Annotated in this window: 65 protein-coding genes (1 of these 65 running past the window's edge); 48 read left to right on the top strand and 17 right to left on the bottom strand. The window is 41.0% G+C overall.

Annotation, left to right across the window (positions count from 1 at the left end):
* Positions 1-54: 54 nt before the first annotated feature.
* The 3 genes from AWT60_RS02875 to AWT60_RS02885 all read right to left on the bottom strand — a co-directional run bounded on the left by AWT60_RS02875 (position 55) and on the right by AWT60_RS02885 (position 2917).
* Positions 55-1332, bottom strand: a complete 1278-nt coding sequence (locus AWT60_RS02875; protein WP_024426859.1) for an MFS transporter — start codon at positions 1330-1332, stop codon at positions 55-57.
* A 73-nt stretch (positions 1333-1405) separates the two neighbouring features.
* Positions 1406-1903 carry a L,D-transpeptidase family protein gene (locus AWT60_RS02880; protein ID WP_034623332.1) on the bottom strand — a complete coding sequence of 166 codons (498 nt, stop codon included), beginning with the start codon at positions 1901-1903 and terminating at the stop codon, positions 1406-1408.
* A 156-nt stretch (positions 1904-2059) separates the two neighbouring features.
* Complete coding sequence (locus AWT60_RS02885; protein ID WP_163115195.1) at positions 2060-2917, bottom strand: metallophosphoesterase; 858 nt, start codon at positions 2915-2917, stop codon at positions 2060-2062.
* A 138-nt stretch (positions 2918-3055) separates the two neighbouring features.
* Between AWT60_RS02885 and fadH the strand changes: the two genes are divergently transcribed.
* The 14 genes from fadH (at position 3056) to AWT60_RS02955 (ending at position 13683) form a co-directional block, all read left to right on the top strand.
* Complete coding sequence (gene fadH / locus AWT60_RS02890; RefSeq protein ID WP_218676890.1) at positions 3056-3820, top strand: 2,4-dienoyl-CoA reductase; 765 nt, start codon at positions 3056-3058, stop codon at positions 3818-3820.
* Between the two features lie 64 nt (positions 3821-3884).
* The gene (locus AWT60_RS02895; RefSeq protein WP_061109969.1) at positions 3885-5105 is read left to right on the top strand and encodes an EAL domain-containing protein; all 1221 of its coding nucleotides are present in this window, start codon (positions 3885-3887) and stop codon (positions 5103-5105) included.
* A gap of 399 nt (positions 5106-5504) precedes the next feature.
* Positions 5505-6401 carry a manganese catalase family protein gene (locus AWT60_RS02900; RefSeq protein WP_024424718.1) on the top strand — a complete coding sequence of 299 codons (897 nt, stop codon included), beginning with the start codon at positions 5505-5507 and terminating at the stop codon, positions 6399-6401.
* 184 nt (positions 6402-6585) lie between these two features.
* On the top strand, positions 6586-6828 hold the full coding sequence (locus AWT60_RS02905) for a YkuJ family protein (RefSeq protein WP_003212254.1): 243 nt from the start codon (positions 6586-6588) through the stop codon (positions 6826-6828).
* Between the two features lie 146 nt (positions 6829-6974).
* The gene (locus AWT60_RS02910) at positions 6975-7490 is read left to right on the top strand and encodes a ribonuclease H-like YkuK family protein (protein ID WP_048238789.1); all 516 of its coding nucleotides are present in this window, start codon (positions 6975-6977) and stop codon (positions 7488-7490) included.
* A 149-nt stretch (positions 7491-7639) separates the two neighbouring features.
* Positions 7640-7831, top strand: coding sequence for an antirepressor AbbA (abbA, locus tag AWT60_RS02915; RefSeq protein ID WP_003210802.1), 192 nt, complete (start codon positions 7640-7642; stop codon positions 7829-7831).
* A gap of 146 nt (positions 7832-7977) precedes the next feature.
* Positions 7978-8421, top strand: coding sequence for a cyclic-di-AMP-binding protein CbpB (gene cbpB, locus AWT60_RS02920; RefSeq protein ID WP_024424720.1), 444 nt, complete (start codon positions 7978-7980; stop codon positions 8419-8421).
* A 96-nt stretch (positions 8422-8517) separates the two neighbouring features.
* The gene (locus AWT60_RS02925) at positions 8518-9399 is read left to right on the top strand and encodes a transcriptional regulator CcpC (protein WP_024424721.1); all 882 of its coding nucleotides are present in this window, start codon (positions 8518-8520) and stop codon (positions 9397-9399) included.
* Between the two features lie 123 nt (positions 9400-9522).
* On the top strand, positions 9523-9999 hold the full coding sequence (locus AWT60_RS02930) for a flavodoxin (RefSeq protein ID WP_024426866.1): 477 nt from the start codon (positions 9523-9525) through the stop codon (positions 9997-9999).
* On the top strand, positions 9989-10882 hold the full coding sequence (locus AWT60_RS02935) for an exo-alpha-sialidase (RefSeq protein WP_218676891.1): 894 nt from the start codon (positions 9989-9991) through the stop codon (positions 10880-10882). The genes AWT60_RS02930 and AWT60_RS02935 overlap by 11 nt, the downstream gene beginning before the upstream one ends.
* Positions 10883-10898: 16 nt before the next feature.
* On the top strand, positions 10899-11357 hold the full coding sequence (locus AWT60_RS02940) for a flavodoxin (protein ID WP_024424724.1): 459 nt from the start codon (positions 10899-10901) through the stop codon (positions 11355-11357).
* A 109-nt stretch (positions 11358-11466) separates the two neighbouring features.
* Entirely contained in the window at positions 11467-12177 is a 711-nt protein-coding gene (gene dapD / locus AWT60_RS02945; protein WP_008347987.1) for a 2,3,4,5-tetrahydropyridine-2,6-dicarboxylate N-acetyltransferase, read from the top strand.
* An 82-nt stretch (positions 12178-12259) separates the two neighbouring features.
* Complete coding sequence (locus AWT60_RS02950; RefSeq protein ID WP_098676853.1) at positions 12260-13390, top strand: N-acetyldiaminopimelate deacetylase; 1131 nt, start codon at positions 12260-12262, stop codon at positions 13388-13390.
* A 50-nt stretch (positions 13391-13440) separates the two neighbouring features.
* Positions 13441-13683: a YkuS family protein gene (locus AWT60_RS02955; RefSeq protein WP_218676899.1), complete on the top strand. Its 243-nt coding sequence runs from the start codon at positions 13441-13443 to the stop codon at positions 13681-13683.
* A 22-nt stretch (positions 13684-13705) separates the two neighbouring features.
* Here the strand turns inward: AWT60_RS02955 and AWT60_RS02960 are convergent, their stop codons facing one another.
* A complete protein-coding gene (locus tag AWT60_RS02960; RefSeq protein WP_024424726.1) occupies positions 13706-14515 on the bottom strand; it encodes a mechanosensitive ion channel family protein in 810 nt (269 codons plus the stop codon).
* Positions 14516-14786: 271 nt separating this feature from the next.
* Between AWT60_RS02960 and ahpA the strand changes: the two genes are divergently transcribed.
* The 3 genes from ahpA (at position 14787) to rok (ending at position 16924) form a co-directional block, all read left to right on the top strand.
* A complete protein-coding gene (gene ahpA / locus AWT60_RS02965) occupies positions 14787-15329 on the top strand; it encodes a biofilm-specific peroxidase AhpA (RefSeq protein ID WP_003211758.1) in 543 nt (180 codons plus the stop codon).
* A gap of 82 nt (positions 15330-15411) precedes the next feature.
* The gene (locus tag AWT60_RS02970; protein ID WP_024424727.1) at positions 15412-15870 is read left to right on the top strand and encodes a TlpA family protein disulfide reductase; all 459 of its coding nucleotides are present in this window, start codon (positions 15412-15414) and stop codon (positions 15868-15870) included.
* Between the two features lie 481 nt (positions 15871-16351).
* A complete protein-coding gene (rok, locus tag AWT60_RS02975; RefSeq protein WP_024426871.1) occupies positions 16352-16924 on the top strand; it encodes a transcriptional regulator Rok in 573 nt (190 codons plus the stop codon).
* 47 nt (positions 16925-16971) lie between these two features.
* Here the strand turns inward: rok and AWT60_RS02980 are convergent, their stop codons facing one another.
* Positions 16972-17889 carry a coiled-coil domain-containing protein gene (locus tag AWT60_RS02980; protein ID WP_218676892.1) on the bottom strand — a complete coding sequence of 306 codons (918 nt, stop codon included), beginning with the start codon at positions 17887-17889 and terminating at the stop codon, positions 16972-16974.
* Between the two features lie 85 nt (positions 17890-17974).
* Here AWT60_RS02980 and AWT60_RS02985 point away from each other — a divergent pair, with 85 nt between their 5' ends.
* From AWT60_RS02985 to moaD, 6 genes are read left to right on the top strand one after another with little or no spacing between them, the layout of a single operon-like run.
* Complete coding sequence (locus AWT60_RS02985) at positions 17975-18556, top strand: molybdenum cofactor guanylyltransferase (RefSeq protein ID WP_218676893.1); 582 nt, start codon at positions 17975-17977, stop codon at positions 18554-18556.
* Between the two features lie 30 nt (positions 18557-18586).
* Entirely contained in the window at positions 18587-19603 is a 1017-nt protein-coding gene (locus AWT60_RS02990) for a MoeB/ThiF family adenylyltransferase (protein WP_218676894.1), read from the top strand.
* Positions 19604-19612: 9 nt separating this feature from the next.
* On the top strand, positions 19613-20890 hold the full coding sequence (locus AWT60_RS02995) for a molybdopterin molybdotransferase MoeA (RefSeq protein ID WP_076839473.1): 1278 nt from the start codon (positions 19613-19615) through the stop codon (positions 20888-20890).
* Positions 20872-21396, top strand: a complete 525-nt coding sequence (mobB, locus tag AWT60_RS03000) for a molybdopterin-guanine dinucleotide biosynthesis protein B (protein WP_041109736.1) — start codon at positions 20872-20874, stop codon at positions 21394-21396. Before AWT60_RS02995 ends, mobB begins: the two co-directional genes overlap by 19 nt.
* Entirely contained in the window at positions 21393-21884 is a 492-nt protein-coding gene (locus AWT60_RS03005) for a molybdenum cofactor biosynthesis protein MoaE (RefSeq protein ID WP_041108821.1), read from the top strand. Before mobB ends, AWT60_RS03005 begins: the two co-directional genes overlap by 4 nt.
* On the top strand, positions 21877-22110 hold the full coding sequence (gene moaD, locus AWT60_RS03010; protein ID WP_041108823.1) for a molybdopterin converting factor subunit 1: 234 nt from the start codon (positions 21877-21879) through the stop codon (positions 22108-22110). Before AWT60_RS03005 ends, moaD begins: the two co-directional genes overlap by 8 nt.
* A gap of 47 nt (positions 22111-22157) precedes the next feature.
* On the opposite strand, the gene AWT60_RS03015 is transcribed toward moaD, so the two are convergent.
* The gene (locus tag AWT60_RS03015) at positions 22158-22535 is read right to left on the bottom strand and encodes a Rok-like winged helix domain-containing protein (RefSeq protein WP_024424734.1); all 378 of its coding nucleotides are present in this window, start codon (positions 22533-22535) and stop codon (positions 22158-22160) included.
* 517 nt (positions 22536-23052) lie between these two features.
* On the opposite strand from AWT60_RS03015, the gene yknW reads away from it, so the two are divergent.
* The 8 genes from yknW (at position 23053) to lepB (ending at position 31345) form a co-directional block, all read left to right on the top strand.
* The gene (yknW, locus tag AWT60_RS03020) at positions 23053-23679 is read left to right on the top strand and encodes a YknW family membrane protein (protein ID WP_041108825.1); all 627 of its coding nucleotides are present in this window, start codon (positions 23053-23055) and stop codon (positions 23677-23679) included.
* A 9-nt stretch (positions 23680-23688) separates the two neighbouring features.
* Complete coding sequence (locus AWT60_RS03025) at positions 23689-24795, top strand: efflux RND transporter periplasmic adaptor subunit (protein ID WP_041108827.1); 1107 nt, start codon at positions 23689-23691, stop codon at positions 24793-24795.
* Positions 24792-25493 (top strand): ABC transporter ATP-binding protein, encoded by a 702-nt coding sequence (locus tag AWT60_RS03030; RefSeq protein WP_041108829.1) that lies wholly within the window; start codon positions 24792-24794, stop codon positions 25491-25493. The genes AWT60_RS03025 and AWT60_RS03030 overlap by 4 nt, the downstream gene beginning before the upstream one ends.
* Positions 25480-26673, top strand: a complete 1194-nt coding sequence (locus AWT60_RS03035) for an ABC transporter permease (RefSeq protein WP_041108831.1) — start codon at positions 25480-25482, stop codon at positions 26671-26673. The genes AWT60_RS03030 and AWT60_RS03035 overlap by 14 nt, the downstream gene beginning before the upstream one ends.
* Before the next feature lie 318 nt (positions 26674-26991).
* Positions 26992-27747, top strand: coding sequence for a DeoR/GlpR family DNA-binding transcription regulator (locus AWT60_RS03040; RefSeq protein ID WP_024424739.1), 756 nt, complete (start codon positions 26992-26994; stop codon positions 27745-27747).
* Positions 27744-28655: a 1-phosphofructokinase gene (gene pfkB / locus AWT60_RS03045; RefSeq protein ID WP_041108833.1), complete on the top strand. Its 912-nt coding sequence runs from the start codon at positions 27744-27746 to the stop codon at positions 28653-28655. Before AWT60_RS03040 ends, pfkB begins: the two co-directional genes overlap by 4 nt.
* A 13-nt stretch (positions 28656-28668) precedes the next feature.
* Complete coding sequence (locus tag AWT60_RS03050; RefSeq protein ID WP_041108835.1) at positions 28669-30561, top strand: PTS fructose transporter subunit IIABC; 1893 nt, start codon at positions 28669-28671, stop codon at positions 30559-30561.
* Positions 30562-30772: 211 nt separating this feature from the next.
* On the top strand, positions 30773-31345 hold the full coding sequence (gene lepB, locus AWT60_RS03055) for a signal peptidase I (RefSeq protein ID WP_029706712.1): 573 nt from the start codon (positions 30773-30775) through the stop codon (positions 31343-31345).
* 63 nt (positions 31346-31408) lie between these two features.
* On the opposite strand, the gene AWT60_RS03060 is transcribed toward lepB, so the two are convergent.
* A complete protein-coding gene (locus AWT60_RS03060) occupies positions 31409-31684 on the bottom strand; it encodes a hypothetical protein (RefSeq protein ID WP_041108837.1) in 276 nt (91 codons plus the stop codon).
* Between the two features lie 143 nt (positions 31685-31827).
* Here AWT60_RS03060 and AWT60_RS03065 point away from each other — a divergent pair, with 143 nt between their 5' ends.
* Positions 31828-33447: an ABC-F family ATP-binding cassette domain-containing protein gene (locus AWT60_RS03065; protein WP_024426884.1), complete on the top strand. Its 1620-nt coding sequence runs from the start codon at positions 31828-31830 to the stop codon at positions 33445-33447.
* Between the two features lie 227 nt (positions 33448-33674).
* Here AWT60_RS03065 and AWT60_RS03070 read toward each other — a convergent pair whose 3' ends face one another.
* The 3 genes from AWT60_RS03070 to mreBH form a co-directional block, all read right to left on the bottom strand.
* Positions 33675-34907, bottom strand: coding sequence for an aminopeptidase (locus tag AWT60_RS03070; protein WP_218676895.1), 1233 nt, complete (start codon positions 34905-34907; stop codon positions 33675-33677).
* A gap of 108 nt (positions 34908-35015) precedes the next feature.
* The gene (locus tag AWT60_RS03075) at positions 35016-35147 is read right to left on the bottom strand and encodes a protein YkpC (protein WP_003210922.1); all 132 of its coding nucleotides are present in this window, start codon (positions 35145-35147) and stop codon (positions 35016-35018) included.
* A gap of 74 nt (positions 35148-35221) precedes the next feature.
* Entirely contained in the window at positions 35222-36229 is a 1008-nt protein-coding gene (gene mreBH, locus AWT60_RS03080) for a rod-share determining protein MreBH (protein ID WP_024424745.1), read from the bottom strand.
* Positions 36230-36505: 276 nt separating this feature from the next.
* Here mreBH and AWT60_RS03085 point away from each other — a divergent pair, with 276 nt between their 5' ends.
* The 5 genes from AWT60_RS03085 (at position 36506) to ade (ending at position 41780) form a co-directional block, all read left to right on the top strand.
* Positions 36506-36784, top strand: coding sequence for a transcriptional regulator AbhA (locus AWT60_RS03085; protein WP_024424746.1), 279 nt, complete (start codon positions 36506-36508; stop codon positions 36782-36784).
* Positions 36785-36929: 145 nt separating this feature from the next.
* Positions 36930-38240 (top strand): ATP-binding protein, encoded by a 1311-nt coding sequence (locus AWT60_RS03090; RefSeq protein WP_041108841.1) that lies wholly within the window; start codon positions 36930-36932, stop codon positions 38238-38240.
* 4 nt (positions 38241-38244) lie between these two features.
* Complete coding sequence (locus tag AWT60_RS03095) at positions 38245-39081, top strand: gamma-glutamylcyclotransferase family protein (RefSeq protein WP_041108844.1); 837 nt, start codon at positions 38245-38247, stop codon at positions 39079-39081.
* 37 nt (positions 39082-39118) lie between these two features.
* On the top strand, positions 39119-39787 hold the full coding sequence (locus tag AWT60_RS03100) for a potassium channel family protein (RefSeq protein ID WP_041108846.1): 669 nt from the start codon (positions 39119-39121) through the stop codon (positions 39785-39787).
* A gap of 262 nt (positions 39788-40049) precedes the next feature.
* Complete coding sequence (gene ade / locus AWT60_RS03105) at positions 40050-41780, top strand: adenine deaminase (protein ID WP_041108848.1); 1731 nt, start codon at positions 40050-40052, stop codon at positions 41778-41780.
* 92 nt (positions 41781-41872) lie between these two features.
* Here the strand turns inward: ade and rnjA are convergent, their stop codons facing one another.
* Together rnjA and AWT60_RS03115 are read right to left on the bottom strand one after the other, a co-directional pair.
* A complete protein-coding gene (gene rnjA / locus AWT60_RS03110; RefSeq protein WP_012009818.1) occupies positions 41873-43540 on the bottom strand; it encodes a ribonuclease J1 in 1668 nt (555 codons plus the stop codon).
* A gap of 5 nt (positions 43541-43545) precedes the next feature.
* A complete protein-coding gene (locus AWT60_RS03115; protein WP_008345114.1) occupies positions 43546-43755 on the bottom strand; it encodes a DNA-dependent RNA polymerase subunit epsilon in 210 nt (69 codons plus the stop codon).
* Positions 43756-44152: 397 nt separating this feature from the next.
* Between AWT60_RS03115 and AWT60_RS03120 the strand changes: the two genes are divergently transcribed.
* Positions 44153-44932 carry a Cof-type HAD-IIB family hydrolase gene (locus AWT60_RS03120; protein WP_024426890.1) on the top strand — a complete coding sequence of 260 codons (780 nt, stop codon included), beginning with the start codon at positions 44153-44155 and terminating at the stop codon, positions 44930-44932.
* Positions 44933-44970: 38 nt separating this feature from the next.
* On the opposite strand, the gene def is transcribed toward AWT60_RS03120, so the two are convergent.
* Entirely contained in the window at positions 44971-45528 is a 558-nt protein-coding gene (def, locus tag AWT60_RS03125; RefSeq protein WP_024424751.1) for a peptide deformylase, read from the bottom strand.
* Between the two features lie 111 nt (positions 45529-45639).
* Positions 45640-45831, bottom strand: coding sequence for a YjcZ family sporulation protein (locus tag AWT60_RS03130; RefSeq protein ID WP_029706718.1), 192 nt, complete (start codon positions 45829-45831; stop codon positions 45640-45642).
* Between the two features lie 233 nt (positions 45832-46064).
* Between AWT60_RS03130 and AWT60_RS03135 the strand changes: the two genes are divergently transcribed.
* From AWT60_RS03135 to lpdA, 5 genes are all read left to right on the top strand, one after another.
* Positions 46065-46733 carry a YkyA family protein gene (locus AWT60_RS03135; RefSeq protein WP_041108850.1) on the top strand — a complete coding sequence of 223 codons (669 nt, stop codon included), beginning with the start codon at positions 46065-46067 and terminating at the stop codon, positions 46731-46733.
* A 607-nt stretch (positions 46734-47340) separates the two neighbouring features.
* Positions 47341-48456 carry a pyruvate dehydrogenase (acetyl-transferring) E1 component subunit alpha gene (gene pdhA, locus AWT60_RS03140; RefSeq protein ID WP_024424754.1) on the top strand — a complete coding sequence of 372 codons (1116 nt, stop codon included), beginning with the start codon at positions 47341-47343 and terminating at the stop codon, positions 48454-48456.
* A gap of 3 nt (positions 48457-48459) precedes the next feature.
* Complete coding sequence (pdhB, locus tag AWT60_RS03145) at positions 48460-49437, top strand: pyruvate dehydrogenase complex E1 component subunit beta (RefSeq protein ID WP_012009824.1); 978 nt, start codon at positions 48460-48462, stop codon at positions 49435-49437.
* A gap of 107 nt (positions 49438-49544) precedes the next feature.
* Complete coding sequence (locus AWT60_RS03150; protein ID WP_041108852.1) at positions 49545-50885, top strand: dihydrolipoamide acetyltransferase family protein; 1341 nt, start codon at positions 49545-49547, stop codon at positions 50883-50885.
* 4 nt (positions 50886-50889) lie between these two features.
* Positions 50890-52302 (top strand): dihydrolipoyl dehydrogenase, encoded by a 1413-nt coding sequence (gene lpdA, locus AWT60_RS03155; RefSeq protein WP_024426892.1) that lies wholly within the window; start codon positions 50890-50892, stop codon positions 52300-52302.
* A 127-nt stretch (positions 52303-52429) separates the two neighbouring features.
* Here the strand turns inward: lpdA and AWT60_RS03160 are convergent, their stop codons facing one another.
* The gene (locus AWT60_RS03160) at positions 52430-52810 is read right to left on the bottom strand and encodes a hypothetical protein (protein WP_226014930.1); all 381 of its coding nucleotides are present in this window, start codon (positions 52808-52810) and stop codon (positions 52430-52432) included.
* 316 nt (positions 52811-53126) lie between these two features.
* On the opposite strand from AWT60_RS03160, the gene AWT60_RS03165 reads away from it, so the two are divergent.
* Positions 53127-53246 (top strand): GapA-binding peptide SR1P, encoded by a 120-nt coding sequence (locus AWT60_RS03165; RefSeq protein WP_003212464.1) that lies wholly within the window; start codon positions 53127-53129, stop codon positions 53244-53246.
* 43 nt (positions 53247-53289) lie between these two features.
* Here AWT60_RS03165 and AWT60_RS03170 read toward each other — a convergent pair whose 3' ends face one another.
* Complete coding sequence (locus AWT60_RS03170) at positions 53290-54762, bottom strand: aminotransferase class I/II-fold pyridoxal phosphate-dependent enzyme (protein ID WP_087975682.1); 1473 nt, start codon at positions 54760-54762, stop codon at positions 53290-53292.
* Positions 54763-54952: 190 nt separating this feature from the next.
* On the opposite strand from AWT60_RS03170, the gene AWT60_RS03175 reads away from it, so the two are divergent.
* Positions 54953-55222: a UPF0223 family protein gene (locus AWT60_RS03175; RefSeq protein ID WP_041108858.1), complete on the top strand. Its 270-nt coding sequence runs from the start codon at positions 54953-54955 to the stop codon at positions 55220-55222.
* Positions 55223-55249: 27 nt separating this feature from the next.
* Here AWT60_RS03175 and AWT60_RS03180 read toward each other — a convergent pair whose 3' ends face one another.
* Complete coding sequence (locus AWT60_RS03180) at positions 55250-55885, bottom strand: DUF1054 domain-containing protein (RefSeq protein ID WP_218676896.1); 636 nt, start codon at positions 55883-55885, stop codon at positions 55250-55252.
* Positions 55886-56172: 287 nt separating this feature from the next.
* Between AWT60_RS03180 and AWT60_RS03185 the strand changes: the two genes are divergently transcribed.
* From AWT60_RS03185 to AWT60_RS03195, 3 genes are all read left to right on the top strand, one after another.
* The gene (locus AWT60_RS03185; protein ID WP_024424761.1) at positions 56173-56361 is read left to right on the top strand and encodes a hypothetical protein; all 189 of its coding nucleotides are present in this window, start codon (positions 56173-56175) and stop codon (positions 56359-56361) included.
* A 133-nt stretch (positions 56362-56494) separates the two neighbouring features.
* Positions 56495-57301 carry an inositol monophosphatase family protein gene (locus tag AWT60_RS03190; RefSeq protein WP_024426895.1) on the top strand — a complete coding sequence of 269 codons (807 nt, stop codon included), beginning with the start codon at positions 56495-56497 and terminating at the stop codon, positions 57299-57301.
* 111 nt (positions 57302-57412) lie between these two features.
* A protein-coding gene (locus AWT60_RS03195; protein ID WP_041108862.1) for a hypothetical protein crosses the window boundary here: on the top strand, positions 57413-57671 show its start. 1673 nt of this gene lie beyond the right edge of the window; the window shows 259 of its 1932 coding nt (coding positions 1-259); the start codon lies at positions 57413-57415; its stop codon lies beyond the right edge, outside the window.

The raw sequence follows: 57671 nt of genomic DNA on the forward strand, positions 1-57671 counted from the left end.
CTTTGTCTACAAGCTGAGACTTTCTTTATAAAGAAAGTCCTTTTGACTATTCATTTATTGAACTCCTTGACCCTTTAGTTCACGCTGCACGTCTAAGTCGGCAGCTTCTCTGCTGAACTTTGGCAGTGTAATGAAGTAAAAAAGGAAGACGAGTAAAATAATAAAGCCCATTCCGTAATAAATATAAGAAACATTTGTGATGAGTTTTGGAAATAATACAGCAATCAGACCTAATGTCATCGATTGAGCAAACATAGTAAGCGGATCAACCCATCCTGACACACGGCCCATCAGGCGAGGGTGGACGATTCTAGGCAGCCAGCCGCCAATGACAATGTTGACTGGGCCAATGCATGTACCAATGACAAATGATGTGACATAAAACAACCATAATGTATGGGTAGAACCAAGGACAAAAATCAAAATACCTGCGACCAGAATTGGAATCGACATGAGATATTGCATCTTTACCTTCTTAGCGAGGACAGAGCCCATTAAGCTTCCAACGAGCAATCCTGCACCGATCGCAATTGTAAAGAAGGATGTATGCAGTTCAAAATGGTCTGGTGAAAGTCCATATTTCATTGTAAACATCGGAAGAACGGCAAATGCGCCATTGACTAGACCGAAAACAAAAAAGCCAAAAATTAAAGAAGCCAATAATTTATTTTTTAAAATATACAGTATGCCTTCTTTAAAATCTTTTAGAGACGTTTTAATGGTCATGCCTCTCCAGCCAGCTTGTCCATTTGGCTGACGCGCTTCAATTGGAATGTTACATGAACGAATCAGGATGCCTGAAATAATAAAGCTGACTAAATCAATTGTAATGGCACCGTGAAGACCAATCGTTTTATACATAATGGCACCGAGTCCAACGCCAAATACCATAAATAAACTAAACAGCATTTGATTTAAGCCAGCGGCTTTTGCATATTGATCTTTATTTAAAATGGCCTGAACGAGAGAAGCTTCAGCTGGATAGAAGAATTTCGTAATGGCACTTCGAATAAACAAGATCAAGAAAATAAGTGGCAGTGAATTAAAATAAATAACGATGAATAATACAATCGTCAGCCCAGCTCGTATCCAATCACAATTCTCTGCGACTTTTTTACGATCAAACCGGTCTGCGACCACACCGACCATAAAAAAGACAAAGACAGTAGGAAGAGAATACATAAGCTCAGCCAATGTGGCGTATGCGGGCTGATGACTAAAATGGTCGAGCAAATAAAAGGCAAACGCCATATTGCCTACTGTTGTCCCCATTTGCGAAGCAAGTGCCGCAAAAAAGAGACGAACAAAATTTCTGTTTTTAAAAATATCCATAAATACGCTCCTTAACCTGAAGATCCCACTTTATATCATATAAAATTTTAACCATTCGTACAATTGATTTCATCTACTGGCTAATGGTCACAGGTGTTCCGTTTGGAACGAGTGAAGCAAGCTCGATGACATTCTGATTATACATGCGAATGCATCCTCTAGAAACAGCTTTACCAATTGAAGACGGGTTATTCGTACCGTGAATGCCGTAATGAATTTTTGAGAGGCTCAGCCAATAAGCGCCAAAGGGACCTCCTGGGTTTGGCTGTCTGTTGACAATATAATAAGAACCTGTCGGTGTCATATTTAAAATTTTCCCTGTTGCAATCGGATACGAACGAATAAGCTGTGATCCAGAAAACAAAACAAGACGTTTCGTTGAAATCGAAACAAAGATGCGGTAAGGGATCGTATTAGGATCCGGCAAACCAGGAATAATGATGACCTCATTTTGTTCGGGCTCGCGAGCTTGAAGTGACGGATTTGCAGCCTTTAAGGCATCTGTTGTTGTTCGAAAATCAAGTGCTATAGAAGCAAGGGTTTCCCCGCTTTTCACCGTGTATCGAAGCACCAAAGCACACTCCTTTTACTCAAATAAAAGAAGCCGTGATGCCGTCGCTTGACATACTATATGGACGGAATCAGGCCCCGTAAGGTTTCTCCTAACATTTGTCATGAGAAAGATCTTTGATTATACATATGCAGGAGAGGGCGGTTTGGCTTCTATTTATACGCGAGATGTCAAGGTAAAAAAGGTTAACTCGGGTTTGGCTAAAAACCGAAGCGGCAGCCGCGTTGTTCCAAGTCCACGGTTGACATAGATGCGGTGCTGATCGCTTCCGTATAAACCTTCTATATATGTACGGCCGTAAGGTGCTGTGAGAATCGGTCCATAGAAAGGCAGCTGCACTTGACCGCCATGCGTATGCCCGGAAAGCTGCAAGTTAATAGGTGTTGCTTTCAGCTCTAATGCGGCATCAGGCTCATGGACGAGCAGTAATGTAAATAAATCAGTTGATACTTCCCGTTTGATCAAATCGTAATCAGGCACGCTCATCATGAGATCATCCAGTGAAGCAATCTGAATATGCGCATGATCTTTTTCTAATAGAAACACATCATTTTTACATAAAGTAAATCCACAAGCCTCCATTGTTTTCTCATAAAGCTCCACGCCAAATGGTCCGTAGTCATGATTTCCGTAGATGGCAAGCTTACCGAACGGAGCATGAAGCTTATTCAAATAAGCCTTCGCTTTTTCATGCTCTTCAGAGGATGCTTGAAAATCAACGAGATCACCTGTGAACACAATGAGATCTGGAGATGCAGCATTGATTTTCTGGACGATGGCTTCTAGATTCTTCGCAGCGAATGTATCACTCAAATGAACGTCACTAAATTGGGCTATTTTAAACTGGTCAAATGAAGCTGGAAGCTGAGCATCTTGAATGGTCAGTGACACGGTATCGATCATGCGCGGCTCAATGTACCTGGCATATCCATATCCACAACTTGTAGCCAAAAAACCGAGAATACTCGCACCAGCTGCTCCTTTTAAAAATTGTCTGCGGGAAAGCTGCTTCATATAAGACTCCTTTATAAATAAAATTAAGTATAGCATCATATTTGGATAATCTCCCATATGGTGCACCGAGGGTCAATCATGATATGATAGACAATAATGAATGAATAGTCATTCAAATGACACAGAGGGGGAGAACAAATGACGAAACAAATAGTGATTGTCACAGGGGGATCAAGCGGTATGGGGAAGGCGATGGCTGCTCATTTGGCAGCTGAAGGCTGGAATGTCGTGATTACTGGTAGAACGGAAGAGACGCTGGAAAAAACGGCAAAAGAAATGAAGCAGAAGGGCGGATCGGTCGCTTATTTCCAAATGGATGTACGAAACCCAGAGGATGCTGACCAAATGGTCAAGTTTGCAGTGGATACATTTGGTGATGTCGATGCCCTCATTAACAACGCAGCAGGAAATTTTTTAGTGCCAGCAGAAAAACTGTCTCCTAACGGCTGGAAGGCTGTCATTGATATTGTGTTAAATGGTACATTTTTTTGCAGCCATGCAGTGGGGAATTACTGGATTCGTCAAAAGAAAAGAGGAAGTATGATTAACATGGTGGCCACCTATGCATGGGGTGCTGGTGTAGGCGTGGCGCATTCGGCGGCAGCAAAGGCCGGTGTGTTGTCTCTCACTCGAACGCTTGCTGTGGAATGGGGGAAGCAATATCGAATTCGCGTCAATGCGATCGCACCAGGTCCAATTGAGAGAACAGGCGGTGCAGATAAACTATGGGAATCTGAAGAGGCAGCGCAAAGAACATTAGATAGTGTTCCTCTTGGCAGACTGGGCACACCTGAGGAAATTGCAGCGCTTGCGAGCTTTTTATTGTCTGAGCATGCGTCTTATATAAATGGAGATTGTATCACGATGGATGGGGGACAATGGCTCAACCAATCACCATTTTGATTGACGATGTAAGACCTGCTTTTGATGTGGTATAATCACACAAAGAGAGAAGCAGGTGATGAAAATGGTCGATCCATTGGATATTTTAACGAATATTGAAGATGTTTTCCCGCACTATCAAGCAATATTCAGTGCGGAAGAGCAAAAAGTGATAGGCTATGAGATTCTAGGAAGAATGAAGCTTGAGTCAGAAACGGTCAGCCTAGGCTCCTTCTTTACGGATTCATCTATTCCTGACGAATATAAATTGGAAGTAGATCACAAAGTATTGACTCAAGCACTTGATCTCTTCACAACTGCAGATGACGATTTGCTCATTTTTATTAATCATGATGCCAATATCCTCATGCTGGATCATGGAGAAAGCTTTTTAGAACTTTTAAAGGAATATGAAACACGGGGCATTCAGCTTAACCGGTTTGTTATTGAGTTTGCAGAGCATACGTTTAGCGGCGACATTGAACAGCTATACCATACGTTAACGTATTATCGTACATATGGGATTAAAATCGCCGTCTCAAATATAGGAAAAGAAAGCAGTAATCTGGACCGGATTGCCTTGCTTTCACCTGATTTATTAAAAATAGATTTACAGGCATTAAAGGCATCGGCTCCATCTCCTTCCTATGAATATGTCTTGTACAGCATTTCATTGCTTGCAAGAAAAATAGGAGCAGCCTTAATTTATGAGGATATTGAAGCAAATTTCCAGCTGCAGTATGCTTGGAGAAATGGCGGGAGATATTTTCAAGGGTTCTATCTTCATGAGCCTGCAGGAGAATTAATCGACCGAAGCCACCGAAAAGATCAGCTTAGAGAAGAATTCCAGCAATTTATTGCCCATGAGAAAAAGAAGCTGCAAGCGGTCTACGAACATTCTGAAACATTCTATAAACGAATTCATCAAGCTGTTACGACTTTAAAGAAATCGTGCAGCACAAATGATGAGCTCATTCAAAAGCTGGCACTCGAACTAACAGATTGCAGCTTCCGAATTTATATGTGTAATGAAGAAGGCTTTCAAATCACTGGAAATGTGTTCAAAAAAGAAGAAGAATGGCTGTTTCAGCCAGAGTATATCGAAAAAAACTGGAGCTGGCGTCCTTATTTCCTAGCAAATATTCTTCAAATGAGAATTAGCGGAAAAGGATTTTTCAGCGATATTTACAGTGATTTAGAAACCGGTGAGAGGATACGTACGTTTTCTTATCCTTTAGAGGGAGATATGTATTTGTTTATAGACCTTCCGTATGCTTATTTATATGAGCAAGATGGATTAATTTGAAGATGCGGCGTGAAGGCAAACCCTCTCATTCGCCCGCAGTCCTATGTGCTAGTGCTCACGAATGTATAATTCGCTCCGCTCCGGTACTCGTCCTTCCTAGTCTTCAAAAGTTTTCTATCACACTGAAATGTAAACAAAAGGCAGCCTTGAAGGCTGCTTTTTTTGATAGAAAAAAGAAATAAAAAATGGTTGACAATGAAACTGATAATCATTATCATTTAGTTATAGAGAGAAGCTACTCTCTGTTCCCCAACCCCTCTATCAGATCAAGATCCAAAAAACTTGGCGCTACCCCCGCCAAGTTTTTTTTGTGCTTCAATCTTTCCCTTCATGCATAGGACAGCCCAAACCTTCCATACATCTTAAGTGATGATAGTTAGACGGTAGGAGGGAAACATCATGATCAAACGTGACACGCGGCTGCTCATTGATTTGCCAAGGCCAGATCACCCAGATGCAAATGGTGCCGCTGCTGTGCAAGAATTACTCGGCGGAAAATTCGGTGAAATGTCCACATTAAATAATTACATGTTTCAATCCTTTAACTTTAGAGGAAAACGAAAACTTAAACCGTTTTATGACCTCGTATCCAGTATTACGGCTGAAGAATTCGGTCATGTTGAGCTTGTAACCACAGCCATCAATCTCATGATTACAGGAACCACCCATGGCGGGGACCCAGATACGACGCCGATGAAGGCAGCTGTCGATAAACGAAATACACAGCATTTTATTCAAACAGCCCAAACAGGCTATCCGTTTGATTCAATGGCAAAACCTTGGACCGGAGAGAATGTGTTCTCAAGTGGCAACCTCATTCTTGATCTTCTCCATAATTTCTTTCTTGAATGCGGAGCACGTACGCACAAAATGCGCGTATATGAAATGACGGACCATCCTACAGCAAGAGAGATGATCGGTTATTTACTTGTCAGGGGCGGCGTGCATATTGTGGCATATGCAAAGGCACTTGAAGTCGCTACAGGAGTAGATGTGGGGAAGATGTTGCCAATCCCAAACCTCGACAACAAATACTTTGACTCAGCGAGAAAATTTGAAGATCAGAATGTTCATACAAAGCTGTATACATTTAGTGATACGGATTACAAGGATATTAATAAAATTTGGAAAGGGAGCCATCCGATTGATGGAAAGCCGCTGACAGTCATTGAGGGCACCCCGCAAGGTGCACCTGTGCCAGATTATAGAGAATTACCGGAAGAGTTTGCTCCAGGCATTTCAAAAGAGGATTTTGATGAAATTGCGAAACGGCTGATGAGATCTGCTGGGTTATAAAAATCATGGTGCATGAGATGAGAAAAAAGACTCAAACTAAAAAAACAGATTCTTTTTCTTTTTTTGAATTCAAGAGGAAAAATATCATCTGAGAACACTTTATGGTATGATGCTTTGTAGGACTTGTGTATAATCAATACGGGTTCATCTTGAGTTGTTTTTTTGAAAGGAGTCTTTTTTTAGAATGTCACAATTAATGGGTATCATTACAAGGCTGCAAAGTCTTCAAGAGACAGCAGAAGCTGCAAACGAGCCGGCACAGCGTTATTTCGAAGTGAACGGTGAGAAAATCTGTAGTGTTAAGTATTTCGAAAAGAATCAAACGTTTGAATTGACTGTTTTTCAACAAGGGGATAAGCCAAATACTTTCCCATTTGACAACATTGATATGATTTCGATTGAGATTTTTGAGCTTCTACAATCCTAAGCTGAATCGTATGAAATGTTTTTTCTGAGGATTCCTTCGTTTATTGCGGCAGCATACATGGATCATCATAGATGATATGTACAAATGGAAGATGATCAATCAGCGCATTTTTCGGATAAGAGACCATTAAAAAGGAGTTCCTTTCTGTGAGTGATTCTTTTTTCTACAATCTTTCTGAAGACTATTTAGCGTTTTCTGATGTCGTCATGAGAATGAAAGACTTTATACGAAAAGACCCTAGATCCGCCTATGTGTTATCAATTGGTACGGACTCTCAGGTCAATCAAAATGTCACAACATTTATGACTGCAATTCATCTCCACCGGATTGGCAAAGGAGCATGGGGCTGTCTCACACAACAAGTGATCAAGAGGCCTGTGCAAAGTCTTAGAGAAAAAATTTCATTAGAGACAGCGTTTAGCCAAAAGGTATGTGCAGACATCCTTGAGGGGCCTTTAACAGAACTGATGGATTTGCTTCTTCCGTTTGCTGAGGAAGGGGCAGACCTTCGTTTTGAAGCCCATCTGGATATTGGCAAAAAAGGAAGTACGAAAGAGCTGATTCAGGAAATGACCGGAATGATCACAGCTATGGGAATTGAAGCAAAAATAAAACCCGACTCATATGCAGCATTTTGCTATGCCAATCGATACACAAAATAAATTCCGTCATTTTTCTCCAAACCTTGTCGAAACGTGCGGTTGACGATTCGATTCTAGTTCCTTATTCTAGCTGTATAGAGAGGAAGCAGACATTCAAAAGCCTGCTAATCAATATAAAAGCATATATGAAACAGGGGGCCTGATGTTGAATGAGCGTCATCGAAAATCGTTTTAATGAAGAAGAGAAAAAGCTATTATTAAACGTATTGCTGAATCAGGAATATGCTGTCGAATTACTAAGCAGTGAGATCAATGATATAGAATGTGGAACAAAAAATGTCGACGACAATACGTATAAGCAATTGATCACATTGTATGACAGAGTAAGGTTTGAGAATTAATATTGGTTTAACATTCTATTAGATACTCGGGGGCTGAGTATCTTTTTTATGCAGAAAAAATCTTTCGACAAAATTCGTTTTAGTTTATGCTTAATCGTAATGGGGAATGTATGATTGATGATTGAGAGAAAAGGGGTCGAAGAAACATGATAGAGATAGAACCGACTCAATTGCTTGAGTCCACAGTAGCCGAGCATATGATTGATGCAGATAAAGTCGCACATGTTCAAATTGGAAATAACCTTGAGCATGCCCTATTGGTTCTAACAAAAACAGGATATACAGCTATACCGGTATTAGACGCTTCTTATCATTTACACGGGTTAATTGGAACGAATATGATTATGGATAAAATCTTCGGTTTAGAACGAATCGAATTCGAGAAGCTCGATCAGTTGAAGGTTGAAGAAGTCATGCTGAAGGATATTCCGAGACTTAAAACAACAGATCCTGTACTAAAAGGCGTTCACGCTGTGACGAATAATGGATTTGTTTGTGTAGAAAATGAGGAGCAGGTCTTTGAAGGCATTTTTACTCGACGAGTTGTATTAAAGCGCTTAAATGAGGTCATTCATTCCGCAAAAAAATGAGCTGCAGCCCAGCTTATTTTTTTTGCCTTCATAAGTTAAAATTTATATAATGAGCATATAAAATAAGAAAAACTTATAGAGAGAAAGGGGACGCCCATGCAGCTTCAGGAGTTACATATGCTTGTTGTGCTAAGTGAAGAATTGAATATGAGAAAGGCTTCAGAGCGGCTCTTTGTCTCTCAGCCTGCATTATCTCAAAGATTGCAGACGATCGAAAAGGAATGGGGAACCAAAATCTTTTTTCGTTCACAAAAGGGGCTGACTGTGACCTCGGCAGGTGAACAGATTATTCAATTTGCAAAAGAGGTGACGGTTGAACAGGATCGAGTGAGAGAGCGAATTGATGAACTTGAGGGTGATATTCACGGTACACTCAAGCTTGCGGTGGCGTCGATTATTGGACAGCACTGGCTGCCAAAGGTGTTAAAACGGTATGTTGAAAAATATCCAAATGCCAAAGTATCACTCGTTACTGGCTGGAGCAGTGAAATGCTCAAAAGCTTGTATGAAGACCACGTGCACATAGGAATCATTCGCGGTAACCCTGATTGGAAGGGGACAAAGGAATACTTGATGACAGATCATTTATATTTAGTCGATTCCGTGATCAAGGACGTAGATGAATTAATCAAGACAGAGCGGCCATTTATCCAATTTAAAAGCGACAGCACGTATTATCAGGAAATCCAGCACTGGTGGCACCAAAAGTTTAAAGTGTCTCCAAAGCAGACGATTTTAGTAGACCAAATTGAAACATGTAAACAAATGGCCTACCACGGCATCGGTTACGCCATTTTGCCTTCTGTTACCTTATATGACCACGAAAAAAGTGTTTATAAAACACCGCTTGTTGATGTGAACGGAGAGCAAATCGGCCGTGACACATGGCTGCTAGGCTATGAAGCGTCTTTTCAGTTAAAACAGGTGCAAGCATTTGTCGGTGTGGTTAAAGAAATGCTTGAGAATGATGCCGTGTAAGTACCTTCTTGGAATAGGGAGGTACTTTTTTTTATGAAATCATTTGACAATGAAAATCATTATCATTTAAAGTGTACATATAATAATTGAAAATGATTATCATTTAGATGAGGTGACCGATAGATGAAAGCACTAATTGCATTTGCGAGTATGTCTGGAAATACGGAAGATATGGCAGCGATCTTAAAGCAAACACTTGAAGGAAAAGGGATCGATACAGAAATGATGGAATTTGATGATACGAATGCAGAAGACCTTTCCTCATACGATTACGTATTCATTGGTTCTTATACATGGGGTGATGGAGATTTGCCTTATGAAGCAGAGGATTTTTATGAAGAGGTCTCTACTCTTGAACTTAGCCACATCAAAGCAGCTGTCTTTGGATCGGGTGATTACAGCTATCCGAAGTTTTGCGAGGCTGTCCATACATTCCATGACATGCTGAAATCAACGGGTGCATCTGTTTTTCCTGAAACATTAAAAATGGAGCTTGCACCGGATACAGATGAAGATGTGGCGTGCTGTCAGGAATTTGCTGCGAGCTTTTTAACGTGGGCTGCTTTATCTGAGAAACGAGTTGAAAATCATGTTTCATAAAGGAGCAACAGCCGTTGCAGCATCTAAAAGCGGTGGATATTTTGTTGCTGTAAAACGTGAAGGTATTTTTCACTATAATGTGGAGAGCGGATGGCAGCAGCTGTTTAAGCTCAAGCATAAAATCCATGCGATCAGCTATATTGGCCCTTATTTATTCGGTGTTGGTGAAAATGGCACAGTAATTAGATCAGGAGATGAAGGCAACACATGGGCGTTATCTTCATTTCCAACAAATGCAGTTGTTTGGTCTATTACAGGACGCAAAGATGGATTTGTGTGTGCGCATGGAAAACATAGTATCTATGTGTCAAATGATTTCGGAATTTCCTGGGAAATTATGAAGCCATTTGCTCATGTGAATCATCCGCCGGTCATTCGTTCTTTATGTGCTGCAGGTGACCATCTTTATATTGGAACACAGATTCATGAGGTTCACGGAGGAATATGGGTGTATGACTTGCAAAGAGAACAGATTTTTCTTCTAAACAGAGAGGAGCACCGCATGACAGCTTCTATGCTGCTCTGTCATGAACATCTTCTTGTTTGTGCGTTAGGTTCAAAAAAAGGCAAAAAAGGATCTGTTCAAATTTTAGATTTACATACAAATATTCTGCATGATATTCAATCACAGGCCTTTGCTAGAGAAGAATCATTTTTGGATGTGTCAGAGGATAATGGCATTGTGTATGTGACCACCTCACAAGACGAACACGGATTTTCTAAAGTGTATCAGCTTGATATTGAGCAAAAAGAGCTCAAATGGTTTGATACGATCAAAGGACATGGTTTTCGTGTAGCCAATCAAAACGAAAACTTTTTCTGTGCGGGTTTATATGAAAGTAAGTTTGTCAGGCCATATGAGGAGCCTGCATTGATTCATTAATAAGGAGGAAGAAAAAGTGACAGAAAAGGTTTTATTGGTATATGCCACGATGTCTGGAAATACAGAAGCGATGGCAGATTTAATTGAAAAAGGTATAACGGAAGCAGGAGCCAGCGTAGACCGGCATGAAGCGATGGATATTGATGCCGAGCTGCTCAATGATTACTCGCACATTATGTTAGGTGCGTATACATGGGGAGATGGCGATCTTCCGGATGATTTTATTGATTTATATGAAGAAATGGAAGAGCTTGATTTAACGGGAAAAGCATTTGCAGTATTTGGTTCTGGCGATACATCTTACGAACATTTTTGCGGAGCTGTTGACCTAATTGAAGAAAAAGTGAAGGAGCTTGGCGGTGACATTGTCCTGCCCTCAGTTAAGATTGAGCTGAATCCAGAAGGGGAGGAAGAAGACGAATTAATATCTTTTGGCAGACAATTTGTTCAGCTTCACCAGCAAGAAGCGGGATAATCGGTCCCGCTTGTTTTATTTTCCATTGCGGAGATGACTCTTTCACTTGTCATTAAAACTCTCCTTTGGTACAGTAATGAAGTATAAATTAAGAGGAGGACATACATACATGAAACAAATGGACGCTAATGAAATTATTTCATTTATTCAAAATAGTACAAAATCAACACCTGTCAAAGTCTATATCAAAGGTGACTTAGAGGGTATTGAGTTTGGTGAACATGCAAAAACATTCATCACAGGAAACACTGGAGTTGTTTTCGGTGAGTGGAGCGAAATTCAAGAAGCGCTAGCATCTAACAAAGATAAAATTGAAGATGTTGTCGTGGAAAATGACCGCCGCAACTCTGCAATTCCGATGTTAGATTTGAAAAACATTAAAGCCCGTATTGAGCCAGGGGCAATCATTCGTGACCAAGTTGAAATCGGTGATAATGCAGTCATTATGATGGGTGCTTCTATTAATATCGGTTCTGTGATCGGCGAAGGTACGATGATTGACATGAACGTGGTGCTTGGCGGCCGTGCGACAGTAGGTAAGAACTGTCATATCGGTGCTGGATCTGTTCTTGCAGGAGTCATTGAGCCGCCGTCTGCTAAACCAGTTGTTGTAGAAGATGACGTTGTCATCGGTGCGAACGCTGTTGTTCTAGAAGGCGTGACAATTGGTAAAGGTGCAGTAGTAGCTGCTGGTGCAATCGTTGTAAACGATGTAGAGCCTTACACAGTTGTAGCAGGTACACCTGCTAAGAAAATCAAAGACATTGATGAGAAAACAAAAGGTAAGACTGAAATCAAACAAGAACTGCGTCAGCTTTAATTCATATAATTCGCAGCTGAAGACAAAGACGTGGATGAGATATCCACGTCTTATTCGTATAGAAGAAAGGAAGTGAGTTCACTTGTTAAATCGTGAGCAATTAATATCCATTCGAAGAGATTTACACCAAATCCCTGAGCTTGGTTTCCAAGAATTTAAAACACAAGCGTATCTCATTCAGCACCTTAATATCTATTCAAAAGATCGAGTTGAGATTGAAACGTGGCGAACTGGGCTTTTTGTGAAAGTGAAGGGAACAAATCCAACGCGCGTATTTGCTTATCGTGCAGACATGGACGGTCTGTCTATTCCTGAGGAAACAGGGTATCCATTTGAATCTGTGCATGAAGGAAAGATGCATGCATGTGGACATGACCTTCATATGACCATTGCACTTGGTATCATTGATCATTTCGTCCATGAACCGATCAAAGAAGACGTATTATTTATCTTCCAGCCGGCAGAAGAAGGTCCAGGCGGAGCTGAACCGATGCTTGCAAGTGATGTATTGAAAAAATGGACGCCAGACTTTATTACAGCGCTGCATATCGCACCTGAATATCCTGTTGGAACAATTGCTACGAAGCCTGGTTTGTTATTTGCCAATACGAGTGAGCTTGTGATTGAGCTTGAAGGAAAAGGAGGACATGCTGCATATCCTCATTTAGCAAATGATATGGTTGTTGCTGCAAGTGCACTTGTAGGTCAGCTGCAATCGGTTATTTCGCGTAATGTCGACCCCCTTGATAGTGCGGTCATTACAGTCGGTACAATTACCGGTGGAACGGCTCAAAATATTATTGCGCAGCATGCAAAACTTGACGGTACCATTCGCACACTATCCCCAGAGTCTATGGACAAGGTGAGAAAGAGAATTGAAGCATTGGCAAAAGGCATTGAAATTGGCTACGAATGCAAGGCAACCGTTCGATACCCTTCATCTTATTACGAAGTGGACAATTCAAAGGATTTGACTGAGGAATTTATGTCATATGTAGCCGAAGAAGGGCTAGCAAATGTGATTGAATGCAGAGAAGCCATGACAGGAGAAGATTTTGGGTACATGCTGAAAAAGTATCCCGGCTTCATGTTTTGGTTAGGGGTCGATTCAGAATACGGCCTGCACCATGCAAAGCTCCAGCCTGATGAAAACGCGATTGAAACAGCTGTGAAAGTCATGACGGCTTATTTTAAAAAGCAAGCTGGCGAATGAATAATCGAGCTGCCTCCTGTACACCTTATGAACAGGAGGTGTACTTGATTATGACAAGAATTGGTGTAGAACAATCTTTATCCGATGTAGATGAACTATTGAAGCAAAAAGGGTATGATGTCGTACGTATTCAAAATGAACAGCAAATGGATCAGTGTGACTGTTATGTCGTCACAGGACTAGATTCAAATGTTCTTGGCATTTCAGACACAACAACAAAGGCATCTGTTATTACAGCATCAGGTATGACGGCTGATGAAATTTGTCAAGAAGTAGAACAGCGTGTTCAATAAAACAAGAAAAAGAACCGGTAGATTATGATCCCGGTTCTTTTTGCTCTTTTTCTATATCGAGTACTTCTTTCATTTTTTTGCGCAAGATTCGTTCCACTCGCCATTGCTCCATTGTTTCAGTTTTCGCTATGATGCGCAGCACAAGGGAAGAGGAACCGAACGCCTCTACGCCGACAACTTGAGGACCTTCGATAATTTGCGGAGTTTCCTCCCGCACTTCATCACAGGCAGCTTGAAGGGCTGTGATCATCTGATCCACATTTTCATCCGGTGACAGCTCAATATCAACGAGTGCCTGCATCGTCCCTCTTGAATGATTGCTGACATTCAGTATGCTGCGATTTGGAATGAAATGAAGGGTACCGTCAAAGCTTCGAAGCTGCGTGGTTCTTAGGCCAATTTGTTCGACAATCCCATCAAAGCCCGCGACCGTTATATATTCTCCTACATCAAATTGTTTTTCCAATAATATAAAGAATCCGGTCACAATATCACTCACTAACCCTTGAGCGCCAAAACCGATCGCAAGTCCCACAACGCCCGCACCTGCCAGCAAAGCGGTCGGGTTATAATGAAATAAGTCGAGGATCATCACAACTAGAATAAAAATCAATAAGTAGGCGAAAATATTTAACGTCAAACTTTGCAGTGTCTGAGCTCTTGATAAAGAGACTTCATGCTTTTCAGCGAATGTTGAATAGGCGCGCTTAATCATCTTGTTTCCTATGGCTCTGATGATAAAGTAAATGGCAAAAATGGCGACTAGTTTTAGCAAAATCATACTGCTATTGAGGATAATGGAAACCCAATCTACTTGTTGAAATGCTCTCATAATCTTCAAAACCTTTCTATGTATGCTCTAAAAGAGAAGCTAATCATTTGTTCCCTTATGCAAGTCATGTTAAACTTTTGATAAGTAGAGCAGGAATTGTGACAAATCGTTAATTAAATTTATTATTAATTAATATTGACTAAAAATTGCATAAGTATTATAATTGTAATTGTGAAGTTATTAACTAAATGAGAATTTTAAGTTTTGATTCTCATTTTATATACAGCTAAGAAGACTGTATAAAGATATTATTTTTTGGAGGGATTTACATATGGCAGAGCGTTTTGTAGGAAAACAAGCTCCACGTTTTGAAATGGAAGCAGTACTTGCTAACAAGGAATTTGGTAAAGTAAGTTTAGAGGAAAACATGAAGAATGACAAATGGACAGTTCTTTTCTTCTATCCAATGGATTTCACATTTGTTTGTCCAACTGAAATTACAGCAATGAGCGATCGTTATGACGAGTTCGAAGATTTAGATGCAGAAATCATTGGTGTATCTACTGATACAATCCACACGCATCTTGCTTGGATCAATACAGACCGTAAAGATAATGGTCTAGGTGAATTAAAATACCCGTTAGCTGCTGATACTAACCACACAGTATCTAGAGAATACGGCGTTTTAATCGAAGAAGAAGGAATTGCTCTTCGCGGTTTATTCATCATTAACCCAGAAGGCGAACTTCAATACCAAACAGTATTCCACAACAATATCGGTCGTGATGTAGATGAGACATTACGTGTTCTTCAAGCATTACAAACTGGTGGACTTTGCCCAGCGAACTGGAAACCTGGTCAAAAAACACTTTAATTGATAGCTGAAGAAACAGGAGGGTCTAACTGATGTTAGACCTTTTTGTTTCGACACATACAATGGATGGAGGCGCTTCATAATGAAATTACGTCAACCAATGCCAGAACTAACTGGTGCAAAAGAATGGTTAAATGGAGAAGTAACAAAAGAAGATTTGATTGGTGACAAACCAACATTGATTCATTTCTGGTCAGTCAGCTGTCATCTTTGTAAAGAGGCAATGCCTCAAGTCAATCAATTCCGTGATGAATACAAGGATCAACTAAACGTTGTGGCAGTTCATATGCCTCGTTCAGAGGATGACCTAGATCTAGAAAAAATCAAAGAAGTTGCGAAAGAGCATGAAATCACGCAGCCAATCTTTGTGGACAGTGATCATCACTTAACAGAAGCCTTTGAAAACGAATATGTACCGGCATATTATGTATTTGATAAAACAGGTGCTTTACGCCACTTCCAAGCCGGCGGAAGCGGAATGAAAATGCTTGAAAAACGTGTCAATCGAGTGCTTTCTGAGTCTGAAAAGGCTGCAGAATAAGCTTTTCCCCCATAAATGGGGGTTTTTTCATGGACAAAAATAAGAAGCATATGGCTTCGGATGAGTTTTTATGTAGGTGTTATTCCTAAGAAAAGAGAAAATGAGGGAGTTTATTAAAAAATATCCCTGAAACAAAAAGGTATAACGACCTATTTACATTTTTGTTTTGAAATGAAAATGTAAAGATTTTAACTTTTTACTATTCAGAACGTTTTTGCACAAAAGAAATTTCAGTTAGGTAAATAACTATATAAATCAAGTAGTATAAGCGTTTATTCAATTTTTTTACAATATTTTAAGATTTGTCAAAAGCCTATAGTGGCAATGAAATGGGTGCCGATTTTTCCTCTTTGGCAAAATTTTAGTTGAAAATACCTATCTGTTAGCAAACTGTAAAATGATAAAAAAATAGTTGATAAAATTAGTTTTCTAATCTAATATTTACTATAGAATATTTTTTATATGATGAGGGGGAAATCCATTGTTTAATGAGAGGGAAGCGTTACGTTTACGATTGGAACAATTAAACGAGGCAGAAGTAAAGGTCATCCGTGAATATCAAATTGAGCGAGATGCGATTTATGCAAAATTAAGAGAATTAGACCGTCAAGGAACAGGTCTAGTGTCAGATACAAAAAAAGAAGTACGTACAGAGAGAAAGACGGATTCACTACCTGTATTAGCTGAGCTTGCTGCGCAAGAAATGAGAAGCTACCAGCAGCCGGCACAACCACAATCATCATCTTTAGGAACAGGACAGCTAAACGGAGCACCTGTAGGTATTCCTGAAGGATCGACAAGACGCAGAAGAGGCACAGCTCGTCCTGGCTCTAAGGCAGCGAAGCTTCGTGAAGCTGCGATTAAAACGTTAAAACGTCATAATGCAGCGATTAAAAGCTCAGAGCTTCAAAAAGAGATCGAAAAAGAGAGCGGTCTTGAAATCCCAAATATGACAACGTTTATGCAAAGCTTAATTAAAATGTACCCTGAAGTGAAGAAGCCTTATCGCGGACAGTATATTTTAGAAGGCGACATTCAAACAGAAGACGAATAAATAAAAAACTGCTGAGCGTAAAAGCCAGCAGTTTTTTATTTCGAGAATTACTTCTTTTGATCAACTGTATAGACAATTTTGCGTTCCTTGGGCAGGTGATCACGCTGTTTTTTGAAGCTGTCGATTTTGACTGTCATGACCTCTCCATTACGCTGCACTGCATCGACGTGTTCCTGAAGTGTTTGAACTTGTTCGTTGAGTTTCTTCAAGATCGGTTCGATTTCTTCTGTCGTTTGCAGGATGCGGTCTCGTGAGAATGGCTGTGCATTTGTTTTTGCTGACTGGTCAATATCAGCAAAATGAGAGGCGATCCATTCTTCGCTTTCTGCTAACTGTTTTTGATAGCTTGTGAGCGTTTCGTAAAAAATCGCTTCTTTTGCTTTTTCTATTTGCAGCAATTTCTCTTGTGTTTCATAAAAACGCTCTTGAAGGTGTCTGACGCCTTCCTGTAATACATGTAAATCTGCATTTTTATCGCTTAATGTTTGCTGCAGCTTCTCAATCACTGCGGATAAAGTATTTCCTTTTTTCTCCTCTTTTGCAAGCTGTTTATCTTGATCCTCTATCCGCTCATTTAATTGTTGAGAGATTTCCTCATATTTGACAACTTTCAAATGCAGCCTGTGTTTTTCTTCGGTTTCTTTTCTTCTATGATAGGTTTCCTTTTGCAGCATCTCATGGAGAAGGACAATTTTATGTAATAATTCTGATTTGCTGTAGGAGAGTTCCTGTATTTTTGAGGCAGCATCGTGTTGATCATTGGTCATTTCATCCAATTGTTGTTTTAATTGCGTGAAATCCTTTTTCATCTCATGATATTCTTGAGTTAACTTCTTATTTTTAGAATACGTATATGAGGACTGTAAATCAGAGATCATTTGTTGATATTTGGCAGTTTCAGCTTTTAAGTATAAATTCTCTTGAGATAAATCATGGAATAGGGGAGAAGCATGGCGCCTGTTCATCGATAGACCCTCCTTATTCATGTTACCAATAAAGTATGCGAAAGGAGTGCGATTAGAACAACCATATCAAAGGAGGACTTAGAGGATGCACGTAGTGAATGTCATTTTAGCTGGAGGCGATTCCAGACGCTTTGGAGAGCCAAAGGCAAGTTATATGTATCAAGGGAAACCATTATATGAGCATGTGAAAGAGCAGCTTTTAGAAGGGCAGACGGTTATCATCAGCCATCCGTCGCTTCTTCCTTTTTTCAAAGCAAGAGGTGAACAAAGTGTGTGGTTAGATGATGAAGAGGTGCGCGGATGCGGACCGCTTGCCGGCATATATACGGCGATGCAAAAGCAAGAGGCAGAATGGTATTTAGTAACGGCATGTGATATGCCTTTCATACGGAAGGAAACGGCGAAAGTATTATCGTCCTATTGCAGTGAGCACGCAGATGCCATTATCCCGCTTGTTCAGGGCAGATTACAGCCTTTATTTGCGCTTTATCACCGCCGCTCTCTGCTTTTTATTCGCGCGTGTTTAAAAGAGAATCAATTTGCCGTCAAGGACTTGCTTCAAAAGCTTCAAGTGCGTATCGTTTCAGAGGAAGAACTGAACGTGACATCAAATGAATTTCGTAATATCAATAAAAGAAGCGATTTACCTGAAAACGGTATGATATGATACATAAAAAACGGTGAGGAGAGAACAGCATTGAATGACCGATATTCAAGACAAATCTTGTTCCCTCCGGTTGGGGAAAAAGGACAGCATGCGCTGGCTGAAAGTCATGTTCTGATCGTTGGAGCCGGTGCTCTTGGTACCGCCTCTGCGGAAGGGCTTGTTCGGTCTGGCATCGGTACGCTTACGATAGTCGATCGTGATTATGTGGAATTTTCAAATTTACAGCGGCAGCAGCTGTACACGGAACATGATGCAAACGCATATGTGCCAAAAGCAGCAGCGGCAAAAAAACGTCTCGAGCAGATCAATCATGAAGTGACGATACACGCCCTGATTGAAGATGCAGGGGTGGAGCTGTTAAGGCCGTTATTCCAGAGAGCAGATATCGTCATTGATGCAACAGATAATTTTGAGACAAGAATGGTGATGAATGATTTATCACTAGAAACGAAAACGCCGTGGATATATGGCGCTTGTGTGAGCAGTCAGGGGATGTATATGACCATATTGCCGGATAAAACGCCATGTTTATCATGTGTGTTCACGGCAATGCCTGTTGGCGGCTTGACGTGCGATACAGCGGGGATTATTTCACCTGCCGTTCAAATGGTTTCTGCTTATCAGCAAACAGAGGCACTCAAATATTTAACAGGTCATGAAGAGCAAATCGAGCGGAAATTTGTTACGTTTGATCTTTGGCAGTCTACATCATTTAAAATGGATTTATCTCGCACTAAAGAGAAGAACTGTCCAACTTGCGGTACGGCAAGAACCTATCCTTATTTACATGATCAGCGTAAAAAAACGACGATCCTTTGCGGACGTGACACCGTTCAAATTGTTTCAAAGGATTTAGCAAAACTATCATTTCAGCATATAAAAGAGCGGCTCTCATCTATATGTGAGGTGGAAGTGAACGACTTCTTAATCCATGTACGATACGAAAATTACCGGATGGTCTGTTTTAAAGGAGGACGTGCATTAATCCATGGGACAAATGATGAAAAAGAAGCCAATTCATTACTAGCAAGACTGCTAGGGATATAGGAGTGATGTGTGATGGAAAGACGGCAGCCAATACCAGTAGAAGAGGCTATAAAGAAAGTCCACCAATACGAAAAAAATGGAGAAATAGAATGGGTCCCTTTAAAAGACAGCCTTGGACGGTTTATTGCAGAAGATATTTTGGCAGACCATGATGTTCCGGCATTTGATCGTTCTCCTTATGATGGCTTTGCACTTCGGGCAGAAGATACAAAAGAAGCGTCAAGTGCGCATCCAGTGGAATTCGAGGTCATTGATCATATTGGTGCAGGAATGGTCTCAGCAAAAACCATCGGTCCCTTTCAGGCCATTCGTATTATGACAGGAGCAAAAATTCCAAATGGCGCAAATGTCGTTATCATGATTGAACTGACGAAGACTTTTGAAAAAGGCGGCAAATCATTCATGTCACTGAAAAGACCGCTGAAAAAGGGAGACAATATTTCTCGTCAAGGAGAAGAGGTACTCAAAGGAAACGTGATGGTCAAAAAAGGAACAGATGTCACTCCTGGCGTCACGGCTCTGTTGGCGACATTCGGATATGCGGTAGTGCCAGTTGTCAAAAAACCGGTGATTGGCATTATCTCAACAGGCACAGAGCTTCTTCAAGTAAGTGATGCCATGGTGGACGGCAAGATTAGAAATAGTAATCTTAGTATGGTCTATGCGCAAGTACTTGAGGCCGTAGCTGAGCCGCTTGATTTAGGCGGAGTCTCCGATGATTTTGACAAAAGTTATCATGCAGTAAAAGCAGCCATGAGCAAGGTAGACATTCTGATCACAACAGGCGGTGTGTCAGTGGGTGATTTTGACTTTCTGCCTGCCATTTATGAAAAGCTGGGAGCCAAGGTCCTGTTTAATAAAGTAGCCATGAGACCTGGAAGTGTGACGACTGTGGCTGCAATGCCGAATGGTCAATTGCTGTTTGGGCTGTCCGGCAACCCTGCTGCCTGTTTTGTGGGCTTTGAATTATTTGTGAAACCGATCATTTATAAATGGTATAGGAAAGAAAATCCGTTTCCCGGCTTCGCTGAGGCGAAACTCACACATGATTTTCCGAAAGCCAATCCGTTCACTCGATTTGTCAGGGCGGCCCTTCAATTCACTGGCAGTCACATCAGTGTGACTCCAACAGGTCTTGATAAATCAAGTGCAGTGACCTCTATTGCAGAGGCTAACTGTTTCATCGTGCTGCCTGGGGGAACAAGAGGTTTTCAAGCAGGTGATCAAGTTGATGTTCTGCTGTTTCAGCACAAAGGCGGTGGGTCTCCATGCTGGATGACAAATTAAGCATATTACAGGTGGTCGGTTATCAAAATAGCGGCAAGACCACGTTGATCGAAAAGCTCTGTCAGCTGGCTGAACGTGAAGGGCTGAAGCTAGGCTGCTTTAAACACCATGGACATGGCGGGACACCAGATCGTCTTTTCAAAGAAAAAGATACTGATCGATATATTCAGGCAGGTGCATATGCCGCAGGTGTTGAAGGAGAGGGTGAATTTCACTTTTCGATGCAGCACATCACGTTAGAGCAGCTGCTCAACATGTGTCAGCATCTTCCGTTAGACGCTGTTCTCATAGAGGGGTACAAACAGGCGCCTTATCGCAAAATCGTTTGTGTCAAGAATGAAGAGGAGCTTAATGACCTTTCGACTCTTTCTAATATACAAGCAGCTATTTATTTTTCTCAAGAGAATCCATTAACCGAAAATTACCCGTTTCCTGTGTTTTCAGCTTTTGATAAGCGCGGGATGACATCTGCTTTTCACTTATTGAAGGGAGGCGGCACGTTTTGAGCGAACTTTTTAAAATAACAAAAACGCCGATTGAGGTAAACGAATTGATTCAGCATGTGACAAGACGAAAGGCAGGAGCCATTACAACGTTTATCGGGACGGTCAGAGAATGGACAAACGGCAAGAAAACATTGCGTTTAACCTACGAAGCATACATACCAATGGCGGAAAATATGCTAAGGCAGATTGGACAAGAAATGAAGAATCGGTGGCCTGACACTGAAGCAGCGATTGTGCACCGGATTGGAACACTTGAGATAACGGATATTGCTGTTGCGATCGCCGTTTCGTCTCCTCATAGGAAAGCTGCCTACGAAGCCAATGAATATGCTATTGAACGAATCAAGGAAATCGTTCCTATTTGGAAAAAAGAATATTGGGAAGATGGAGAGGCCTGGATAGGTAATCAGCTTGAAACGGTTTCATATCCAGAAGGTAAACCTAGCCATCTTCAACTTGCAGAGAAAGAAGGTGATCAGCATGATTAATGTGTTATTGTTCGCCGGCCTTGCTGAGAAGGCCGGTAAACAACAAATCATCATTCAAAAAGATCAAACAACGGTTGATGAGATTAAATTAGAATTACAGGAGGTATATGGTGTTGATGCTGCACAAAACGTAATGGTTGCAGTCAACGAAATATATACGAGGGAAAATGCTGAAGTGCGTAGCGGGGACACTGTTGCACTCATTCCTCCTGTAAGTGGTGGATAATAGATATTAGAGGATTTGGTTATGGCCACCCGGCTGTAACCAATTTTTTATGTGTGAAAAGTTTGTAGAGGTGCTTGGGTGTGATCTTCGTAAATAAAACATCCCCTTCTTGCTTTAGAAATGTGAGGATCGAGCTGCTGAATGAGATCATACAATTCGCTGATTCGTCTCACATTGAAATCTGTTTGAGCTTGAAGCTGTTCCTTTAATTCTTTTGTGCTCACAATGCTTCCCTTTTTCTCTTTAATAATATCTACACATCTTGCAGCGTAGTATATTTTGTCGTTAGAAGGTCTGCTTTCTTTCATATCAAGTAATTTGAGCTCATGATAAATCGATTCTCTTTCCTTTCGAAAGTATTGCCATGCTTCTTGTTCCTTTTCATACAGTAAAATCAATTGCATTTTCAATTTTTCTCTTAACATTCACTTGACTCCATTTCCACTATCATTTAACCTACCTCTATTTTACATTATATGAAAAAATAACTTTTGATCAAGTAAAATCCCTTTATTTTTAATTTTTTAATATGAAAGTATTGATACTAAAGACTTATTTGTTCTGTAAAAGAAACCAATCATAGTCCTATAAAGCCGGGATTCGCCGAAATTACTAGGATTATTTTAACAAAAAATTGTTGTGTCTATCTAAGACCATGCGAATCCAAAAGAAAAGGATATTTATTCCGAAAGACATATTGTTTACTTAATAAAATGTTTTTAAGTCAGTAAAAGCACGATTCTTGATGTGAATATTGTCGGATCATGAGGTCATTTGAAGGGTTTCATTCGTGAAAATAGAATAATAGATAAAATTTTTTCTCAACGAAAATAAGAAAATTAAATGATCGATCACTTATTGGCAATCTTTTGATAAAATAGAAAGAAAAAGAGCGTCATTGTGCGTTTGCATACTTGCTTGACATAGAGAGGATGACATTTGGTGAAAGAAAACATGCAAAAACCTACGATCATTGGAGTGAGCACAAGACCATCAGAGCACCTGAAAAGAGTATGGGAACATCCAGTTGTTTGGTGGCCTTTATCTTGTGTGCTTATTTTAACAGTCGTTGTGACTTATTTGTCTGAGCTCGTAAATAAGGGAATGTGGGCAGATTTAAGTTTGCCGGTACCTGTTGTTTATGTGGTGACGCTTATTGGTCTGGTATTTGGGATTGTCATCAATGCTGCTATATATAAGTTCATCGTATTTTTAGCGAAAGGTGATGCATCATTTCGGCAGCTGTTTTCAGCGGTCCTGTTCATTACGCCCGTTACGATCATTGGGACGATTATTTCTCATTTGGCAGTAATCCTTTTTCATGTTCCAAAAGACATCACGGTTACCTCGTTAAACGCGCTCATACGAATTTCTGGTCCATGGCAGGCGGTGTTAGCCAATATCGATCTTTTTGTGATCTGGAATCTTGTTTTAACAGGCTTTTTATTCATCCGAGTTGGGCGTATATCACCGAGAATTTCTTGGGTGATTATCGGCGTTTTTTATATCTTATCGTTAATTTTTCAATATGTAGGAACAGCAATTAACATATCAGTAAGCTGGGGGTAGAAGGTTTTTATGAGAAAGAAAATCATCATTGGATCTATTTTAATTATTATGATTGGACTATTTATTGGATTTAATATTGCGAAAAACCAAGCAAAGCCTGCTTCTACAGCAGCGATTAAAACAGTCAAACTCACGCCGAAAGAAATCACATCTACGGTGATGACACCCGGGACACTTTCGTTCTCTGAAGAGCAGTTCATCTATGAAGAAGAGGAGAAGGGGAAATTGAAGGGAATTGCTGTGAAAGAAGGGGAAAAGGTAAAGGCTGGAACGCCGCTTCTTACATATGAAAACAAGGAACTGGAGCTTGAGGAGCAGCAGCAAGCACTAGCCGCTGAGTCAAGTACATTAAAACTGGAACAATTGCAAAAAAGGCTGAGTGAATTAGATGAGAAAAAAGCAGGCGGATCTGACGCTAATGCCAAAAGCGAGCGAGATCAGCTTCAATTAGAACTGAAAGCGGCTGAATTAGAACAAAAGCAAGCAGAGATCAGCCAAGAAAAAGTAAAGGCGCAAATAGAAGATTTAACCGTACATAGTAAAATTGATGGAACAGTGATTTCCATTGAGCAAGAGGCCGGAGCAGGGGGGCCGGAAGATAGGCAGCCGATCATCCATATTGGTCATGAGAAAAAAATGATCGTGCGGGGTTTGATCTCAGAGTATGATGCCATCAAAATCAAAAAGAAACAAAAAGTGAAGGTAACGTCTGATGTCATTCGCGGGAAGAGCTGGCAAGGAGTCGTGAAAAAAGTGGGCGCTGTTCCTGTCCAGACTGCAGCCGAAACAACTTCGAGCGATCAAACGGTTCAATATCCTGTTGAAGTTGAAATAAAGGGAAAGAAACCTGAGGCGAAGCCTGGTTTTAAAATGATCATGGAAATTGAAACAGATAAGCGCCAAGCGCAAACGATTCCTGAAACAGCAGTAAAAAAAGAGACTGATGGACAATACGTTTATGTTGTTCGAAAAAATGTACTGAAAAAAGTAAAAGTGGTCATAGGGGAAACGACAGGTCATGATCTTGAAGTGACAAAAGGTGTCAAGGCAGAGGATCAAATCATTGCTCATCCAACAGATGATATGTATGACGGAATGGAAGTGAATGCTGAATGATTCAGCTTTCCAACGTAACAAAAAGCTATGAGGTCGCACACGAAACATTTGATGTATTAAGTGACATGAATCTTGTCATTGAGAAAGGCGAGTATATGTCCATTATGGGCCCGTCCGGCTCTGGAAAGTCAACATTAATGAATATTATTGGCTGTTTAGACCGTCCGACGACAGGACACTATCATTTTCAAGGTACAGAGCTGTCAGCAGCAAAGGATCAAGAGCTTGCGGTCATTCGAAATCAATCCATTGGATTTGTTTTTCAGCAATTTCACCTCCTGCCAAGGTTAAATGCGAGGCGCAATGTTGAACTGCCAATGATTTACGCTGGGATCAGCCAAAAGGAAAGAAAAGAACGTGCAGAATCGGCACTTGAAAAGGTTGGTTTGACCGATCGAATGAAACATATGCCAAGTGAGTTGTCAGGAGGACAAAAGCAAAGGGTGGCAATTGCACGAGCGATTGTCAATAAGCCTCAGCTTATTTTAGCAGATGAACCGACTGGTGCGCTCGACTCAAAAACAAGCATGTCAATTATGGAACAGTTTACACAGCTGAATGAGGAAGGGACAACGATTGTGCTTGTCACCCATGAAGAAGAAATAGCTGCGTATACAAACCGTACGGTCGTTGTGAGAGATGGACGGCTTGTTGAAGATAGATGGATACAAGGGGACGCTATGAATGAAACTCTTTGAAAATATCAAAATAGCACTGAATTCGGTTTTAGCTCATAAATTACGTTCTATTTTAACGATGCTTGGGATTATTATTGGTGTTGGATCAGTCATTGCAGTCGTGGCGATTGGTCAAGGCGGTGAGCAAATGTTAAAAGGATCGATTTCAGGTCCAAACAATACCATTGATATGACATATACGCCTTCTGACGAAGAGTTAAATGCAAATCCAAATGCCTTATTCGAAGCCTCATTTACTGAGGAAGACATAAAAAGCATTAGGACAATCAATGGGGTAAAGCAGGTCGCCTCCTCGACTGCACAAGGAATGCAGCTGAGATTTCAAGATACGACAGTTGATGCGACAGTTAACGGCATAAATGAGGGGTATACGAATGTACATTCATTACAAATCGCAGAAGGACAGAATTTAAGAGATATTGACTTTAGAAGCGGCAGAAGAGCTGCCCTCATCTCGGATGGCTTACTAAAAGAGCTATTCAATGGACAAAAGGCATTAGGTGAACTGATTTGGATGAACGGGCAGCCGGTTGAAGTCATCGGTGTGTTAGCAAAACAGAAAGGGATGTTATCATTTGATATGAATGAAATATATGTCCCATTTGCGATGCTCACCTCCACATTTGGTATGAATGAATATGATAAGTTGTCTATTCAAGTCGCACATGCGGATCAAATGAAGGAAGTAGGAAAGAGCGCGGCTGCCATATTAAATGAAAATCATCATACAGAAGATGCTTACGAAATGGTCAATATGGAAGAAATTGCAGAAGGGATCGGTCAAATAACGTCCGTTATGACAACGATCATTGGCTCAATAGCCGGAATCTCTTTACTTGTCGGCGGCATCGGTGTGATGAATATTATGCTTGTTTCTGTGACAGAGAGGACAAGAGAAATCGGTATTCGAAAGGCGATGGGCGCAACAAGGGCGCAAATTCTCGTTCAGTTTTTAATTGAGTCTGTCGTTTTAACGCTTATCGGCGGGCTGATGGGAATTGCACTTGGTTTAGGCGGTGCTTCGCTAGTATCACTATTTGCCGGCTGGCCGTCTCTTGTATCTTGGCAAGTGGTTTGTGGAGGCGTACTGTTTAGTATGCTCATTGGTATTGTTTTTGGGTTAATTCCTGCGAATAAAGCAGCGAGACTAGACCCTATTGAATCGCTCAGGTATGAATAATTCGGAGAAGAAAAAAGCATACAAATGGTTTACATTTGCCTTCATTACACATCAAAAGCTTTTATGCAAATCGCATAAAAGCTTTTTTTAGTTCCATTGAATGAAATAAAAAATGATAGAAATGCTAATATCATGACTTTCATCTTAATGTCACATATTTTTCAGTTTACAAATGGTACATATAAAGGTAAGATGACCATGGTGAAAGATTTTGATAGTTATTGAATGTATTTGATTGTTTTGTATTGATAATGTTGAAAAAAGCGATTACAATAAAGGTGCGCGCAAAATGAATACGTTTTCAAAAGGGGTGTTCTCATGTTAACACCGGAAAGACATCAACTCATTATCGACAGCTTAGAAGAAAATGATGTCATTAAAATACAGGACTTAACGATGATGACGGATGCGTCTGAATCTACAATTAGAAGAGATTTATCAGCCCTTGAAGAAAAAGGATTTCTTAAAAGGGTTCATGGAGGAGCAGCCAAGATTTCGAGTATTCGCCTTGAACCAGATGTATTTGAGAAATCTGCCAAAAACCTTCAAGAAAAGTCATTGGTAGCAGAGGCAGCGGCATCTCTTTTAAAACAGGGCGACTGTATTTATTTAGATGCAGGTACAACCACACAGCAAATGATTGAATATATCGATCCAGATCAAGATATTGTCGTGGTGACAAACGGTGTGATGCACATTGAAGCACTCATGAGAAAAGGCATTACCTTTTACTTGATAGGCGGATCAGTGAAACATCGAACAGGAGCCATGGTGGGAGCCGCAGCTCTGACAGCGATGGAAAATTATCGTTTTGACAAAAGCTTTGTTGGGACAAACGGCATTCATCCTGAGGCGGGTTTTACAACACCTGATCCAGAGGAAGCTCTCATGAAAAAAAGAGCCATGAAACAGGCGAAAAAAACCTACATCTTATCAGATGCCTCGAAGTTTGGCGAAATATCGTTTTCAGCCTTTGCTAGTTTACAGGAAGCCACCATTATCACAAACGACGCAAAAGAGGATTCATTCGATAATTACCATGAAAAAACGGTTATAAAGGTAGTGAAAACATGATTTATACAGTTACTTTAAACCCATCAGTTGATTACATCGTACACGTGGAGGATTTTGCAGTCGGCGGTTTAAATCGTTCAACCTATGATCAAAAATATCCAGGTGGTAAAGGAATCAATGTCTCAAGGCTATTAAAACGTCACGGTGTTGAATCAAAAGCACTTGGATTCATTGGTGGATTTACAGGCAAATATATTCAAGATTTTTTACAGAACGAACAATTACAAACAGCGTTTCACGAGGTGTCAGAAGATACAAGAATCAATGTGAAACTAAAAACAGGTGAAGAGACAGAAATCAACGGACTCGGCCCATCAATTACTGAAGCGCAATTTGAGTCTTTTCTATCTCAATTTTCTTCACTGACTGAAGGAGATGTCGTGGTTTTAGCTGGCAGCATTCCTTCTTCATTACCTCATAACACATATGAGCGCATTGCTGAAGTTTGCAAAGAGCAAGGTGTAAGAGTTGTTCTTGATATTTCTGGCGAAGCGTTAAAAAAAGCAGCAGACATGAAACCGTTCTTAATGAAGCCAAATCATCATGAGCTTGGTGAAATGTTTGAGACGAGTATTTCATCAGCAGAAGAAGCAATTCCTTATGGGAAAAAGCTGTTAGAACAAGGTGCTGAACATGTCATCGTCTCCATGGCTGGAGATGGCGCCCTCTTATTCAGTAAAGAAGGAATCTATCAGTCCAATGTTCCAAATGGAACGCTCGTTAATTCAGTTGGAGCAGGAGATTCAGTCGTTGCAGGGTTTTTAGCCGGCGTTTCAAAAGGCCTTTCAATTGAAGATTCATTTAAGCTTGGTGTTACTTCAGGAAGCGCTACAGCCTTTTCTGAGGAGCTTGGCACAAAAGAGCTTGTTGACACACTATTACCACAAGTAAAAGTCACACGCATTTAAAGGAGGAGTCATCATGAAAATTACAGAACTACTCACGAAGCATACCATTAAGCTTCAATTAAACAGCCAGCAGAAAGAAGGAGTCATTGAAGAGCTGGTCACTGTTTTAGATACAGCAGGCAAGTTAAATGATAAAGAGGGCTACAAAGAAGCTGTGATCAATCGTGAAAAACAGAGCTCTACTGGTATTGGCGAAGGAATTGCCATCCCGCATGCTAAAACAGCAAGTGTAAAAGAGCCTGCCATTGCATTTGGCCGCTCAACTGCTGGCGTTGATTATGAATCACTAGACGCGCAGCCGAGTCATCTTGTCTTTATGATTGCCGCAACTGAAGGCGCAAACAACACGCACTTAGAGGCACTTTCTCGTTTATCCACACTTCTTATGCGTGAAGAAATTCGAAAGCAGCTCCTTGAAGCGGCGACTGAAGATGAAATCATTGAGATCATCAATACACATGATCAAGATGATGAAGAAGAAGAGGAAGTTCAAGAGGAGCCGGCAGCAGAAGGAAAACCTGCTAAAATTTTAGCAGTAACAGCTTGCCCGACAGGCATTGCCCATACATTTATGGCAGCAGATGCTTTGAAAGAAAAAGCAAAAGAAATGGGCGTTGACATTAAAGTTGAAACAAACGGCTCTGGCGGTATTAAACATGCCCTTACAGCAAAAGAAATTGAAGAAGCACCAGCCATCATTGTGGCAGCGGACAAGCAAGTAGAAATGGAACGCTTTAAAGGCAAGCATGTCATTGAAGTCCCTGTAACAGCTGGTATTCGCCGTCCACAGGAATTAATTGAAAAAGCAATCAATCAAGATGCGCCGATTTATAAAGGTTCAGGCGGCAGTTCTTCTAAAGACGAAAATGAATCATCTGGCAAAGGAAGAAGCGGATTTTACAAGCACTTAATGAGTGGTGTAAGTAACATGCTTCCATTTGTTGTCGGAGGCGGTATCCTTGTTGCGATTTCATTCTTCTGGGGCATTAACTCAGCAGATCCTAAGGACCCTTCATTTAATTCATTTGCAGCTGTCTTAAAAGGAATTGGCGGCGATAATGCACTTGCCTTAATCGTTGCGGTATTAGCTGGATTTATTGCCATGAGTATTGCAGATCGTCCAGGTTTTGCGCCAGGTATGGTCGGTGGTTTTATGGCGTCAGCAGCAGGTGCAGGGTTCTTAGGCGGATTGATTGCTGGTTTCCTAGCAGGTTACATTGTTGTGCTGCTCAAAAAAGTATTCACATTCGTACCGCAGACACTCGACGGGATTAAACCGGTTCTGCTGTATCCATTGTTCGGTATTTTCTTCACAGGCATTATCATGCATTATATTGTCAACACACCAGTGAAAATGGTGATGGACGGATTAACACATTGGCTTGAATCATTAGGTACGGGAAACCTTGTCTTAATGGGTATTATTTTAGCTGGTATGATGGCAATTGATATGGGAGGCCCAATTAACAAAGCGGCTTACACATTTGGTCTTGCGATGATTGCTGCTGGCAACTATGCACCGCATGCTGCAATTATGGCAGGCGGAATGGTACCACCACTAGGTATTGCACTTGCAACAACGATCTTTAGAAATAAGTTTTCAAAACGTGACCGTGAAGCAGGGATTACATGTTACTTCATGGGAGCTGCCTTCATCACGGAAGGAGCAATCCCATTTGCGGCGGCAGATCCTCTTCGTGTGATTCCTTCAGCTGTTATTGGTGCAGCAGTTGCTGGCGGATTAACGGAATTCTTCAGAGTGACGCTTCCTGCACCGCATGGCGGACTATTTGTTTTCTGGGTAACAAATCATCCAGTTCTTTATATCATCAGCATCTTAATCGGTGCCGTTGTGACAGCGATTTTACTGGGTATTTTGAAAAAACCAGTTAGGCAAGAAGCGTAATGCAGATGAGAAGCATCGTGTAAAACGGTGCTTCTTTTTGTTTAATTATCAGTGAATTAGGAAAAAATATCTAATTAGATGGTTGTCTTGTGAATTTTTAATTGACATATGATAAAGTAAAGTTATTCAATTCACGTTTCAAGTCTTTTAGCAGAAAGTCTTAGGAGGAAGCAGTATTTTGAACGAAGAAAACAAACAAAACGAAAATGACATTCAATCTGATGCGAAGCAAGCCAAAACAGAGAAGAAAAGTTCACTGTTTGAATGGATCAAAGCCATTTTAATCGCACTTGCGCTCGTCTTGCTCATCCGTACGTTTATATTTGAACCGTATGTGGTGGAAGGAGAGTCAATGGAACCGACCCTTCATGACGGGGAAAAGCTGTTTGTCAACAAAACCATTAATTATCTCGGTGGTGTGAAACGCGGTGACATTGTGATTATTAATGGAAAAGATGGTCAGAAGATTCATTATGTCAAACGATTGATCGGCCTTCCAGGTGATACGATTGAAATGAAGGATGATACGCTTTACATTAATGGTAAAAAAGTAGATGAGCCTTATTTAAAAGAGAACAAGGCGCATGCGAAAGAGTATGAAGTGCATTTAACTGGAGATTTTGGTCCAGTGAAAGTACCGAAAAACGATTACTTTGTAATGGGGGACAACAGACTCAATTCCATGGACAGCCGAAATGGACTTGGCCTCATTGAAAAGGATCGGGTTGTCGGGACATCAGAATTTGTTTTCTTCCCATTTGGCGATATTCGACAGACAAAATAAAAGCACCTTCTCATGGGCAAGAGAAAGGTACTTGAACGAGCGACCCTTACAGAAGGGTCGTTTTTAATTTGGTGTGAGCACCGTAACAATGATTACAATCGCAAGAACAGAAGCGAACACAGATCCGGTAATGGCTAAAACGGATCGAAACAATCCGATCTTTTGGTTTTCTTTTCCCCGCTTTTGTAAAAAGCGTTTGGAAAAGATGTGGACCAGTGTGTAAATGAGGACAAGCCCAATATAAAGCCCAAAGTCCCTCGCATTAAAGCCTGTTGCAGATAAATAAATGCCCATAAAGAAAATCAATAAACAGTATTCCAACAGTGTGAGTAATCTCAAATCGCCCGAACTCCTTCAATCAATCATTCCCGTTTATTATATCATAATAGACAAAAAGCCTTCGTTCTTAGCGAGAGACGTTTCTATCAAACGTTATTCATGTTATACTTCATAATGATGAATGAGTGATGGAGGATTAATAAATGATTGCAGTAAATAATGTTAGTTTGCGCTTTGCTGATCGTAAACTATTTGAAGAAGTAAATATTAAATTCACTCCTGGCAACTGTTACGGATTAATTGGTGCCAATGGAGCTGGTAAATCAACGTTCCTAAAAATTCTTTCTGGAGAAATTGAGCCTCAAACGGGCGATGTTCATATGAGTCCTGGCGAGCGTTTAGCGATTTTAAAACAGAACCACTTTGAATACGAAGAGTTTGAAGTGCTGAAAGTCGTCATCATGGGTCACAAACGTCTATATGATGTGATGCAGGAGAAAGATGCGATCTATATGAAACCTGATTTCTCAGATGAAGACGGGATTCGTGCAGCGGAGCTTGAAGGTGAATTTGCCGAATTAAACGGCTGGGAAGCTGAAAGTGAAGCAGCAATCCTATTAAAGGGTCTTGGCATTCCAGAAAGCCTTCAATCGAAGAAAATGTCTGAGCTTGGCGGTTCTGAAAAGGTAAAAGTACTTTTAGCTCAAGCTTTATTTGGCAAGCCTGACGTTCTTCTTCTCGATGAGCCGACGAACCACTTGGACTTACAAGCAATCCAGTGGCTCGAAGAGTTCCTCATTAACTTTGAAAATACCGTCATCGTCGTTTCGCATGATCGTCACTTCTTAAATAAAGTATGTACACATATTGCGGACCTTGATTTCGGAAAAATCCAAGTATACGTCGGTAACTATGATTTTTGGTATGAGTCCAGCCAGTTAGCGCTGAAACTAAGCCAAGAAGCGAATAAGAAAAAAGAAGAACAAATTAAGCAGCTTCAAGAATTCGTTGCCCGGTTTAGTGCGAACGCTTCTAAATCGAAGCAAGCGACATCAAGAAAGAAATTGCTTGATAAAATCTCTTTAGATGACATTAAGCCGTCTTCACGTAAATATCCGTATGTTCATTTTGCGCCAGAGCGTGAAATCGGAAATGATGTCCTTCAAGTAGAAGGTCTATCAAAAACAATTGACGGTGTAAAAGTACTGGATAATGTCAGCTTTATTATGAACCGCGAAGATAAAATTGCGTTCTTAAGCCGTAATGAGCTTGCTGTGTCCACATTATTTAAAATCCTTGCTGGTGAAATGGAGCCAGACAGCGGATCATTTAAATGGGGCGTCACAACGTCACAAGCCTTTTTCCCGAAAGATAATAGTGAATACTTTGAAGGAAATGACGTTGATCTCGTTGATTGGCTCCGTCAATATTCTCCGAATGATCAAAGCGAAAGCTTCCTGCGTGGTTTCTTAGGACGTATGCTTTTCTCTGGGGAAGAAGTGAAGAAAAAAGCAAGTGTCTTATCAGGAGGAGAAAAGGTTCGTTGTATGTTATCAAAAATGATGCTGTCTGGAGCGAATATTTTGCTGCTGGATGAGCCAACGAACCACTTAGACCTAGAATCCATTACAGCGCTGAATAACGGTCTCATGAGCTTTAAAGGAGCCATGCTCTTCTCATCTCATGACCATCAGTTTGTTGAAACAGTCGCAAACCGGATTATCGAAGTGACGCCAAATGGCATCGTCGATAAACAAACAACATATGATGAGTTTTTATCAGATCAAGACATCCAAAAAAGACTTGAAGAGCTTTACGCATAAATAAAAAAGACATCCATAGGATGTCTCAGCGTGTAGACAAACCCTCGCATTCGGTGTCAGGTCTGCGCTCCAGTACTCACGAATGTCAAATTCGCTCCGTTCTGGTGCTCGCCCTTCCTAGACTGCAAAGGTTTTCTATACGCTGAAAAGAAAACAAAGGGCTAAAATAAAGATCATTTTAGCCCTTTGTCTTCAATCTGAGACATCCATAGGATGTCTTTTTTTGATTAAATCGCCCAGTTTCCATTTCGAAAGATCGGTTCGTGTTTCCCGTCTTTTGTGATTCCGTCAATATTCATTTCCTTTGAACCAATCATAAAATCAACGTGTGTAATACTGCTGTTCACACCCGCAGCATCCAATTCCTCTCGTTTCATTTCTTTTCCGCCTTCGATATTAAACGCATATCCGCTGCCGATGGCAAGGTGATTTGATGCATTTTCATCGTAAAGTGTATTGTAATAAAGAATATTTGAGTTAGAAATTGGTGAATCATCTGGTACGAGGGCAACCTCACCTAGATAATGAGAGCCTTCATCTGTTTCAACGAGAGATTTTAAAATATCTTCGCCTTCTTTTGCTTTCACATCCACAATCCGGCCATTTTCAAAGGTTAATGAAAACTCATCAATGATGTTTCCAGCATAGCTGAGCGGCTTTGTGCTTGAGACTGTCCCGTTTACACCGTCTTTTTTCGGTACGGTAAAGACTTCTTCTGTCGGCATGTTGGCCATGAACGAGACTCCGCGTTCACTTACGCTGCCAGCACCTACCCAAATATGCTGCTCTGGAAGCTCGATCGTTAAGTCTGTGCCCGGTGCTTCATAATGAAGCTTGTGGTAGTGGCGTTCATTGAGTATTTTGACCTTTTCATTTAATGACGCATCGTGCTTTTTCCAAGCCTCAACTGGATCTGTTTGATCAGCGCGTGCGACTTTAAAGATTTGATCCCACAATAACGTGACAGCTTCTTCATCTGTATGATCAGGGAAAATCTTTTTCGCCCATTCTTTTGATGCAGCACCTACGACTGTCCAAGCGACTTTGTCAGATTGAACGTATTGACGATATGTATGTAGTGCTGAACCAGCAGCTTTTTGCTGTGCAGCGATTTTTTTCGAATCAATGCCTCGCAAAAGGTCAGGGCTTTCTGACAGGATGGTAATAAAAGCGCCTCCGCGTTTTGCGATGATTTCCATCATCTGTGCTTCCCATTCAGGGAATTGCTCAAATACATCCTGTGGCGCATGTTCATACTTTAAACGGGTGAGAACACCATCACTCCAGCGGATATGTACGTTTTTCGCCCCGCGCTCATACGCGTGTTTCGCTACAAGACGAACAAGATGTGCAGATTCAGTAAATGCCGATACAACGACTTCCTGCCCCTTTTGTACATTCACACCGACTTCAACGATGGTCTTCGCATATTGATCTAGTTGTTTTTCAAATGAACTCATAAAAAAACCCTCCTTTAGTCATGTTCATCATATCAGATTTATGACCGAAAAGGAAAATGGGGAGCCCGTTTAAAGCCAAAATAAAAAAGCCGCTTTTGGGCGGCTTTTTTAGCGGTTCAGTTGTTTCACAGGCTGTGCATTAGAAGGCGGCATATGTGAAAACGACAGGCTCATTCCTCCTAAAATAATACCCGTTAAAATGACTGTGACAACGACCCGTTTACCTAAATCAAGCAACATGTTCTTCCTCCTTCACGTTTATCCATTTCTCACGATATGATCGAAATGACAAAAAAAGAAGTAGAACAAGAAGATTATTTTAAAGTTTTTTGCAATTTGTCGATCACTTCTAATGAACGACCTGTTCCAATTGCAACAGATTCAAGGGGATTGGCTGCAATATGGACTGGAACCACAATCTCTTGAGAAAGCCATTCTTGTATTCCATTTAAAAGAGCGCCTCCGCCAGTTAAAATGACGCCGCGGTCTACAATATCTCCGCTTAGCTCTGGAGGGCTGTCCTCTAGTGTGGCACGGATCGCTTCTAAAATATGAAGAAGTGATTCTCGCATGGCGCCTTGAATTTCATGAGAGACAAGTGTGATCGTTTTTGGCAGACCTGTCACAAGGTCGCGACCGCGCACTTCTAATGATTCAGGCTCATGTTCAATGAGACCATACCCAATTTCCATTTTCACCTGCTCGGCCGTCCGTTCGCCGATTAATAGGTTATATTTCTTTCTGACAAACGTAATGATATCTTCATCCAGCTGATCGCCGCCAATTCGAATCGAATGACAAGAGACAACGCCGCCAAATGAAATGATCGCAACTTCTGTTGTTCCGCCGCCAATATCGACTACGACGTTCGCAACAGGCTCGTCTACCGGAAGATCAGCACCGATTGCAGCTGCAACAGGTTCTTCAATTAAATGCACATGTTTTGCTCCGCAGTTTTTCACAGCATCGCTGATGGCGCGGCGCTCAACAGCTGTTGAACCAGAAGGTGTACATACAACGACAGTTGGCTTTCTGAAGGTAAACCCGATATTTTTTCCTGCTTTTTTCATGATTTGTTTAAGTAAATCTGTTGTCATATCATAATCAGCGATGACACCGTCTTTCATCGGACGGATCGCAACAATTTTTCCAGGTGTTTTCCCGATCATTTCTTTTGCTTCTGATCCGACGGCAAGTACAGTCTTTGTTTCTGTATCGACTGCTACGACGGAAGGTTCATTTAAAATAATTCCCTTATTTTTACTATAAACCAATATGTTAGCTGTTCCTAAATCAATTCCAATTTCGGCATTTTGAAACATGTTTTCACCCAATCTCTATTTTTGCTGTTTTAAACAATTTTACATTTAAAAGTTCAGAGGGTTGATGTCATTTGTGGGGGTTTGTGATCACCTTGAAATGAATCTGTAAAATTCAAGTATCATTTTGACAATCACAATAAATTTTCCCTTTGTTTTTTCTTTTATGAAAAAAATTTTTATAGAGGAGAAACCTTTTAAGAATCTCTTACGTCTACGATATATCAATTGGTGAAAAACAGATTGATCTTGAGCTAATGAAAGAAAGAGGGAACGAAATTGAAATCTATCGGAGTCGTAAGAAAAGTAGACGAACTAGGGCGTATTGTGATGCCAATCGAATTGAGAAGAGCACTTGATATCGCTATTAAAGACAGTATGGAATTTTTTATAGATGGAGATAAAATCGTCTTGAAAAAATATCAGCCAGAGGGCGTTTGTCTCATGACTGGTGAGATTACATCAGAGAACCATGAATATGGAAATGGTCAAATTACATTAAGCGCTGAAGGCGCAGAACTGCTGTTAAAAGAGCTGCAAGAAGCTCTTCAGAAGTAATCAAAATAGCCTGCTCTCTTCCTTTGTGCTGAGAACAGGCTATTTTTTCTTTAAAAAAGTTCCTTAAAAATGCCCCATCTCCCTCAAAAAATAAGTGGAAAATGGTACAATTGACAAAGAATCTCAGGGCGGCAGGTGGAATCATTTGAACAAAACATATCAAGTGCGGATCGTGTTATCTGTTCTTGCATTTATCTTAATCATAAGCTGGGATTTCTTTTATTATCTAGGCGGCTATCAAATTAATTGGCCGCTCGATCTAGCCTTTACAGTCGTTGTGTTAGCAGGGATCTGGGTTGTCTCGGGATATGTAGACCGCTTGAATTTACTTGTGTCAGATCTAAATAAGAGAGAAAAAGAAGCACACAAGCTGACAGAGCGGCTGAATCGAATTACAGATAACTTGCAAGAAATTGTCTTTGAAACAGATGAAAAAGGGCACATCATCTTCTTAAATCAAGCATGGAAACAAATGACCGGCTATGATATAGATGAATGTCTAGGTACGATGTACAATCAGTACTTTGATCAAGAAGAAAGAGTTATTCAGCATTTGTCATCTGTCATCAAAGAGCATAAAGATTCAGGGCGGATCGAGCTGCAGCTTCTTCATAAAGAGGGGAAGAAAGTATGGGGAGACGTTCATTATAAGCTCTACTTTGATGAGCAGCACCAGTTTACTGGAGGTATTGGAACAGTTGCAGATATTACAAAACAAAAGCTGGCAAAGCTTGAGCTTGAAAAATCAAATCAACAATTGCAAATGCAGGCGCAAAAGCTGGCCGTTGCAGGACAAATAGCCGCTGGAATCGCCCATGAAGTCAGAAATCCGCTGACCTCAGTAAACGGCTTTTTGCAGCTGATGAAAACGCAATATCCTGAAAGAACCGATTATTTTGACATTATCTTTTCCGAAATTAAACGGATTGATTTTGTTTTAAGTGAGCTGCTTGTACTGGCAAAGCCGCAGTCGGTCCAGTTTCAAGAAGTTCAGCTTCATGCACTGTTAGAGCAGGTCATTACATTGCTAAAAACCAATGCAGTCCTTTCGAATATTGATCTCAAACAGCCATTTAAAAAGCAGGATGCCGGCGCTATATTAGCAGACGCTAACCAAATGAAGCAGCTGTTCATTAATTTAATCAAAAATGCCATTGAGGCTATGCCTGAAGGCGGCAGTATATACATATCAACAGAAAAAGTGATGAACGAATGGAAAATTACCATTCAAGATGAAGGAAAAGGGATGTCTGAAGAGGATATTCAGAAAATATATGATCCTTTCTTCTCCACCAAAACAGAAGGGACGGGACTTGGCCTCACCATCTGTGCAGCAATTTTAAAAGATCATCACGGTAGGATGGATGTGGTCAGTGAGCTGGGAAAAGGTACAGCTTTTCATATCTATTTACCTGTGTGGCAAAAATGCAGACAGCAGCAAGGCGAGAGGACGTGATTTCATGAAGGCGAAAGCTTTATTTGTATATGGGACGCTTCTGCAGCATGAAGAGCACCACGAGACGTATATGAAAGAAAGCAGGCCATTAGCTAAATCAGCTTGGATCAGTGGCAGAATCTATGATACAGGTCAAGGATACCCTGTGTGCGTTCCAAAAGAGAAAAGCACAGTATATGGAGAATTGTACGAGGTAACCGCAAGCACGCTGAATAAGATAGATTTACTTGAGGAAGGGTATGACAAGCAGGAGATCGATGTCATGACAGACCAAGGGCCGGTGGCGGCTCTTACATACACTTTACCAAAGCAGAAGGCATCATCGCTGAAGGAGATCGAGAGCGGCTGCTGGAAGGAATATAGAATGTGGCAGCAGCAGCCGGCATCCTTCTATTATTTTGCCTATGGCTCCTGTATGGATGATGCAAGATTTAAACTGGCGGAAGTTGATCATTATTTTAAACAAATCATCGGCGGCGGTGCTCTGAACGGCTTTACAACTAGATTTACATTGGTAAGGCCTGATGGATCAAGAGCCGATATGGTAGAAGACGGCGGAGAAACAGAGGGCGTTTTATATGAGGTTCCTTTTGATGCCATTCGATATTTGTACAAACGAGAAGGCGTCTATGAGGGCACATATCGTCCAGCTTTTGTCGATGTCAAAATAGGTGATCAAATATATGAAGACTGTTTAACCTTTCTAGTTCTTCAAAAGAGCGAAGAAATTGCTCCGCCAGGTCATTACCGCAGTGAAATTGAAAAAGGAGCAGATCTTTATTTAAGTGAAGCATTCCGCAAAAAAATTCGCTTGCATATGGATTCATTAATCAAACCGTAGTAAAATGCATGGTAAGTGAGATAAAAGGAGTCTGAAGATGAAAAAGGAATATGCAGTCATTGGTCTTGGGCGTTTTGGCGGAAGTATTTGCAAGGCGCTGAGCGAAGAAGGACTTGAAGTCATGGCCATGGATATGAATGAAGATCGAGTGAACGAATACACGAAAATTGCCTCACATGCGGTGATTGGCGATTCGACGGACGAATCTGTTTTAAAAAATCTCGGTATCCGCAATTTTGATCATGTCATCGTTGCGATTGGTGAAAACATTCAGGCCAGTATTTTAACGACGATTATGCTGAAAGAGCTTGGCGTCAAAATGGTCACAGTAAAGGCGCAAAACGACTATCACGAAAAGGTACTAAATAAAATTGGGGCTGATCGCATCGTTCATCCAGAGCGGGACATGGGCAGACGAATTGCACATAAAATCATCTCCAATAACGTATTAGATTATCTTGAGCTGTCAGATGAGTACAGCCTCATTGAAATCGTTGCCAACAGCAGGCTTGCAGGGCATTCTCTTTTAGATCTCGATATTAGAGCGAGATATGGCATTAATATTGTGGCGATTAAGCGTGGGAAAGAAGTGATTGTTTCACCGCTCGCAGATGAAATGATTCAAAAAGAAGATATTCTGATTGTCATTGGGGCAGTTGCCGATATCGGACGCTTTGAAAAACGAGAAATGCAGAACGATTATTAAACACTCCTGGGCGGGGTGTTTTTTAATATGATTGTGTACACATGAGGTGGACAATGAAGAGGAAAGAAGACATTTAAAAGGGCTGTTTTGTTCTGCATAAACAGCTAAAGTCAATCATCATATTTTTCATGCAATTATCACTATTCAGAAATAAAAATCAGTCTTTTTATCTGGATGATTTTCTCTAAATGTCATTGACTGGGCAAACAGATTCGTTTACGATAAGAAACATTATATTGTTTACTTGGAGGAGGCAGTGTCGTTGGATAAGGAGCTTTTCAGACATCAAATTGAGGTAGCTGCAAAGAGAAAAAAAGCAGCCCTAGTGATTAAACATGCGCAGGTTATGGACGTGTTTAACCAGGAATGGCTAGACGCTGATGTCGCTGTTGAAAATGGACAAATAGTAGGGATTGGAGAGTACGAGGGAGAACAGGAGCTGGATGCAACAGGTCAAATGCTTATACCCGGTTTTATTGATGGCCACGTTCATATCGAGTCCTCTATGGTTACCCCTGCTGAATTCTCCAAAGCTGTCGTCCCGCGCGGTGTGACAACTGTCGTAACAGACCCGCATGAAATTGCCAATGTGTCAGGGATCACAGGCATCCGTTTTATGCTGGAAGAAGCGAGAAAAGCTGCCTTAAATATTTATTTCATGCTGCCATCCTGCGTACCGGCAGTTAGTTTTGAGCGATCAGGTGCTGTTTTAAAAGCGAAAGATTTAAAGCCTTTGTATCAAGAGAAAGAGGTTCTTGGTCTTGCCGAGGTGATGGATTACGTCGGTGTGGAGCAGGCAGAAGAAGATATGCTTCAAAAGCTGCTTGATGCTCAAAATGAGAATAAATTGATTGATGGCCATCTAGCAGGCTTAACAGACCGTTTAATAAACGTTTACCGCACAGCGAGTGTCCAAACAGATCACGAGGTAACAACAGCCGGCGAAGCCCTTGAACGTGTAAAACGAGGCATGTATGTCATGCTGAGAGAAGGCTCTGTTGCCAAAAACGTGAAAAACGTTTTACCAGCTGTGAATGAAAAGAATGTGAGACGCTTTTTCTTTTGTACCGATGATAAACATTTAGATGATTTAATGGCTGAAGGAAGTATTGATGAACAAGTACGTATGTCTATAAAAGAAGGATTAGACCCATTTTTAGCGTATCAAATGGGAAGTTTAAACGCAGCGGAGTGTTTTGGCCTCAAAACAAAGGGAGCCATTGCGCCAGGCTTTGATGCTGATTTTATGCTTGTCTCTGATCTTCATCAAGTAGACATCACCAGCGTATTTATTGCAGGAGAATTGGTGGCGCAGCATGGAGAGTACAAGCCAAGTGTCGAAAAAATTGCACCGAGTCCAGCCTTATTACAATCTGTTCATGCTATAGACGTTCAAGAGCAGGATCTGGCTCTGCCTATCACAGCTCATCAAAAAATGAATGTCATCCGCATTATTCCGAATCAGCTAGAAACAAAATTAGAACAAATCTCTCCTTCAGAAACGAACGGACAATTCACTAGTGATACAGAAAGAGATGTATTAAAAATGGTGCTTGTCGAACGCCATCAAGGCTTATCTGAAATGGGAATAGGGGTTGTCAGCGGCTTTGGATTAGAAAAGGGCGCAATTGCAACAACGGTTGCGCATGATTCTCACAATTTAATTGCGGTTGGCACAAATGATGCTGATATCGTGAAAGCCATTGACGCATTAAAAGAAGCAGGCGGCGGTTTGACGGTTGTCAAAGAGGGCCAGTCTCTTCATACGCTGCCATTACCGATCTCTGGTTTACTTTCAGATCAGCCGGCACATCTTGTAAATGAAAGCCTTCATGCACTCCATGAAGCGTTGAAAGAAACAGGCTTTACTTTAGATTTTAATCCATTTTTGACGCTGTCCTTCTTGGCACTTCCAGTCATTCCTGATGTGAAAATGACGACAAAGGGTTTGTTTGATGTCAGAAGCTTTCAGCATCTCCCAATTCAATCATAAAAAGAGAGAAACCGCATATGTATATATGCGCTTTTTTCAATGAATGGTGAAAAAAAGAGACACAAGCCGCTTGGCTGTGTCTCTTTTTGTGATTACACTTCCATAATAATCGGTAAGATCATTGGACGGCGTCTTGTTTTTTCATAAAGGAAAGGTGCAAGGGTGTCAGTAATTTCGTTCTTAATTTCAGACCACTGAGTTGTCTTACGTTCCATTACTTTTTCAAGATGCTTTGAAATTAGATCCTGTGCATCGTTGATCAGGTCTCCAGATTCTCTCATGTAGACAAAACCTCTTGAGATCAAATCAGGACCAGCAGAGATTTTGAATTCTTTCATGTCCATGCTGACGACCACAATAACAAGGCCCTCTTCAGAAAGAATGCGGCGGTCTCTTAAAACGATGTTTCCGATATCGCCAATACCGCTTCCGTCGATATACACGTTGCCTGATGGGATTTTGCCAGCGACACTTGCTTCGTCACCTTTCAGTGCAAGAACTTCACCGTTATCCATGATAAAGCAGTTTTCCTCAGGGATGCCGCAATCATTCGCAAGTTTGATATGCGTTTTTTGCATGCGGTATTCACCATGAATCGGCATAAAGAATTTTGGTTTAATTAAACGGAGCATGAGTTTTTGTTCTTCTTGTCCGCCGTGACCAGATGTATGAATATTATTAAGCGAGCCATGAATGACCTCGGCGCCGGCACGATAAAGCTGGTTAATGGTGCGGCTTACGCTAATATTGTTACCTGGGATTGGTGAAGACGAGAAGACAACAGTGTCTCCAGGGTTAATAGAAATCTGGCGGTGAGTACCGTTCGCAATACGAGAAAGAGCTGCCATCGGTTCACCCTGGCTCCCAGTACAAAGAATTGTCACTTTGTTTGCTGGAAGGCGGTTGATTTCATTATGTTCAATAAACGTGTTTTTTGGACATTTAATATAGCCAAGATCTTGTCCAATATCAATAGCAGACTCCATACTGCGTCCAAATACAGCGACTTTTCTGCCGTTGGCAACAGCAGACTCAATCACTTGCTGAAGTCTGTGAATGTTTGAAGCAAACGTGGCAAAGATGATGCGTCCATCGACTTTTCTAAAGATGTCATCAATGCTTTCACCTACGCGTCTTTCAGACATCGTAAATTCTGGGATTTCACTGTTTGTACTATCAGATAAAAGACAAAGAACGCCTTCTTTTCCGATCTCAGCCATTTTGGTTAAATTGGCAGGCTCGCCAACAGGAGTAAAGTCAAACTTGAAATCACCTGTATGTACGATGTTACCAGGAGGTGTCTTGACGACAATTCCATAAGAATCTGGAATACTGTGTGTCGTTCTAAAGAAAGACACAGCTGTTTTTCTAAATTTAATGGTATCTTCTTCTTCAAAAATATGAAGTTTTGTTTGTCTCAAGAGACCATGCTCTTCCAATTTATTACGAAGTAGGCCGATTGCGAGTTTGCCGCCGTAAACTGGAATATTCACTTGCTTGAGAAGGTAAGGGATACCGCCGATGTGGTCTTCATGTCCGTGAGTGATGAAAAGACCTTTGATTTTATCTTCGTTTTTAACTAAGTACGTATAGTCAGGGATGACGTAGTCAATTCCAAGAAGCTCGTCTTCAGGAAACTTAATACCTGCATCAATTAAAATGATTTCATCTTGAAATTGAACGCCATACGTGTTTTTACCGATCTCGCCTAAACCGCCGAGCGCAAAAACTGCCGCCTGATCGTTTTTAACAAATTTCATTCCTCTCATAGCTCCAATACTTTAAAATTTTCACTTTCTCGTTCATAGTCTAAAAAAGCACCGTCTACAGGCTGAATGAATTCAATGTTGTAGTTATGTTTTTTCAACTTATCGCGTACGTCTCTTTCAGAAACCGCTTCAACGTATAGTGAATCTGTGTGTTCTCTTACAGGTACCTCAGTAGTACTTGCCTGAAAAAATACCTTATATATCATCCAAATCTCTCCTTAAATACCGTATGTTACACTCGCTTATTCTATTATATTAAAAAAACGCGCATAAGAAAAGTCTCTGAGAAAAAAGGACCTTCGGCAAATGTGCGGAAGATCCCTTTAAGCAATCGATTTTTTGCGAAGCATGTCCTTCCATTGTCTTCGAATTTTCTTACGCAGACGACGAAGCATCACATGCCGCCTCCTTTCGGGTTGAAGTAAGCTTAACCAGCGTGTTCCGGTCTCTCTATATACTTGTATTATATGATGTTTCTATTGAATGTTACATGGTTATATGTGGGAAATAGGCGCTTTCAAAAGGAATTGGTTTCGAAAGCTGAAATCTTTCTGTATGATGAAAGGGAGTGTATATACATAACGAAAGGCAGGAGGGCGAGATATGAATAAAAAAGTCATCTTTTTTGATATCGACGGTACTTTATATGATCATGATAAAAATATACCTGAGTCAACGAAGCGAGCGGTTCATTTATTAAAAGAAAAAGGTCATCATCTCTTTATTGCATCTGGGCGTTCTCCTTTTCTGATTCGGCCCATTTTAGAAGAATTAGGGCTTGACTCATTCATTGCTTATAACGGTCAGTATGTCATGTATGAGGGAGACGTTATTTACGGTAATCCGCTGAAGCAGGAGCTGATGGAGCGGATTTATGAGACAGCGGATCGTCATGATCATCCACTCGTTTTTATGGGAGAAGAAACGATGAAGGCGTCTGTGCCGAATCATCCGTTTATCCATGAAGGAATCGGTACTTTAAAAACAGAGCATCCTGAGCACGATGTATCTTTCTTTAAAGAAAACGACATTTTTCAAATGCTGTTATTTTGTAAGGCAGAAGAGGAAGTGGAGTATAAGGCATTCCGCGAAGAAATTGACCTTGTCAGATGGCATGAGCTGTCAACAGACGTTCTGCCAAAAGGCGGATCAAAAGCTGAAGGAATCAAACGAGTCATCGAAAGACTTCCTTACGATCAAAAGGATACCATTGCCTTTGGAGACGGACTGAATGATAGAGAAATGATTTCGTTTGCTGGAACAGGTGTGGCGATGGGAAATGCTGTGAGTGAACTGAAAGCATTGGCTGATTTTGTGACAAAGCCAGTAGATGAGGACGGCATATTCCATGCAGTGACCCAGCTTGGCCTCATTGAAGAATAAAAAAGAAGACCCTTAGATCGCCGGGTCTTCTTTTTATGTTATGATCTGCCGATCGCAACAGAGTTTTCTGGCTCAGCGAACGGCTGATCCTTTTGGATATGATCATAAAACATAATGCCATTTAAATGGTCAATTTCATGCTGAAAGACAATGGCAGGGAACCCTTTTAGACGGATATCAATGTCCTCTCCTTCAAGCGTAGTGGCCTTGACCCTGATTTTTTGATATCGAGGAACAAATCCAGGGATGGCTTCATCAACTGATAAGCAGCCTTCACCAGTCGCTAAATAAGCTCTTTTGACTGAATGACTGACAATACGCGGGTTGAACAGAGCATAGCTGTATTCTTCTCCGTCTTCATCCTCACAGTGAACAGCGATCATTCGTTTACTAATATTGATTTGCGGAGCTGCCAATCCAACGCCGGGTCTTAGTCCATATTTTTCAGCAATGTCAGCATCCTGACTGTTTTTGACGAATTCGATCATGTCAGCTAATTGCTGTTTTTCCTCTTCTGTCGGCGGGAGCTCGACCGCTTCAGCTGTTTGTCTTAAGACGGGATGTCCGTCCCTTACGATATCATCCATGGTAATCACAAAACTTCACTCCTATTTCCTTTGTATGTAAAGTATATAAAATGATACACAACATATGCAATGAAATAAAGAAGACCGGTCCTATGAGACCGGTCAGAGGCTTAAACAGCCTTAGCAGCAGCCACCGCCGCCTAAGAATGCTGCGCCAACAATAATTAATAGGATGAAAAGCACAACGATTAAAGCGAATGTACGTCCGCCGCCGTATCCGCATCCGTATCCACCGCCATAACTTGGGTAACAACAGCCGCCGCCATATCCACCACCGAAACCATATCCGTAACCGCCGTATCCACCATACATACTTCCATGACTATAATTAGACATACTTTTGACCTCCTTTGGAAATACACTTGGCCTCTCATAAGTGAAGGCGAAGCGTGTAATATAAACTATGTATGAATGCACTATTTGTATAGTCATGCGCCTATTGCTTGAAAAAAATCTTCTCCGCCTCATTTGACTGACCTCTTTCCTTGTCACAAACGTCTATAAAAATTATAGTGGTATGTGGAGATGTAAAGGGGGACCTTGTCATGAGACAGATGAAAAGAAGCATGAAAGCAGGTGCTGCTTTAGCGGGGATATGTACCCTTTTGCTGACAGGGTGCGGAGGTCAAAGTCCATTCAATGATATGCAGGACGCAATGACGAAAATGAGTGAAAAAGAAGCATCCTTCGAAAAAGAGCAAGGTACACTGCAAAGCTATGAAGAAAAAGAGCAGAAGCTGTATAAAAAAATGATTCAAACAACAAAGGACCATACAAAAACAGTGGCAAGCCTTTCTGATCAGGCGTTAGCATCGGCAGCACAAAGAGAAGAACATTTAAAGACAGAAAAAGACAGTATGGATGAATCGAAAAAAGAATTGAAAACGGTAAAGGAATCTGCCGCACGATTGCAAGATGCGGAGTTAAAAGAGAAAGCAGATCAAACGGTCAAATCGATTGAGAAACGATATGCGTCATATGATCAGCTTTACAAGGAGTATCAAAAGGCGCTGAAACAAGATCAGCATTTGTATCAATCTTTGAAGAAAAAGGATCTCGGATATGAAGAGCTGAAGTCAAAGCTGAAGACCGTGAATCGTTCATATAGCAAAGTCAGAAAAGAAAGTAAGAAGTTCAATCGATATACAGATCAATTGAATGATCATAAAAAGGCTTTGTATAATGCAGCAGATCAAGGGTCGAAAAAGAGCTGAAAAACAGCTCTTTCAGCGTGTAGACAAACCCTCGCATTCGTTGTCAGTTCTGTGCTCCGGTGCTCACGAATGTCAAATTCGCTCCGCTCCGGTACTCGTCCTTCCTAGACTGCAAAGGTTTTCTATCACGCTGAAAAGAAGACAAAGGGTTAAAATAAAGATCATTTTAGCCCTTTGTCAACAATCTGAAAGAGCTGAAAAACAGCTCTTTTTTTATTTTTCGACAAAAACAAACATTTTCTATTGTAGTACAGCAGTGCACTCTATACTAGTACAGATTAGGTTGTTTGTTAAACAGATTGATACAGTTCACCATAAAAAGTAAAGCGAATACATTTATTTAAATAAAGCCGTTAAATCAATTGACGGACTATTTTTCTTGTTGTAAACTATTCCTTGTTAACAGAAGTTGTATTAGTTTTTTGTGAACTATCGTTAATACAGTTAGAAGGGCTCAAAAACGATTGGTCAACCAATGTTTCGACAACGATCTTAGTGGCTATTATATACAGGAGTCATATGCGTATTTTGGGTTATCCTATATCTGTATGTATAAATGGATTCACGACAAATGGACTGTTAAAAGAAAGGAAGAGGTGACTTTAGAATGGCTGCAAAAACAAAAAAAGCAATTGTTGATAGCAAAAAGCAATTTGATGCCATCAAAAAGCAGTTTGAAACGTTTCAAATTTTAAACGAAAAAGGCGAAGTCGTAAACGAAGCGGCAATGCCGGATCTTTCAGATGACCAATTAAAAGAATTAATGCGCCGTATGGTGTTTACACGAGTATTAGATCAACGTTCAATTTCATTGAACCGTCAAGGACGTCTTGGCTTCTATGCGCCAACAGCTGGACAAGAGGCTTCTCAGCTTGCAACTCACTTTGCACTTGAGAAAGAAGATTTCATTCTTCCAGGATATCGTGACGTACCACAATTAATCTGGCATGGTCTTCCGCTAACAAAAGCATTCTTGTTCTCTCGCGGACACTTTGTTGGTAACCAAATGCCTGAAGATGTGAATGCACTTTCACCGCAAATCATTATCGGTGCTCAAATCATTCAAGCTGCTGGTGTAGCTCTTGGTTTGAAAAAGCGCGGTAAAAAAGCTGTTGCAATCACTTACACTGGTGACGGTGGAGCTTCACAAGGTGATTTCTACGAAGGTATTAACTTTGCAGGGGCTTACAAAGCGCCAGCGATTTTTGTTGTCCAAAACAACAGATATGCGATCTCTACACCTGTTGAAAAGCAGTCTGCTGCACAAACAATTGCACAAAAAGCTGCTGCAGCTGGTATCGTAGGCGTACAAGTTGACGGTATGGATGCATTAGCTGTTTATGCAGCAACTGCTGAAGCTCGTGAGCGCGCTGTAAATGGTGAAGGTCCAACATTAATCGAAACTCTTACATTCCGTTACGGCCCACATACAATGGCTGGTGACGATCCAACAAGATATCGTACAAAAGAAGATGAAAACGAGTGGGAGCAAAAAGATCCATTGGTACGCTACCGCAAATTCTTGGAAAACAAAGGCCTATGGTCTGAAGAAGAAGAGAATAAAGTGATCGAAGATGCAAAAGAACAAATCAAACAAGCGATCAAAGAAGCTGACGAACAGCCTAAGCAAAAAGTCACTGACTTGATTGAAAACATGTACGATGTAAAACCATTCAACTTAGTTGAACAGCTTGAAATTTACAAACAGAAGGAGTCGAAGTAAGCCATGGCGCAAATGACAATGATTCAAGCGATCACTGATGCGTTACGCACAGAACTGAAAAATGACGAAAACGTTCTCGTTTTCGGAGAAGACGTTGGTAAAAACGGCGGCGTATTCCGTGCGACTGAAGGATTGCAAAAAGAGTTTGGTGAGGATCGTGTATTCGATACTCCACTTGCTGAATCTGGTATTGGCGGTCTTGCTATTGGCCTTGGACTACAAGAATTCCGCCCGGTAATGGAAATTCAATTCTTCGGATTCGTTTACGAAGTATTAGATTCTGTTTCTGGACAAATGGCTCGTATGCGTTACCGTTCTGGCGGACGCTGGCATTCTCCAGTGACAATCCGTTCTCCATTCGGCGGGGGAGTTCACACACCTGAGCTTCACGCTGACAGCTTAGAAGGTCTTATCGCACAACAGCCTGGTATCAAGGTTGTTATTCCTTCAACACCTTACGATGCAAAAGGACTTTTAATTTCTGCAATTCGTGACAACGATCCTGTAGTGTTCCTTGAGCATATGAAACTTTATCGTTCTTTCCGTCAGGAAGTTCCTGAAGAAGAGTACACAATTGAAATCGGTAAAGCTGACGTGAAACGTGAAGGTTCTGACCTATCAATCATCACTTACGGTGCAATGGTTCACGAATCACTAAAAGCTGCTGAAGAGCTAGAAAAAGAAGGCGTTTCTGCTGAGGTTATCGACCTTCGCACAGTAAGCCCGCTTGATATTGAAACAATCATCGCTTCTGTTGAAAAAACAGGCCGTGCGATCGTTGTTCAAGAAGCACAAAAACAAGCTGGTATTGCTGCAAACGTAGTAGCTGAAATCAATGACAGAGCGATCCTTAGCTTGGAAGCACCAGTACTTCGTGTAGCTGCACCTGATACTGTATTTGCTTTCTCTCAAGCAGAGAGCGTATGGCTTCCAAACCATAAAGACGTACTTGAAACAGCGAAGAAAGTTCTTGAATTTTAATTAAATGACAGAGGGGAAAAGAATTTATTTCTCTTCCCCTTTATCAATTACATGACCGTGTAAATATACACAACAAGGGTTCAACAAAATCTAGGAGGCGAAAAACAGTGGCATTTGAATTTAAACTTCCGGACATCGGAGAAGGTATCCACGAAGGTGAGATCGTTAAGTGGTTTGTTAAACCAAACGACGAAATTAATGAAGATGACGTTTTAGCAGAGGTACAAAATGATAAAGCAGTGGTAGAAATTCCTTCACCTGTTAAAGGAAAAGTATTAGAATTAAAAGTTGAAGAGGGAACAGTTGCAACTGTAGGACAAACAATCATTACGTTTGATGCACCTGGTTACGAAAATCTTCAATTTAAAGGCAGCGAAGAAGAAGGCGAAGCAAAAACTGAAGCTCAAGTACAAGGTACTGCTGAAGCTGGTAACGAGCCAGAAAAGAAAGAAGTAGCACAAGAAGAAGCGGCAGCAGCAACTGGTGCAGGCGCACAAGAGCAAGTAGACGCTGATCCAAACAAACGCGTGATCGCTATGCCATCTGTACGTAAATATGCTCGCGAAAAAGGCGTTGAAATTTACAAAGTTGCAGGTTCTGGTAAAAACGGCCGTGTATTAAAAGAAGATATCGACAGCTTCGTTAATGGTGATTCTGCAGCTCAAGAAGCAGCACCTCAAGCAGCTGAAAGTGCGAAAGAAGAAGCAGCTCCTAAAGCGGCAGCAGCTCCAGTTCTTGAAGGAGAATTCCCAGAAACTCGCGAGAAAATGAGCGGAATCCGCAAAGCAATCGCAAAAGCAATGGTGAACTCTAAGCATACAGCTCCTCACGTAACATTAATGGATGAAGTTGATGTAACAAACCTTGTTGCACATCGTAAACAATTCAAACAAGTTGCAGCTGATCAAGGAATCAAGTTAACTTACTTGCCTTACGTTGTAAAAGCTCTAACTTCTGCTTTGAAAAAGTACCCAGTACTTAACACTTCTATCGATGATAAAACAGATGAAGTTGTTCAAAAGCATTACTACAATATCGGAATTGCAGCTGACACTGAAAAAGGCCTGCTCGTTCCAGTTGTAAAAAATGCAGATCGCAAAGCGATTTTCGAAGTATCTAACGAAATCAATGAGCTTGCAACAAAAGCACGTGATGGTAAATTGGCTCCAGCTGAAATGAAAGGTGCATCTTGCACAATCACAAACATCGGTTCTGCTGGTGGACAATGGTTTACTCCAGTCATCAACCACCCAGAAGTAGCGATTCTTGGTATTGGCCGTATCGCTGAAAAAGCGGTTGTTCGTGATGGCGAAATCGTTGCAGCTCCAGTCTTAGCTCTTTCCCTAAGCTTTGACCACCGTATGATTGACGGAGCTACTGCGCAAAATGCCCTTAACCACATCAAGCGTTTATTGAATGATCCACAATTAATTTTAATGGAGGCGTAATGTCATGGTAGTAGGAGATTTCCCAATCGAAACAGATACTCTTGTCATCGGTGCAGGTCCTGGTGGATATGTAGCTGCTATTCGTGCTGCACAGCTTGGACAAAAAGTAACAATCGTTGAAAAAGGAACACTTGGCGGTGTATGTCTAAACGTCGGCTGTATCCCTTCAAAAGCATTAATCAATGCTGGCCATCGTTTTGAAAATGCTAAGCATTCTGAAGACATGGGTATCAAAGCTGAAAACGTAACAGTTGATTTCACAAAAGTTCAAGAGTGGAAAGCTTCTGTTGTTAATAAGTTAACAGGTGGAGTTCAAGGTCTTCTTAAAGGAAATAAAGTAGACATCGTCAAAGGTGAAGCTTATTTCGTAGACAGCAACTCTGTACGTGTAATGGATGATAATTCAGCACAGACTTACACTTTCAAAAATGCAATTCTTGCAACTGGATCTCGTCCAATTGAATTGCCTACTTTTAAATACACAGACCGCGTGATCAACTCAACTGGTGCTTTAGCGCTTAAAGAAGTACCTAAAAAGTTAGTTGTCATCGGTGGTGGATACATCGGTACTGAGCTTGGTACTGCTTACGCAAACTTTGGAACAGAAGTTGTGATCCTTGAAGGTGGAGACGAAATCCTTCCAGGTTTCGAAAAGCAAATGAGCTCATTGGTTAAACGTAACCTGAAGAAAAAAGGAAACGTTGAAATCCATACAAACGCTCTTGCAAAAGGCGTTGAAGAAAAATCTGATGGTGTCACTGTTACGTTCGAAGTAAAAGGCGAAGAAAAAACAGTTGATGCGGATTACGTACTTGTGACTGTTGGTCGTCGTCCAAACACGGATGAGCTTGGTCTTGAGCAAGTTGGTGTTGAATTGACTGACCGCGGAGTTGTCAAAACAGACAAACAATGCCGTACAAGCGTATCTAACATCTATGCAATTGGTGACATCGTTGATGGACCACCACTTGCTCACAAAGCTTCTTACGAAGGTAAAATTGCAGCTGAAGCAATCGCTGGAGAGCCAGCTGAAATTGATTACCTTGGTATTCCTGCTGTTGTATTCTCTGAGCCAGAACTTGCAACTGTTGGATACACTGAAGCAGAAGCGAAAGCAGAAGGAATCGAAATCGTTGCAGCGAAATTCCCATTCGCAGCGAACGGACGTGCACTTTCTCTTGATGCAACTGATGGCTTCATGAAAATGATCACTCGTAAAGAGGATGGTCTAGTGATCGGTGCTCAAATCGCAGGTGTTGGCGCTTCTGATATGATTTCAGAGCTTAGCCTTGCAATCGAAGCTGGAGTGACTGCTGAAGATATCGCTATGACAATTCACGCTCACCCAACATTAGGGGAAATTACAATGGAAACGGCTGAAGTAGCAATCGGAAGCCCAATCCACATCGTAAAATAATGAAACCTATGAAACCCTCTCCTTGATGGAGAGGGTTTTTTTGGCGCCCTGAACACCATATGAAAAACCCCTCATGTGGTGAGGGGTTTTTTCATATGGATATATATAAGTGCAAGGTTAAATATCATTAGTTTGTATTGACGCGGTCTAAAGCATGACATAAAGGCGATAAGATCTCCTGTTTACTGCGGACATTTCCTTCCACCTTCACGATCACTTTTTCATCATTGACAAGTAAAATAGCCGGTAATTCGTCCACTTCATTTTTCCAGCCTTTACGATCTTCTTTTACAATCATTTTTGACATTTCCTTAGGGTATTCATTTTTTAAATCGAGGACTGCATCATAATAAGGGCTTTCTTTATCAAGGTTTTCTGCATCAGTAAAAAAGAGAATTCTCGGTTTTTGAATATGACGGACTTGGTCGGTCTGATTCGGTATGATATACGCTAATGAGCATGAACTAAGTACAAAGAGCATGGGGAATATAATGAGAAGTGTCCTCATAAAATTCAATCTATTCACCTCAAAATCATTTGGGGTTGTCCCAACATTTTTAGGAGCTTGTTCCCTGTTAGTCACTCTAGTTTATCATGTCCCTTTTGACAATTTTCGATTGTTACTCAATTGTTACAGAATTGATATGAAGCAAAATACAATTGAAACGTTCCCTCAATATGATAAGAAAAAAGCACATATTTATAAAAAATGATTAAATGTGTCATACAATTAACTGTTGACAACTTAAATGTGACATCATATTATAGAAATAAGAAATAGATCAAACGCTTTCAAACTATGAATGAAGAAAAGGGGAATGTACGTGGGTACAATTATTTGTCAAGATTGCAATGAAACCATTGATCAATTTGAAAATGAAAAAGTGACAACGCTATACGGAACGTGTGGTCACTGTCATTGCTGTGATGAAGCCTCTGAATAAATAAAAAAGCATGCAGCTCCATTTGGGGCTGCATGTTTCTTTTTTATAAAATTGGTTTTTGTTCCTTAATCACACGGATCATTTCAAGCGTTGAATCTTCAGGTCCTTGGACAGGGAGACCAATTTCAATATTTTTAAAGATATACGATATATTTTCTTCTGTGATAATTTCACCTGGTATAAAAATCGGAATACCTGGCGGATATACCATCACAAACTCTGCGATAATGCGGCCGACTGCTTCCTTAAACGGAACGACTTCCGTTGTAGCGTAAAAGGCGTCACGCGGCGTCATAGCAAGCGATGGGATCTCAGGCAGCAGCACTTCCGTTACCGGTTGTTTGCCGCCCTCACAAGTAGAGGCTGCGGCAATTTCCTGCATCGCCGTCACGAGCGTATCAATTGTCTCATCTGAATCGCCAGGGGTGACGATACATAAAATGTTGTACAGGTCAGAGAGCTCTACTTCAATTCGGTAACTTTCTCTCAGCCATTTTTCGACATCATGTCCGTTTAACCCAAGGTCTTTAATAGAGATAATTAATTTCGTTGGGTCATAATCGTAAGTGGAAGCTGAACCGAGTACTTCCTTGCCAATGCAGGTAATGCCGTCAATTTGATTCAAGCGGTTTCTCGCTGATTCAGCCAAACGAATGGCTTCATCAGCTAGTGCCTTACCTTCAGTGGCTAATCGTTTTCGAGCGACATCAAGTGACGCTAAGAGCAAATAAGAAGTGGACGTTGTCGTCAGCATACTCAAAATCGATTGCACGCGGTCTTTTGAAACAAGCCCTTCCTTCATATTTAAAATAGAGCTCTGCGTAAGAGAGCCGCCGAGTTTATGGACACTTGTTGCTGCCATGTCGGCACCTGCCTGCATCGCAGAGAGGGGAAGCTCATCATGAAAATGTATATGCACACCGTGTGCTTCATCGACAAGGACAGGCACATCAAATGAATGGGCAATGTCTACGATTGATTTTAAGTCTGCTGAAATACCAAAATACGTTGGATTAATGACAAGCAAACCTTTCGCATCTGGATGCTCAGTGAGCGCCTTTTTGGCTGATTCAGGTGTAATGCCGTGAGAAATGCCAAGCTCTTTGTCTATTTCTGGGTGAATAAAAACAGGAACTGCGCCAGAAAATACAATCGCGGACATAATTGATTTATGGACATTACGCGGAACGATAATTTTATCTCCAGGTCCGCATACCGTCATCACCATTGTCATGATGGCTCCGCTTGTGCCTTGAATGGAGAAAAACGTATGATCAGCACCGAAGGCTTCAGCAGCAAGCTCCTGAGCTTCTTTTATCATCCCTCGAGGTGAATGTAAATCATCGAGAGGTTCTATATTAATGAGGTCAATGCTTAATGCATTGTCGCCAATGAATGCTCTAAATTCAGGATCCATTCCGGCTCCTTTTTTATGGCCTGGAATGTGAAATTGGACTGGATTGGTTGCTGCGTGTTTTTTTAGTCCAGTATATAAGGGTGTATCATGTTGTGACAATTGCTTTCCCACCTTCATCGAAATACCTGCTATTATTGTGCCAATTACAGCAGATTTCATTGCATAAAACAAAAGAATTATATTATGAACTGATCGGAATGTAAAGCATAAAATCAATCGGTTTCTGATCAAACAGATGCTATAATAAAAGTTCAAATTAGAAATGAGTGTTAAAGTGAGGGACAAGTAAATGGAATATCAATATCCAATGGATGTCGACTGGACGACAGAGGAAAAAATTGCGGTCATTTCATTTTTTCAGGCTGTTGAAAAAGCCTATGAAAAAGGAACTGCGAAGCAGGAGTTATTAGATGCTTATAAACGATTTAAAGAGGTTGTACCCTCAAAAGCAGAGGAAAAAACGCATTGTGCGGCGTTTGAAAAGGGAAGCGGGTATTCCCCTTATCGTGCAGTGAAAACCGCAAGAGAGGCAGAAGAGACAGCCGTTATACGCATGTGAAAAACGAGCCTATAAGGGCTCGTTTTTTTATACAGATTCTTTCTGTGTGAAGCGGTATAGATACGTCAGCGTGCGGAAGGCATTTTCGATTTTCGATAGGAATTCTTCATTATTCATTTGAACGACTTCCTCTCTAGGCAGCTGGATGCCGCATAGAAGCTCGGCTTTCTTCACTGTTTGAACACGTTCAAACAGCGTTTTCAGCTGTTCGGAATCTAGTTCGCTGTGACGCATGACACCTGGTTTCATATGATCTTTAGACCAAACAAAATCTTGCGGTATTTTCTGCTGGATGGTGTCTAGCTCTTTTTCAAATAACTGGCCGTACTCACCTTTCACTGGAGATTCATAAATGAGCGCAAACCAGACAAAGACATGTGTTTTCCAAAGCCCAATTTGAAAATGAGGGAGTTTTTTATATCCGCGCTTACTGTTTGCAAAAGCAACCCATGTATCATTTGGCGGGTTGACAGATCTTCTAGCATGCTTTGCGACGTGTACAAACATTTCGTCTCCTGTAATAGAAGAAAGAAGTGGTGCAAAATGTTCGCCAAGTGCCTCAAGCTTTGGACGGACTCTTTCTTTTAATACAGTCATTCGTTCATCTAAACCATCAACTGTGAATGTTTCAAAATCTTCATCTCTAAAACGCATTTCACTCATGTTATGCCTCCTGTATCTTTTCGCTGATCATATTTTATCATAGCTTGGGTCAAGCTCAAAAAAAGATGCACCGTCAGATAAAAGATTGTAAAGGGCGTGGTGCAGCGTTTAAAACCTTTCATTTTGTGGTACATCATTAATAGGTAAAGACACAATTTTCAGAATGTCGTTGCGGTTATGCGATCGCTTCATACGATATAAGCAAGAACCATTTCTCTTATCGATTGAATTTTTTATCAATGAAAACTGACAAGGAATGAATCATTCTCTGGAAGGGGCGTTGACCAATGAAGCAAATCGTGAAGCAGGGGTATAGACAGGAGAAGAAAAATCGCATCGCTGTGTGGAGATTAGAGGTTGATTATGAGCTTTCTACGCTTCATGAAGCCATCGAACAAAAAGATGACATCCAAATCGAACGCAGCAAACGAAAGCTTGAGCGCCTAAGAAAAGAATGGGAGCAGCTTCAAGGGTAAAACAGGGGGAGGTAAAAACGAACCAATTCATCGGTTCGTTTTTGTATGAAGCTGCTTTTTTCTTGCTTTTACGTACATAATATCAGTATGCTATTACAAATAGGTCCTACATAGAAAAGAGGTTTACAATCTGATGACAAACTGGGTGGAAATTGACCGTCTTGCAAAGCTCTGGGTAAAAGAAGCAGGGAGCCGTATTAAAGCGTCCATGCAGGAAGGTCTATCAATTGAAACAAAATCAAATCCAAATGATCTAGTCACGAATATCGATAAAGAAACAGAACGTTTTTTTATTGAAAAAATACAGTCGACATTTTCAGATCATCACATTTTAGGAGAAGAGGGACAAGGGGAAGAGGTGACCTCACTCGATGGAATTGTGTGGATCATTGATCCGATCGATGGCACAATGAACTTTGTCCATCAAAAACGCAACTTTGCCATTTCAATCGGGATATTTGAAAATGGTGTGGGGAAAATCGGTCTTATTTATGACGTCATTCATGACGAGCTCTACCATGCCATTAAAGGAGAAGGAGCCTATATGAACGATATCCTGCTCCCTCCATTAAAAGATGTGGAGATTGAAAAAGCCATTGTGGGTATTAATCCGACATGGGCGATTGAAAGCCCTTATTTTGACGCCAAACCATTTGCCCGTCTTGTGCGTGACGTGAGAGGGACACGAACGATTGGATCAGCTGCCCTTGAGCTTGCTTATATTGCAAGCGGCAGAAGTGACGCATATGTCACCTTAAGGCTCGCGCCGTGGGATTATGCAGCTGGCTGCGTACTGCTTGATGAAGTAGGGGCCGTTTACTCAAATATTCACGGAGAACGTCTTACGTTCCTAGACAAAAACAGTATAGTGGCTGGAAATCGATCCATTTGTGAAAAAATCTTGCATGATTACATAAAAGGAAGCGGAAATAAAAAATAAACGACATCACTTCATGAGAATGAAGTGATTTTTTGTTTTTCCTGAAACTTTTTGGTAAGGCGAATGTCTATACGAATGAGGCCTTAATTTCATGTAAAGGATTGTGTATCAATGTTTGATTTGTTTAGTGATTTATCGCTCCATTTTGAAAGGTATTTTATTTTAAATGAGTACAGTATCCACATCATTCAATGGTGTGTACTTGGACTATTTGTCCTGTTCGTGACACTCCCCATATGGAAAGAAAAGAGGAGTAGTTATGTATTCTATGCTGGTATCGTATTAAGAATCGTTCTGCTTGGCGGGATGACAGTTGAAATGGTCCACCAAGTCCTAGCTAGACAGTATACGATCGAAACATTTGAAGTGC

Origin of the sequence: Bacillus sp. F2HM (genome assembly GCF_019266135.1) — a bacterium.
Lineage (GTDB): Bacteria > Bacillota > Bacilli > Bacillales > Bacillaceae > Bacillus > Bacillus safensis.

Coding starts and splice junctions, on each gene's coding strand:
- AWT60_RS02970 (WP_024424727.1), top strand. CDS start 15,412: ATGAAATTACGTCAACCAATGCCAGAACTAACTGGTGCAAAAGAATGG.
- dapD (WP_008347987.1), top strand. CDS start 11,467: ATGAAACAAATGGACGCTAATGAAATTATTTCATTTATTCAAAATAGT.
- AWT60_RS03065 (WP_024426884.1), top strand. CDS start 31,828: ATGATTGCAGTAAATAATGTTAGTTTGCGCTTTGCTGATCGTAAACTA.
- AWT60_RS03030 (WP_041108829.1), top strand. CDS start 24,792: ATGATTCAGCTTTCCAACGTAACAAAAAGCTATGAGGTCGCACACGAA.
- mreBH (WP_024424745.1), bottom strand. CDS start 36,229: ATGTTTCAAAATGCCGAAATTGGAATTGATTTAGGAACAGCTAACATA.
- AWT60_RS03095 (WP_041108844.1), top strand. CDS start 38,245: ATGAAGGCGAAAGCTTTATTTGTATATGGGACGCTTCTGCAGCATGAA.
- AWT60_RS03025 (WP_041108827.1), top strand. CDS start 23,689: ATGAGAAAGAAAATCATCATTGGATCTATTTTAATTATTATGATTGGA.
- AWT60_RS03075 (WP_003210922.1), bottom strand. CDS start 35,147: ATGTTGCTTGATTTAGGTAAACGGGTCGTTGTCACAGTCATTTTAACG.
- moaD (WP_041108823.1), top strand. CDS start 21,877: ATGATTAATGTGTTATTGTTCGCCGGCCTTGCTGAGAAGGCCGGTAAA.
- AWT60_RS03040 (WP_024424739.1), top strand. CDS start 26,992: ATGTTAACACCGGAAAGACATCAACTCATTATCGACAGCTTAGAAGAA.
- AWT60_RS03100 (WP_041108846.1), top strand. CDS start 39,119: ATGAAAAAGGAATATGCAGTCATTGGTCTTGGGCGTTTTGGCGGAAGT.
- AWT60_RS03120 (WP_024426890.1), top strand. CDS start 44,153: ATGAATAAAAAAGTCATCTTTTTTGATATCGACGGTACTTTATATGAT.
- mobB (WP_041109736.1), top strand. CDS start 20,872: ATGCTGGATGACAAATTAAGCATATTACAGGTGGTCGGTTATCAAAAT.
- AWT60_RS03185 (WP_024424761.1), top strand. CDS start 56,173: ATGAAGCAAATCGTGAAGCAGGGGTATAGACAGGAGAAGAAAAATCGC.
- abbA (WP_003210802.1), top strand. CDS start 7,640: ATGAGCGTCATCGAAAATCGTTTTAATGAAGAAGAGAAAAAGCTATTA.
- AWT60_RS02925 (WP_024424721.1), top strand. CDS start 8,518: ATGCAGCTTCAGGAGTTACATATGCTTGTTGTGCTAAGTGAAGAATTG.
- AWT60_RS02980 (WP_218676892.1), bottom strand. CDS start 17,889: ATGAACAGGCGCCATGCTTCTCCCCTATTCCATGATTTATCTCAAGAG.
- AWT60_RS02895 (WP_061109969.1), top strand. CDS start 3,885: ATGGTCGATCCATTGGATATTTTAACGAATATTGAAGATGTTTTCCCG.
- fadH (WP_218676890.1), top strand. CDS start 3,056: ATGACGAAACAAATAGTGATTGTCACAGGGGGATCAAGCGGTATGGGG.
- AWT60_RS03190 (WP_024426895.1), top strand. CDS start 56,495: ATGACAAACTGGGTGGAAATTGACCGTCTTGCAAAGCTCTGGGTAAAA.
- AWT60_RS03180 (WP_218676896.1), bottom strand. CDS start 55,885: ATGAGTGAAATGCGTTTTAGAGATGAAGATTTTGAAACATTCACAGTT.
- AWT60_RS03175 (WP_041108858.1), top strand. CDS start 54,953: ATGGAATATCAATATCCAATGGATGTCGACTGGACGACAGAGGAAAAA.
- AWT60_RS02885 (WP_163115195.1), bottom strand. CDS start 2,917: ATGAAGCAGCTTTCCCGCAGACAATTTTTAAAAGGAGCAGCTGGTGCG.
- AWT60_RS02960 (WP_024424726.1), bottom strand. CDS start 14,515: ATGAGAGCATTTCAACAAGTAGATTGGGTTTCCATTATCCTCAATAGC.
- ahpA (WP_003211758.1), top strand. CDS start 14,787: ATGGCAGAGCGTTTTGTAGGAAAACAAGCTCCACGTTTTGAAATGGAA.
- pdhB (WP_012009824.1), top strand. CDS start 48,460: ATGGCGCAAATGACAATGATTCAAGCGATCACTGATGCGTTACGCACA.
- AWT60_RS02955 (WP_218676899.1), top strand. CDS start 13,441: ATGACAAGAATTGGTGTAGAACAATCTTTATCCGATGTAGATGAACTA.
- AWT60_RS03135 (WP_041108850.1), top strand. CDS start 46,065: ATGAGACAGATGAAAAGAAGCATGAAAGCAGGTGCTGCTTTAGCGGGG.
- AWT60_RS02905 (WP_003212254.1), top strand. CDS start 6,586: ATGTCACAATTAATGGGTATCATTACAAGGCTGCAAAGTCTTCAAGAG.
- AWT60_RS02900 (WP_024424718.1), top strand. CDS start 5,505: ATGATCAAACGTGACACGCGGCTGCTCATTGATTTGCCAAGGCCAGAT.
- AWT60_RS02930 (WP_024426866.1), top strand. CDS start 9,523: ATGAAAGCACTAATTGCATTTGCGAGTATGTCTGGAAATACGGAAGAT.
- AWT60_RS03070 (WP_218676895.1), bottom strand. CDS start 34,907: ATGAGTTCATTTGAAAAACAACTAGATCAATATGCGAAGACCATCGTT.
- AWT60_RS03115 (WP_008345114.1), bottom strand. CDS start 43,755: ATGATATATAAGGTATTTTTTCAGGCAAGTACTACTGAGGTACCTGTA.
- AWT60_RS03050 (WP_041108835.1), top strand. CDS start 28,669: ATGAAAATTACAGAACTACTCACGAAGCATACCATTAAGCTTCAATTA.
- AWT60_RS02935 (WP_218676891.1), top strand. CDS start 9,989: ATGTTTCATAAAGGAGCAACAGCCGTTGCAGCATCTAAAAGCGGTGGA.
- AWT60_RS03015 (WP_024424734.1), bottom strand. CDS start 22,535: ATGTTAAGAGAAAAATTGAAAATGCAATTGATTTTACTGTATGAAAAG.
- pdhA (WP_024424754.1), top strand. CDS start 47,341: ATGGCTGCAAAAACAAAAAAAGCAATTGTTGATAGCAAAAAGCAATTT.
- AWT60_RS03160 (WP_226014930.1), bottom strand. CDS start 52,810: ATGAGGACACTTCTCATTATATTCCCCATGCTCTTTGTACTTAGTTCA.
- AWT60_RS02985 (WP_218676893.1), top strand. CDS start 17,975: ATGCACGTAGTGAATGTCATTTTAGCTGGAGGCGATTCCAGACGCTTT.
- AWT60_RS02875 (WP_024426859.1), bottom strand. CDS start 1,332: ATGGATATTTTTAAAAACAGAAATTTTGTTCGTCTCTTTTTTGCGGCA.
- lpdA (WP_024426892.1), top strand. CDS start 50,890: ATGGTAGTAGGAGATTTCCCAATCGAAACAGATACTCTTGTCATCGGT.
- AWT60_RS03035 (WP_041108831.1), top strand. CDS start 25,480: ATGAAACTCTTTGAAAATATCAAAATAGCACTGAATTCGGTTTTAGCT.
- cbpB (WP_024424720.1), top strand. CDS start 7,978: ATGATAGAGATAGAACCGACTCAATTGCTTGAGTCCACAGTAGCCGAG.
- pfkB (WP_041108833.1), top strand. CDS start 27,744: ATGATTTATACAGTTACTTTAAACCCATCAGTTGATTACATCGTACAC.
- rnjA (WP_012009818.1), bottom strand. CDS start 43,540: ATGAAATTTGTTAAAAACGATCAGGCGGCAGTTTTTGCGCTCGGCGGT.
- AWT60_RS03130 (WP_029706718.1), bottom strand. CDS start 45,831: ATGTATGGTGGATACGGCGGTTACGGATATGGTTTCGGTGGTGGATAT.